This is a genomic window from Maribacter sp. MMG018 (assembly GCF_018100785.1).
In the GTDB taxonomy this organism is placed as follows: domain Bacteria; phylum Bacteroidota; class Bacteroidia; order Flavobacteriales; family Flavobacteriaceae; genus Maribacter.
Genome location: NZ_JAGJEC010000002.1, coordinates 519,044 through 575,690 on the forward strand (window position 1 = coordinate 519,044; position 56,647 = coordinate 575,690).

The 56,647-nt window shown below is 38.3% G+C and carries 62 protein-coding genes (2 of these 62 cut by a window edge); 38 read left to right on the forward strand and 24 right to left on the reverse strand.

Annotated elements, in window-relative coordinates:
* A protein-coding gene (locus tag J8L85_RS10445) for a non-canonical purine NTP diphosphatase (RefSeq protein WP_211017031.1) crosses the window boundary here: on the reverse strand, positions 1-369 show its 5' portion. Its footprint begins 219 nt before the window's first position; 369 of the gene's 588 nt are visible here — the first part of the coding sequence; it begins with the start codon at positions 367-369; its stop codon lies beyond the left edge, outside the window.
* 63 nt (positions 370-432) lie between these two features.
* Here J8L85_RS10445 and J8L85_RS10450 point away from each other — a divergent pair, with 63 nt between their 5' ends.
* The 5 genes from J8L85_RS10450 to serA all read left to right on the forward strand — a co-directional run bounded on the left by J8L85_RS10450 (position 433) and on the right by serA (position 5,124).
* Positions 433-885: an isoprenylcysteine carboxylmethyltransferase family protein gene (locus J8L85_RS10450; RefSeq protein ID WP_211017032.1), complete on the forward strand. Its 453-nt coding sequence runs from the start codon at positions 433-435 to the stop codon at positions 883-885.
* Positions 886-984: 99 nt separating this feature from the next.
* Positions 985-1,590, forward strand: a complete 606-nt coding sequence (locus J8L85_RS10455) for a SatD family protein (protein WP_211017033.1) — start codon at positions 985-987, stop codon at positions 1,588-1,590.
* 3 nt (positions 1,591-1,593) lie between these two features.
* A complete protein-coding gene (locus J8L85_RS10460; protein ID WP_211017034.1) occupies positions 1,594-2,295 on the forward strand; it encodes a DUF3307 domain-containing protein in 702 nt (233 codons plus the stop codon).
* A gap of 9 nt (positions 2,296-2,304) precedes the next feature.
* Positions 2,305-3,084, forward strand: a complete 780-nt coding sequence (locus J8L85_RS10465; RefSeq protein ID WP_211017035.1) for an alpha/beta hydrolase — start codon at positions 2,305-2,307, stop codon at positions 3,082-3,084.
* 147 nt (positions 3,085-3,231) lie between these two features.
* A complete protein-coding gene (serA, locus tag J8L85_RS10470; protein WP_211017036.1) occupies positions 3,232-5,124 on the forward strand; it encodes a phosphoglycerate dehydrogenase in 1,893 nt (630 codons plus the stop codon).
* A gap of 2 nt (positions 5,125-5,126) precedes the next feature.
* On the opposite strand, the gene rlmH is transcribed toward serA, so the two are convergent.
* Entirely contained in the window at positions 5,127-5,600 is a 474-nt protein-coding gene (gene rlmH / locus J8L85_RS10475) for a 23S rRNA (pseudouridine(1915)-N(3))-methyltransferase RlmH (RefSeq protein WP_211017037.1), read from the reverse strand.
* Between the two features lie 63 nt (positions 5,601-5,663).
* On the opposite strand from rlmH, the gene nadC reads away from it, so the two are divergent.
* From nadC to priA, 4 genes are read left to right on the forward strand one after another with little or no spacing between them, the layout of a single operon-like run.
* On the forward strand, positions 5,664-6,521 hold the full coding sequence (nadC, locus tag J8L85_RS10480; RefSeq protein ID WP_211017038.1) for a carboxylating nicotinate-nucleotide diphosphorylase: 858 nt from the start codon (positions 5,664-5,666) through the stop codon (positions 6,519-6,521).
* Positions 6,522-7,490: a YihY/virulence factor BrkB family protein gene (locus J8L85_RS10485; protein ID WP_211017040.1), complete on the forward strand. Its 969-nt coding sequence runs from the start codon at positions 6,522-6,524 to the stop codon at positions 7,488-7,490.
* Positions 7,487-7,927 (forward strand): DUF2147 domain-containing protein, encoded by a 441-nt coding sequence (locus J8L85_RS10490; RefSeq protein ID WP_211017042.1) that lies wholly within the window; start codon positions 7,487-7,489, stop codon positions 7,925-7,927. The genes J8L85_RS10485 and J8L85_RS10490 overlap by 4 nt, the downstream gene beginning before the upstream one ends.
* A gap of 5 nt (positions 7,928-7,932) precedes the next feature.
* Entirely contained in the window at positions 7,933-10,389 is a 2,457-nt protein-coding gene (gene priA / locus J8L85_RS10495) for a primosomal protein N' (RefSeq protein ID WP_211017044.1), read from the forward strand.
* 62 nt (positions 10,390-10,451) lie between these two features.
* Here the strand turns inward: priA and J8L85_RS10500 are convergent, their stop codons facing one another.
* Entirely contained in the window at positions 10,452-11,144 is a 693-nt protein-coding gene (locus J8L85_RS10500; protein WP_047245119.1) for a LytTR family DNA-binding domain-containing protein, read from the reverse strand.
* A gap of 238 nt (positions 11,145-11,382) precedes the next feature.
* Here J8L85_RS10500 and rpsF point away from each other — a divergent pair, with 238 nt between their 5' ends.
* The 5 genes from rpsF (at position 11,383) to hisS (ending at position 14,457) form a co-directional block, all read left to right on the forward strand.
* Positions 11,383-11,724, forward strand: coding sequence for a 30S ribosomal protein S6 (rpsF, locus tag J8L85_RS10505; protein WP_211017045.1), 342 nt, complete (start codon positions 11,383-11,385; stop codon positions 11,722-11,724).
* A 2-nt stretch (positions 11,725-11,726) separates the two neighbouring features.
* A complete protein-coding gene (gene rpsR / locus J8L85_RS10510) occupies positions 11,727-12,026 on the forward strand; it encodes a 30S ribosomal protein S18 (RefSeq protein ID WP_180272381.1) in 300 nt (99 codons plus the stop codon).
* Positions 12,027-12,038: 12 nt separating this feature from the next.
* Positions 12,039-12,491, forward strand: a complete 453-nt coding sequence (rplI, locus tag J8L85_RS10515; protein WP_211017048.1) for a 50S ribosomal protein L9 — start codon at positions 12,039-12,041, stop codon at positions 12,489-12,491.
* 64 nt (positions 12,492-12,555) lie between these two features.
* Positions 12,556-13,026: a DUF6495 family protein gene (locus J8L85_RS10520; protein ID WP_211017049.1), complete on the forward strand. Its 471-nt coding sequence runs from the start codon at positions 12,556-12,558 to the stop codon at positions 13,024-13,026.
* A gap of 54 nt (positions 13,027-13,080) precedes the next feature.
* A complete protein-coding gene (gene hisS, locus J8L85_RS10525; RefSeq protein WP_211017051.1) occupies positions 13,081-14,457 on the forward strand; it encodes a histidine--tRNA ligase in 1,377 nt (458 codons plus the stop codon).
* Here hisS and J8L85_RS10530 read toward each other — a convergent pair.
* On the reverse strand, positions 14,452-15,000 hold the full coding sequence (locus J8L85_RS10530) for an NUDIX domain-containing protein (protein WP_211017054.1): 549 nt from the start codon (positions 14,998-15,000) through the stop codon (positions 14,452-14,454). The two genes, hisS and J8L85_RS10530, sit on opposite strands and share 6 nt — an antisense overlap.
* Positions 15,001-15,107: 107 nt before the next feature.
* On the reverse strand, positions 15,108-16,196 hold the full coding sequence (locus J8L85_RS10535; protein WP_211017056.1) for a M42 family metallopeptidase: 1,089 nt from the start codon (positions 16,194-16,196) through the stop codon (positions 15,108-15,110).
* 104 nt (positions 16,197-16,300) lie between these two features.
* On the opposite strand from J8L85_RS10535, the gene J8L85_RS10540 reads away from it, so the two are divergent.
* Entirely contained in the window at positions 16,301-17,011 is a 711-nt protein-coding gene (locus J8L85_RS10540; protein ID WP_211017058.1) for a DUF4294 domain-containing protein, read from the forward strand.
* Here J8L85_RS10540 and J8L85_RS10545 read toward each other — a convergent pair whose 3' ends face one another.
* From J8L85_RS10545 to J8L85_RS10585, 9 genes are all read right to left on the reverse strand, one after another.
* Complete coding sequence (locus J8L85_RS10545; protein ID WP_211017060.1) at positions 17,012-17,248, reverse strand: DUF6095 family protein; 237 nt, start codon at positions 17,246-17,248, stop codon at positions 17,012-17,014. It abuts the gene before it with no gap.
* Entirely contained in the window at positions 17,245-18,105 is an 861-nt protein-coding gene (locus J8L85_RS10550) for a DUF4249 family protein (protein WP_211017062.1), read from the reverse strand. Before J8L85_RS10550 ends, J8L85_RS10545 begins: the two co-directional genes overlap by 4 nt.
* A 3-nt stretch (positions 18,106-18,108) precedes the next feature.
* A complete protein-coding gene (locus tag J8L85_RS10555) occupies positions 18,109-20,499 on the reverse strand; it encodes a TonB-dependent receptor (protein ID WP_211017064.1) in 2,391 nt (796 codons plus the stop codon).
* 104 nt (positions 20,500-20,603) lie between these two features.
* Positions 20,604-22,823 (reverse strand): NADP-dependent isocitrate dehydrogenase, encoded by a 2,220-nt coding sequence (locus tag J8L85_RS10560; RefSeq protein ID WP_211017065.1) that lies wholly within the window; start codon positions 22,821-22,823, stop codon positions 20,604-20,606.
* Between the two features lie 646 nt (positions 22,824-23,469).
* Entirely contained in the window at positions 23,470-23,820 is a 351-nt protein-coding gene (gene rplS, locus J8L85_RS10565; RefSeq protein WP_211017067.1) for a 50S ribosomal protein L19, read from the reverse strand.
* A gap of 131 nt (positions 23,821-23,951) precedes the next feature.
* The gene (trmD, locus tag J8L85_RS10570) at positions 23,952-24,626 is read right to left on the reverse strand and encodes a tRNA (guanosine(37)-N1)-methyltransferase TrmD (RefSeq protein ID WP_211018254.1); all 675 of its coding nucleotides are present in this window, start codon (positions 24,624-24,626) and stop codon (positions 23,952-23,954) included.
* A gap of 212 nt (positions 24,627-24,838) precedes the next feature.
* Complete coding sequence (locus tag J8L85_RS10575; RefSeq protein WP_348771751.1) at positions 24,839-25,435, reverse strand: tRNA (guanine-N1)-methyltransferase; 597 nt, start codon at positions 25,433-25,435, stop codon at positions 24,839-24,841.
* Positions 25,436-25,604: 169 nt separating this feature from the next.
* Positions 25,605-27,053, reverse strand: a complete 1,449-nt coding sequence (locus J8L85_RS10580; protein WP_211017071.1) for a glyceraldehyde-3-phosphate dehydrogenase — start codon at positions 27,051-27,053, stop codon at positions 25,605-25,607.
* A gap of 121 nt (positions 27,054-27,174) precedes the next feature.
* Positions 27,175-28,575, reverse strand: coding sequence for a trypsin-like peptidase domain-containing protein (locus J8L85_RS10585; protein ID WP_211017072.1), 1,401 nt, complete (start codon positions 28,573-28,575; stop codon positions 27,175-27,177).
* A gap of 128 nt (positions 28,576-28,703) precedes the next feature.
* On the opposite strand from J8L85_RS10585, the gene dapF reads away from it, so the two are divergent.
* From dapF to J8L85_RS10605, 4 genes are all read left to right on the forward strand, one after another.
* Positions 28,704-29,480: a diaminopimelate epimerase gene (gene dapF, locus J8L85_RS10590; protein ID WP_211017073.1), complete on the forward strand. Its 777-nt coding sequence runs from the start codon at positions 28,704-28,706 to the stop codon at positions 29,478-29,480.
* Entirely contained in the window at positions 29,474-29,998 is a 525-nt protein-coding gene (locus J8L85_RS10595; RefSeq protein WP_211017074.1) for a GNAT family protein, read from the forward strand. Before dapF ends, J8L85_RS10595 begins: the two co-directional genes overlap by 7 nt.
* On the forward strand, positions 29,998-31,041 hold the full coding sequence (gene mltG / locus J8L85_RS10600) for an endolytic transglycosylase MltG (protein ID WP_211017075.1): 1,044 nt from the start codon (positions 29,998-30,000) through the stop codon (positions 31,039-31,041). The genes J8L85_RS10595 and mltG overlap by 1 nt, the downstream gene beginning before the upstream one ends.
* A 147-nt stretch (positions 31,042-31,188) precedes the next feature.
* The gene (locus J8L85_RS10605) at positions 31,189-31,818 is read left to right on the forward strand and encodes a hypothetical protein (RefSeq protein WP_211017076.1); all 630 of its coding nucleotides are present in this window, start codon (positions 31,189-31,191) and stop codon (positions 31,816-31,818) included.
* Between the two features lie 55 nt (positions 31,819-31,873).
* Here J8L85_RS10605 and J8L85_RS10610 read toward each other — a convergent pair whose 3' ends face one another.
* The 3 genes from J8L85_RS10610 to dnaA are packed head-to-tail and all read right to left on the reverse strand — an operon-like array spanning position 31,874 to position 34,486.
* Positions 31,874-32,596 carry an SAM-dependent methyltransferase gene (locus J8L85_RS10610; protein WP_211017077.1) on the reverse strand — a complete coding sequence of 241 codons (723 nt, stop codon included), beginning with the start codon at positions 32,594-32,596 and terminating at the stop codon, positions 31,874-31,876.
* A 6-nt stretch (positions 32,597-32,602) separates the two neighbouring features.
* The gene (locus J8L85_RS10615) at positions 32,603-33,055 is read right to left on the reverse strand and encodes a low molecular weight protein-tyrosine-phosphatase (protein WP_211018255.1); all 453 of its coding nucleotides are present in this window, start codon (positions 33,053-33,055) and stop codon (positions 32,603-32,605) included.
* A gap of 6 nt (positions 33,056-33,061) precedes the next feature.
* The gene (gene dnaA / locus J8L85_RS10620) at positions 33,062-34,486 is read right to left on the reverse strand and encodes a chromosomal replication initiator protein DnaA (protein WP_047245141.1); all 1,425 of its coding nucleotides are present in this window, start codon (positions 34,484-34,486) and stop codon (positions 33,062-33,064) included.
* Positions 34,487-34,691: 205 nt separating this feature from the next.
* Here dnaA and J8L85_RS10625 point away from each other — a divergent pair, with 205 nt between their 5' ends.
* The gene (locus J8L85_RS10625; protein ID WP_211017079.1) at positions 34,692-35,087 is read left to right on the forward strand and encodes a thioesterase family protein; all 396 of its coding nucleotides are present in this window, start codon (positions 34,692-34,694) and stop codon (positions 35,085-35,087) included.
* Positions 35,088-35,113: 26 nt separating this feature from the next.
* On the opposite strand, the gene J8L85_RS10630 is transcribed toward J8L85_RS10625, so the two are convergent.
* Genes J8L85_RS10630 through ribD form a run of 4 tightly spaced genes read right to left on the reverse strand, consistent with a single transcriptional unit; the run spans position 35,114 to position 38,288 of the window.
* A complete protein-coding gene (locus J8L85_RS10630; protein WP_211017081.1) occupies positions 35,114-35,722 on the reverse strand; it encodes a YigZ family protein in 609 nt (202 codons plus the stop codon).
* Position 35,723: 1 nt separating this feature from the next.
* Complete coding sequence (locus J8L85_RS10635) at positions 35,724-36,614, reverse strand: GRP family sugar transporter (RefSeq protein ID WP_211017083.1); 891 nt, start codon at positions 36,612-36,614, stop codon at positions 35,724-35,726.
* On the reverse strand, positions 36,614-37,216 hold the full coding sequence (locus J8L85_RS10640; RefSeq protein ID WP_211017085.1) for an HAD family phosphatase: 603 nt from the start codon (positions 37,214-37,216) through the stop codon (positions 36,614-36,616). Before J8L85_RS10640 ends, J8L85_RS10635 begins: the two co-directional genes overlap by 1 nt.
* The gene (gene ribD / locus J8L85_RS10645) at positions 37,194-38,288 is read right to left on the reverse strand and encodes a bifunctional diaminohydroxyphosphoribosylaminopyrimidine deaminase/5-amino-6-(5-phosphoribosylamino)uracil reductase RibD (RefSeq protein ID WP_247656632.1); all 1,095 of its coding nucleotides are present in this window, start codon (positions 38,286-38,288) and stop codon (positions 37,194-37,196) included. Before ribD ends, J8L85_RS10640 begins: the two co-directional genes overlap by 23 nt.
* 103 nt (positions 38,289-38,391) lie before the next feature.
* Here ribD and J8L85_RS10650 point away from each other — a divergent pair, with 103 nt between their 5' ends.
* Genes J8L85_RS10650 through J8L85_RS10675 form a run of 6 tightly spaced genes read left to right on the forward strand, consistent with a single transcriptional unit; the run spans position 38,392 to position 43,845 of the window.
* Positions 38,392-38,877 (forward strand): GNAT family N-acetyltransferase, encoded by a 486-nt coding sequence (locus tag J8L85_RS10650; protein ID WP_211017087.1) that lies wholly within the window; start codon positions 38,392-38,394, stop codon positions 38,875-38,877.
* A gap of 2 nt (positions 38,878-38,879) precedes the next feature.
* Positions 38,880-39,728 carry a peptide chain release factor N(5)-glutamine methyltransferase gene (prmC, locus tag J8L85_RS10655; protein WP_211017090.1) on the forward strand — a complete coding sequence of 283 codons (849 nt, stop codon included), beginning with the start codon at positions 38,880-38,882 and terminating at the stop codon, positions 39,726-39,728.
* Positions 39,728-40,309, forward strand: coding sequence for a TIGR00730 family Rossman fold protein (locus J8L85_RS10660; RefSeq protein ID WP_211017092.1), 582 nt, complete (start codon positions 39,728-39,730; stop codon positions 40,307-40,309). Before prmC ends, J8L85_RS10660 begins: the two co-directional genes overlap by 1 nt.
* A complete protein-coding gene (gene ligA / locus J8L85_RS10665) occupies positions 40,310-42,304 on the forward strand; it encodes an NAD-dependent DNA ligase LigA (protein WP_211017094.1) in 1,995 nt (664 codons plus the stop codon).
* Between the two features lie 9 nt (positions 42,305-42,313).
* Positions 42,314-43,552: a sodium:proton antiporter gene (locus J8L85_RS10670; RefSeq protein WP_211017096.1), complete on the forward strand. Its 1,239-nt coding sequence runs from the start codon at positions 42,314-42,316 to the stop codon at positions 43,550-43,552.
* Positions 43,549-43,845, forward strand: coding sequence for a hypothetical protein (locus tag J8L85_RS10675; protein WP_211017097.1), 297 nt, complete (start codon positions 43,549-43,551; stop codon positions 43,843-43,845). Before J8L85_RS10670 ends, J8L85_RS10675 begins: the two co-directional genes overlap by 4 nt.
* A gap of 52 nt (positions 43,846-43,897) precedes the next feature.
* Here the strand turns inward: J8L85_RS10675 and J8L85_RS10680 are convergent, their stop codons facing one another.
* Genes J8L85_RS10680 through J8L85_RS10690 form a run of 3 tightly spaced genes read right to left on the reverse strand, consistent with a single transcriptional unit; the run spans position 43,898 to position 46,051 of the window.
* Entirely contained in the window at positions 43,898-44,350 is a 453-nt protein-coding gene (locus tag J8L85_RS10680) for a GNAT family N-acetyltransferase (protein WP_211017099.1), read from the reverse strand.
* Between the two features lie 4 nt (positions 44,351-44,354).
* Positions 44,355-45,263 (reverse strand): metallophosphatase, encoded by a 909-nt coding sequence (locus J8L85_RS10685; protein WP_211017101.1) that lies wholly within the window; start codon positions 45,261-45,263, stop codon positions 44,355-44,357.
* A 2-nt stretch (positions 45,264-45,265) separates the two neighbouring features.
* Entirely contained in the window at positions 45,266-46,051 is a 786-nt protein-coding gene (locus J8L85_RS10690; RefSeq protein ID WP_211017103.1) for a 5'-nucleotidase, read from the reverse strand.
* Positions 46,052-46,096: 45 nt separating this feature from the next.
* On the opposite strand from J8L85_RS10690, the gene J8L85_RS10695 reads away from it, so the two are divergent.
* The 12 genes from J8L85_RS10695 to J8L85_RS10750 form a co-directional block, all read left to right on the forward strand.
* A complete protein-coding gene (locus J8L85_RS10695) occupies positions 46,097-46,630 on the forward strand; it encodes a hypothetical protein (protein WP_211017105.1) in 534 nt (177 codons plus the stop codon).
* Positions 46,631-46,633: 3 nt separating this feature from the next.
* Entirely contained in the window at positions 46,634-47,524 is an 891-nt protein-coding gene (dapA, locus tag J8L85_RS10700) for a 4-hydroxy-tetrahydrodipicolinate synthase (protein WP_211017107.1), read from the forward strand.
* A 124-nt stretch (positions 47,525-47,648) separates the two neighbouring features.
* Positions 47,649-48,470: an outer membrane protein assembly factor BamD gene (bamD, locus tag J8L85_RS10705; RefSeq protein WP_211017109.1), complete on the forward strand. Its 822-nt coding sequence runs from the start codon at positions 47,649-47,651 to the stop codon at positions 48,468-48,470.
* An 18-nt stretch (positions 48,471-48,488) separates the two neighbouring features.
* Positions 48,489-48,815 carry a DNA-directed RNA polymerase subunit omega gene (locus tag J8L85_RS10710; RefSeq protein WP_047247767.1) on the forward strand — a complete coding sequence of 109 codons (327 nt, stop codon included), beginning with the start codon at positions 48,489-48,491 and terminating at the stop codon, positions 48,813-48,815.
* A 5-nt stretch (positions 48,816-48,820) separates the two neighbouring features.
* Complete coding sequence (gene coaBC, locus J8L85_RS10715) at positions 48,821-50,026, forward strand: bifunctional phosphopantothenoylcysteine decarboxylase/phosphopantothenate--cysteine ligase CoaBC (RefSeq protein ID WP_211017111.1); 1,206 nt, start codon at positions 48,821-48,823, stop codon at positions 50,024-50,026.
* Entirely contained in the window at positions 50,019-50,906 is an 888-nt protein-coding gene (locus J8L85_RS10720; RefSeq protein WP_211018257.1) for a DUF4835 family protein, read from the forward strand. The genes coaBC and J8L85_RS10720 overlap by 8 nt, the downstream gene beginning before the upstream one ends.
* Positions 50,907-50,960: 54 nt before the next feature.
* Positions 50,961-52,613 carry a DNA repair protein RecN gene (gene recN, locus J8L85_RS10725; RefSeq protein WP_211017113.1) on the forward strand — a complete coding sequence of 551 codons (1,653 nt, stop codon included), beginning with the start codon at positions 50,961-50,963 and terminating at the stop codon, positions 52,611-52,613.
* Between the two features lie 76 nt (positions 52,614-52,689).
* Complete coding sequence (locus J8L85_RS10730) at positions 52,690-53,496, forward strand: SDR family oxidoreductase (RefSeq protein ID WP_211017115.1); 807 nt, start codon at positions 52,690-52,692, stop codon at positions 53,494-53,496.
* A 65-nt stretch (positions 53,497-53,561) separates the two neighbouring features.
* Positions 53,562-54,572 carry a glycosyltransferase gene (locus tag J8L85_RS10735; RefSeq protein WP_211017117.1) on the forward strand — a complete coding sequence of 337 codons (1,011 nt, stop codon included), beginning with the start codon at positions 53,562-53,564 and terminating at the stop codon, positions 54,570-54,572.
* A gap of 2 nt (positions 54,573-54,574) precedes the next feature.
* On the forward strand, positions 54,575-55,534 hold the full coding sequence (locus J8L85_RS18105) for a YbbR-like domain-containing protein (RefSeq protein ID WP_211017119.1): 960 nt from the start codon (positions 54,575-54,577) through the stop codon (positions 55,532-55,534).
* Positions 55,534-56,124 carry a dephospho-CoA kinase gene (coaE, locus tag J8L85_RS10745; protein WP_247656633.1) on the forward strand — a complete coding sequence of 197 codons (591 nt, stop codon included), beginning with the start codon at positions 55,534-55,536 and terminating at the stop codon, positions 56,122-56,124. The genes J8L85_RS18105 and coaE overlap by 1 nt, the downstream gene beginning before the upstream one ends.
* Positions 56,125-56,198: 74 nt before the next feature.
* Positions 56,199-56,647, forward strand: partial view of a HAMP domain-containing sensor histidine kinase gene (locus J8L85_RS10750; protein ID WP_211017122.1) — the 5' end (the start) only. Its footprint extends 1,132 nt past the window's final position; the window shows 449 of its 1,581 coding nt (coding positions 1-449); it begins with the start codon at positions 56,199-56,201; the stop codon falls past the right edge of the window.

Below are 56,647 nucleotides of genomic sequence, written 5' to 3' on the forward strand. Positions count from 1 at the left end.
AAGGTTTAATGCTATGACCGTCTTAAAACTTGCAGACCTATCTGCTTTGTCCTTAAGATTGGTCAAGAGTTTATCCATATTCGCATTGGCGTCGTTTTCTTCTCCGGCATATCTGGCGGAGTATACACCAGGTGCCCCGTTCAGGGCATCAACAAGAAGTCCGGTATCATCGGCGAAACAGGGAAGTTGATATGTTTTGTATACATAATCGGCCTTCAGTTTGGCATTGCCCTTTAAGGTGTCTGCAGTTTCGGGGATAGGTTCTAAACATCCTAAGTCCGTTAAGGAGACCAGGTTGATAAAAGGGGGAAGCAATTTTTGTATTTCCTTTAATTTGTTTTGGTTGTGCGTGGCGAATACAAGTTTCATTTAAATGAATTATTCTTTAGGGGAAAAGGAAGTTATCAGAATCAAAAATACTAATTTTATAATATGGAACTAAAACTGCCTCCTATTCTGGTATTTATCTTTTTTGCTATTATGATGTATTTGGTGGGGAGGTTCTTGCCTTTTGGCTTTTTTGATTTTTTCGGACGCTTTCTTCTGGCCAAAATATTGAGTGTGTTGGCTGTACTGGTCGCGCTGGCATCACTGGTTCAATTTTATAGGTTAAAAACAACTGTAGATCCTAGAAATCCCCAGAAAACGATCAGATTGGTAACCACCGGTTTGTACAAATATTCTAGAAATCCCATGTATTTGGCCATGTTACTTTTAATGTTGGCTTTTGGTTTACAGATCGGAAATGCGTTTAATACATTGGTAGCGGCCGGGTTTGTTTCGTATATGAACCGGTTTCAGATAATTCCGGAAGAGAAAATTTTACATCAGAAATTTGGAAAGGATTATAAAATATACCTTTCTCAAACAAGAAGGTGGTTCTAGACAGGTAAATACCTTTTTTGTATTAGTTTTTGGGCTAATAATGTCAAATATTACTTAATTAACTTATTTATGAGTATATTAGTTTTTTAATTAATAACTATGATAGCAATAATAACAGGTGATATTGTCAATTCTCAAGAGCACCCTTCATCTGAATGGATGGGTGTTTTAAAAGAATATTTTTCGCGTTTTGGGCCGTCTCCGATGAACTGGGAGATATATAGGGGAGATGAGTTTCAGCTAAAGGTGACACAAGACAATGCTTTGTTTGTGGCCATTCAAATAAAGGCTATTTTAAAATCTATCAAGGGATTGGATGTGCGTATGGGAATTGGAATTGGTCTTGAGACCTATATTGGCTCGGGGGTTAGTGAATCCAATGGTCCGGCCTATCAAAGATCTGGTCGTAAATTGGAGTCTTTAAAAGATAGTAGGGTGAATCTTAGTATAGCTACAGGAAACGAATTCTATGATCGGACATTGAATCTTATGTTGCGGCTTGCGCTCGACTTTATGGACGATTGGAGTGTGGTATCTGCAGAAATAATAGCATTGGTGTTGGATGAGCCCAATGCTTCCCAAAAAGAGATAGCAAAAAAACTGGGCATTAAGCAATCTGCGGTTAGCCAAAGGTTAAAGAGGGCTCGTTTAAACTTGGTTTTGGATCTATTGGACTATTATGAAAATCAAATCAAAGAAATATAATAGATGCAAATATTCATAAAGCTATTGTTAGCCCATTTAATAGGTGATTTTATGTTGCAGCCCAGTAAATGGGTGATACATAAAGAAGCCAACAAGGCAAGGTCCAAGTACCTTTATTTTCATGTTTTAGTGCATTTTGCCCTGTATATGTTGGTTCTATGGAATATAAACGATTGGAAAATAGCCGTTGTAATTACTATAAGCCATTTGTTCATAGATATGGGCAAGCTGTATGCGGCTTCATTTTTTAAGAACCAAAGTGTTCCTTTTTTCTTAGATCAAGTACTCCACATTCTAGTTCTTTATATCTGTTGTTTTTACGACAATCTGTATGGGCATACCATAACGCTTTTCGATAATTTGGATTGGGGCCTAGTATTGGCGGTCGTTTTTGTTACCTTTCCTTCTGCAATTATAATGGCGAAGCTTTTGGAGGGAATGTCCGATCAGATCAGTACCGACCATAAATCATTGCCGAACGCGGGTAAGTACATAGGGATCATAGAGCGGTTGTTCGTGTTGATATTTATCATAATGGGAAGGTGGGATGCCATCGGTTTTTTAATCACCGCCAAATCTGTTTTTAGGTTCAACGACCTAAAAGAAAGCAATAGTAGAAAGCTTACGGAATATATTTTGATCGGTACCTTGGTAAGCTTTGGTTTGGCCATTATGGCCGGTATTCTCTATACTAGTTTTAATTAATTCAACGATATGAACAGGTTTGCGGTATTTTTGATAACATGTGGGATTGTACTTAACGTTGCTGCCCAAACCGAACATTTCACTTCTTTTGACGGTGTTGATATAGCGTACACGGATCAGGGGCTTGGTAGTCCTATATTACTTGTTCATGGGTTTTTAAACTCTGGGCGGTCGTGGCAAAACACCCAAATAGAAAAAGATTTACTGGAAAAGGGGTATCGGGTGATCGTTCCCGATTTACGGGGAACGGGAATGTCAGACAAGCCACAAGACGATATATATTATCAAAACGATGCGGAGGTCAAAGACCTTCAGCTTTTAATGTCACATTTAAAGATAGTTCGGTACGATGCCATCGGATATTCTAGGGGAAGTATCGTTTTGGCCAAGCTTTTAACAAAAGACGAACGAATAAAGAAAGCCGTGCTTGGGGGTATGGGCATAGATTTTACCGATCCTGAATGGGATCGGCGTTTAATGTTCGCCGAGGCGTTCAATGGCAATATAACGGAGACGACACAAGGTGCGGTTGCCTATGCCAAGTCTATAAATGCCGATTTTCGTTCCCTTCACTTACAACAGAAATACCAACCGGTAACTTCGATAAAAGATCTTGCCCAAGTAAAGGCCAAGGTTTTGGTAGTAGTTGGTGACAAGGATATGGACAATGGGGATCCAGTGGCATTGAGCAAGGTTTTTAAAAGAGGAAGACAGGTTACGGTACCCGGAGATCATAACGGAGCATGGAAAACAAAAGAGTTTTCAAAGAAGGTTCTTCGATTTTTGTAAGTTATTTTCCTCTTTGTATGGCTACGTTGATTAGAATTTTCATCAAACTAAGATCTTTTTGTTTTATTTCATATTATGAGTAAGATCAAACAAATATAATTTTTACTTTTACGCCTTGGTTTTCAAAAACAGAAATCCCAAGTAAATATGGTTACAACAGGCAGAAAGTATGTGTTTGATTTTGACAGTACGTTAACAAGGGTAGAGGCCTTGGATGTATTGGCCGAAATGACATTGGAAGGTAAATCCAATAAGGAAGAAATCATTAATGAGATCCAAAATATAACCAATCTTGGTATCGATGGTGATATTTCCTTTACAGAGTCGTTAGAGCGAAGAATTAAGTTGTTAAATGCCCACAAAGACCATTTAGATGGTTTGGTGAACGAGCTTAGGCACAAAATATCAAAATCGATTGCCTCGAACAAAGAGTTTTTTGAAAAGTATTCAGATGATATTTATGTAATATCATGTGGATTTAAAGAGTTTATAGATCCTATTGTAGAAGAGTACAATATACCGTCCGAAAGGGTGTATGCAAATACATTCAAGTTTGACAGTGACGGAAACATTATCGGTTTTGATGAGCATAATGTATTATCTCATCATAACGGAAAAATAGAATGCCTAAAACAAATGAACTTGGACGGAGAAGTTCAGGTCATTGGTGATGGCTATAGTGATTATGTAATGAGGGAAGCGGGCATTGCGGATAAGTTTTTTGCATATACAGAAAATGTACATAGAGATAAAGCCACCGACAAAGCTGACCATATTGCGCCTAACCTAGATGAATTTTTATTTGTGAACGATTTGCCAAGAAATATATCCTACCCAAAGAACAGAATTAAGATCCTTTTATTGGAGAATGTGCATCCGGCAGCTTTTGAGAACCTTTCTAAAGATGGTTTCTCTGTAGAGTTGGTAAAACATAGTCTTCCGGAAGAGGAATTGATAGAGAAGATCAAAAACGTCCATGTTTTGGGTATCCGTTCTAAGACACAGGTTAATCAAAAAGTACTGGATGCGGCAGAGAAATTATTGGTCGTAGGTGCGTTTTGTATCGGAACTACGCAAATAGACCTTGACTATGCCAAGAAAAAGGGAGTTGTTGTTTTCAATGCTCCTTATAGCAACACAAGATCGGTCGTAGAGTTGGCCATAGGCGAAATTATCATGCTAATGCGTAGCGTTTTCGCCAGGAGTTCAGAAATACATAACGGACAGTGGCAGAAAACAGCTGCAGGTTCCCGTGAGGTCCGTGGTAAGAATTTAGGTATTGTAGGTTACGGTAATATAGGTAAGCAATTGTCGGTATTGGCGGAAGCCATGGGTATGAAAGTGTACTACTATGACGTAAACGACCAACTGGCTATCGGTAATGCGGTAAGGTGCGGTACATTAGAGGATCTATTGAACGTTTCCGATGTGGTTACACTTCATGTAGACGATAACAAGGCCAACAGGAACTTTATTGGGGCCAGAGAAATAAACCAAATGAAGAAAGGGGCTATGTTGATCAATCTTTCTAGAGGTTTTGTGGTCGATATTGATGCTTTGGCAGAAGGTTTGGAAAGTGGTAAAATTGGTGGGGCGGCAGTAGATGTATACCCCGAAGAACCAAGAAGTAACGGTGAATTTAAAACAAGGCTGCAAGGTTTTCCAAATGTTATTTTAACCCCGCATGTGGGTGGTAGTACCGAAGAAGCTCAAAGAGATATTGCCGATTTTGTGCCCAATAAAATAATGGATTATATTAACTCTGGTAATACGGTAGATGCGGTAAACTTTCCTAATATCAGGTTGCCGAAACAGAATAAGGTTCATAGATTTTTGCACATACACAAAAATGTACCTGGCATCATGGCCAAAATAAATGAGGTGTTGGCCAAATATGAGCTTAACATATCAAGTCAATATCTTTCTACCGATAATGAAGTAGGGTACGTAATTACCGATTTGGACAAAGAATACAACAAAGATGTTATCAAAGCCCTTAAAAAGGTAGAGAACACCATTAAATTTAGGGTGCTGTACTAGTCTTATTTATGATGGTAAGGCTCGTTTCTTAAGATGGTGAAGGCACGGTATATCTGTTCTACCACGAATAAGCGTACCATTTGGTGAGAGAAAGTCATTTTTGACAGGCTGATCTTACCGGCGGCCCTATTGTATACTTCTTGACTAAAGCCATATGGGCCTCCGATTAAAAATACCAATTGCTTTAGACCGGAGTTCATCTTCTTTTGCAAATAGGCAGAAAACTCTATTGAGGTATATTGTTTTCCTTTTTCGTCCAACAGAACCAGAACATCCGTATTGGATAGGTGTTTTAAAATAAGTTCTCCCTCTTTTGTCTTCTGCTGGTCTTCTGAAAGGTTTTTTGTTTTCTTTAAATCAGGAATGAGTTCAATGTCGAATTTTATATAATGCCCTAATCGCCTTTCGTAAAGGTCTATAAGCTTTTGTAATTCAGAACTATCAGTTTTGCCTATGGCCAGTAGTTTAATCGTCATATTTCAAAAGTAAATCAATTTCCCAAAATGGATTCGTATTTTAGCATATAACAAGTTTAAAATATGATTACAGAAGAACAATTTAATATAGAGATAGAAGGAATAATAGTCAATGCGATTAGGGAAGATGTAGGGGACGGGGATCATAGTTCTTTAGCCTGTATTCCTAAAGAGGCTACCGGAAAAGCAAAATTGTTGGTCAAGGACGAAGGTGTTATCGCCGGTGTAGAATTTGCAAAAAAAGTTTTTGAATATGTAGATAAAGATTTGGTTGTAAGTACCTTAATAGAAGATGGTGAGAAGGTAAAATACGGCGATATCGTTTTTTATGTAGAAGGAAGGTCCCAAAGTATCTTAAAGGCAGAAAGATTGGTTTTAAATGCCATGCAGCGAATGAGTGCAATAGCCACAAAAACAAATTTTTTCGTAAGCTTATTGGAAGGTACGGGAACCAAGATATTGGATACCAGAAAAACAACACCTGGAATAAGGGCCTTGGAGAAATGGGCCGTAAAAATAGGGGGTGGGGAAAACCATAGGTTTGCGCTCTATGATATGATAATGCTGAAAGATAACCATATAGATTTTGCGGGTGGGGTAACAAAGGCCATAGAGAAAACAAAGGCTTATTTGAAAGAAAAGAGAAGAGATCTTAAAATTATTGTAGAAGCAAGAAACCTTGAGGAAATAAAGGAAATTTTAAAAACCGACGGTGTATATCGCATACTTATAGATAATTTTAATTATGACGATACTCGAGAGGCCGTAAGGCTGATCGGAGATAAATGTTTGACAGAATCGTCTGGTGGGATCAATGAGAAAACTATTCGTAAGTATGCCGAATGCGGTGTAAACTATATTTCTTCGGGCGCCCTTACCCATTCGGTTTATAATATGGATCTAAGTTTAAAAGCAGTGTAAATGTCTGCAGAGATAGAAGAGAAGCTAGATAAAATACCGATTATAAATAAGATCGTTAAAGTATTAAAAACGATTAAGCTACCCGGATTTGAAGGTCTGTCCATTTACGATCTGATGGAGATGTATATTAGTGGTATTGTTCAAGGGGCCTTGTCCTCAAGGGCGAGTGCCATATCTTTTAGTCTTTTTATGGCGTTGTTCCCCTTGTTGATATTTATGGTAACCTTGGTGCCTTATTTGGTAGACTATGTAAGTATAAAAAACGCCGATTTTGAACTCGAGTTTCAATTCTTTTTAGAGTCGTTTCTGCCAAATGCAACGGGAGATTACTTCGGAGAAGTTTTTCAACAGATTAAAGATCAAAAACGAGGAGGATTATTATCATCTGCATTTTTACTTTCAATATTTCTTGTTGCCAACGGGGTAAACTCAATTTTTGGCGGTTTCGAGACTTCTTACCATATAGAATTGAGGCGTAATTTTTTTCGGCAATATCTTTATGCGTTAATGGTGGGGTTGATTTTGGCAATTTTAATAATCGTCGGTTTTATCGCGTATGTGTATTTTGAGTTTTATGTACTGGGGTATTTAACAGAGTTTGCCGCAAAACAAGGTGGTTACGTGTTAGGAGATGATGAGATTATCGGGGTGCGGATAGCCAAAGTTCTTTTCTTTATAATTTTATCTTATTTTACAACAGCGGTTCTTTATTATTTTGGAACTAGGGAAGGAAAACAGGCCAGATTCTTTTCAGCTGGTTCCTTAATGACAACGGTCTTGTTCTTGTTGACTTCGTATTTGTTCGGTATTTATGTTGAAAAATTCGCTAGATACAATGAACTTTATGGGGCTTTGGGGGGATTGTTGATATTAATGGTTTATATATGGTTAAATTCCAATATATTGCTACTTGGTTTTGAGTTGAACGCATCATTAAATTCCTTACGGAGAATCAGTAAAAAAGAATGATAGATTATAAAAAATATATACTTGTACTATTTCTAGTTTGCTTTGCGAATTATGTATCGGCACAGAGCATTTTTGGTAAATGGAAAACGATAGACGACCGTACTGGCAACCCAAAAGGGATTATCAATATCTATGAAAAAGATGGGCTCATGTACGGTTTTGTAGAAAAAATATTGGAAGAGGGCAAAGAAAATGCCACTTGCCATAAGTGTGAAGGCGAGTTAAAAAACAAGCCAGTAGTAGGTATGGAGATAATTACCGCTGCCGAGAAACATGGTGATGGGGAGTGGAAGGGGAAAAGGCTTTTTGACCCCGAACAAGCAATGACCTTTCGTTGTAAAATATGGTTAAACCCCCACAATCCCAATGAATTAAAGGTAAGAGGGTATTTAGCGTTTATCTACCGTACTCAAACCTGGTTGCGGGTAGAAGATTAAAAATAATGTCACATTTTATAAATGTCATATTGCCCATTCCTTTAGAAAGGCTGTTTACCTATAGTGTTACATCTGATCAGGTACAGGAGATTAAGCCGGGGATGAGGGTTTCGGTTCCCTTTGGAAAATCAAAAATATATACGGGAGTGGTGCATAGTGTGCATCAAAAAGCCCCAGAGGCCTATGAAGCCAAGGCAATAGACCAAATACTGGATTATGAACCCATTGTTACCCCGACACAGATACAACATTGGGAGTGGATCGCAGAATACTATATGTGTACTTTGGGCGAAGTGCTAAGGAGCGCTCTGCCTTCTGCTTTTTTGCTCGAGAGTGAGACCCTGGTGTTGCGCAATACAGAGGCCGATATCAACGAGAGCGATTTAAAGGATGACGAATTTTTGGTTTTTGAGGCACTTCAGCATCAATCTGTTTTAAAAGTACAGGAAGTGGCTGTCATCGTTGATAGAAAAAATGTTCTACCGGTGCTCAATAGATTATTGAAAAAAAAGGTAATTCATTTAAAAGAGGAGGTTTTTGAGCAGTATAGGCCAAAATTGGTAAAGTACATAAGAATGGGGGAGGCATACAGCTCCGACGAGTCATTGGAAACGTTGCTAGCGTCTTTGACAAGGGCGCCAAAACAGAGTCAGGTCGTGCTTGCCCTGTTTCAGCTGTTGGGCCAGACAAAGAAACCTATTTCGGTAGCAGACCTAGAGAAGGCGAGCAATAGCTCAAAAGCTGTGATCAAAGCATTGGTGGATAAGGAAATACTGGAAGAATATTTTATTAGAACAGATAGGATAAATTATGACGGTTCCAATTACAATGCGGCTATAAAAGACCTGAACGAATATCAAAAAATAGCCTTAGGAGATATAGAAAAGTCTTTTAACGACAAAAAAGTTACCCTTTTAAAAGGGGTTACTTCTTCTGGAAAAACAGAAGTATATGTAAAGCTGATAGAAGCTTGTTTGGCAACAGAAAAACAAGTGCTCTATCTATTGCCGGAGATCGCATTGACTACCCAGCTTATTTCAAGGTTACAAGAATATTTTGGAGAAAAAATAGCCGTATATCATTCTAAATATAATGTACATGAAAGGGTAGAGGTTTGGAACAATGTTCTGAACCAAGAGCCAAAGGCCCAGATAGTAATAGGGGCGAGGTCGTCTTTATTTCTTCCTTTTAAAAATTTAGGGCTGTTAATTGTAGATGAAGAACACGAGTCATCCTTTAAACAGTTTGATCCGGCACCAAGGTATCATGCCCGGGATGCCGCTATAGTCTTGGCTAATTTTCATGGGGCCAATGTTCTTTTGGGCTCTGCTACACCTAGTATTGAAAGTTATTATAATGCCCAAACAGGTAAATATGGATATGCCGAGATAAACAGGCGTTTTGGTAATGTGTTGATGCCCGACATAGAGTTGGTTGATATTAAGGAAGCGCATCGTAAAAGAAGGATGAAAGGTCACTTTTCTGAACGGTTGATGGAAGAGATCCAAGAAGCTTTAGATGTAGGGGAACAAGTTATTTTATTTCAAAATAGAAGGGGATATGCCCCCGTTTTAGAATGTATGACTTGCGGACATACACCACAATGCCCAAATTGTGATGTAAGTTTAACGTATCACCAATATAGAAAGCAAATACGCTGTCATTACTGTGGTTACCATGCTGCGTTGCCAGAAAGTTGCCATGCTTGTGGAAGTTCAGAACTGGATACCAAAGGTTTTGGTACACAGCAAATAGAGGAAGAGGTGTTAAAACTGTTTCCGGAGGTCAAGGTTGGCAGAATGGATTTGGATACCACTAGGGGCAAGCATGCCTATGAAAAAATCATAACATCTTTTGAACAGCAAGAGCTAGATATATTAATTGGGACACAAATGCTTACCAAAGGGCTAGATTTTAGAAATGTAAGTCTGGTAGGTGTTATGCAGGCAGATACACTTTTAAATTTTCCGGACTATAGGGCCCATGAGAAAGCTTTTCAATTGTTGACCCAAGTTTCGGGTAGGGCGGGCAGAACCAAAAAGAGGGGCAAGGTGATCATACAGAGTTACAATCCGTACCATCAAATATTAAAACAGGTAACAACCGGGGATTATGGGGAAATGTATAAAGAGCAGCTCTACGAAAGGGAACAATACAAGTACCCTCCTATAAACAGGGTAATCAAAATAACCTTTAAACATAAAAATTACAATGTTCTCAATGAGGCGGCCGATTGGTTTGCCGGAGCCTTAAAGAACAATTTTGGAGGAACTGTTCTAGGGCCTGAGTATCCACCTGTTTCCCGTATAAGAAACCAATATCTAAAACATATCTTGATCAAGATTTCAAAAAATGATTCTTTGACGCGCAGTAAACGGAATATAAAAAGAATAGAAAAGTCGTTTAATGCCATATCTACGTACAGAAGTGTTCGTGTTATATATAATGTGGATCATATATAAAATAAAAAAACCGCCAATTGGCGGTTTTTTCTATAATAAGTAAAATAATATCATATATATTGTTAAACGTTACTAAGGGCCTCGGCCAATTCAGTTTTCTTGTTTCGACTTAACGGAATGGATCTACCGCTAACCTCAACATTTTTACTATTGAATTTTTCTACCTTTTCCAAGTTAACGATATAAGACTTGTGTATTCTTAAGAACTTATCTTGTGGCAACTGTTTTTCAAAAGATTTCATTGTTGATAAAATTACGATATTGGCTTCGTCGGTGACCAATTTTATATAATCGCCCAAGGCTTCTATCCATTTAATATCGTTCAATATAACCTTTCTTTTCTTTAGGTTGCTCTTAACAAAAATGTGCTCTTCATCTTCAACGACCCTGTTCATTTGCTCGTATTTGGCAACAGCTCTTTTTACAGAGGCGTCAAAACGGGCCATAGTGATCGGCTTGTGCAAATAGTCGGTTACGTCGTAATCAAATGCTTTTAATGCGTAATCCGGTTTACCGGTAATCAAAATTACTTGAGGACTGTTTTCTAGGGACTCCAGTAGGTCGAATCCTGTAATAATAGGCATCTCAACATCAAGAAAAATCAAATCGATTTCATTGTTTTTGATACCGTTTTTAGCTTCGATAGCATTACTGTACTCCGCTACCATGGCCAAGTTGGGGTGGTTGTTTACCAACTTTGCGACGGCCATCCTCTGCATAGACGAATCGTCAACGATAATACTTCTTAATTTCATAAGGGCTGATTTGTGGGGTTAAATCATCGACAAATAACCGAAAAAACACGTTCAACTGCAACAAAAGATGTAAACAATGCTTTAATACCTGTGTAAATGGCGATGACCATTGGATTATTTAAGATTTGGTTCGTTCAATTTTATTATATTCTCCTAGGTATAACGAATAAATTTCCCTTTTCTTATAATTATTTTAAAATAATATCTATTTTTGCACTCCTTAAAATAAAATATAATTATGAACCATTACGAAACTGTTTTCATTTTGAATCCCGTTCTATCTGATGTTCAGATAGAGGAAACAGTTAAGAAATTTGAAGATTTCTTAATTAACAATGGAGCCAAAATGGTAGCCAAAGAAAATTGGGGCCTAAAGAAATTGGCGTATCCCATCCAAAACAAAAAGAGTGGCTTTTACCACTTGTTCGAATTTACTAGTGCAGGCGAGGTTGTAATGCCTTACGAGCAAGAGTTTAGGAGAGATGAACGCGTTATGAGGTTTTTGACCGTTAAATTGGACAAACATGCCATTGCGTGGGCAGAAAAAAGAAGAACAAGAAACAAAACCGCTAAAGCTTAAGTATTATGTCGACATTACAACAACAAGCAAAAGGTAAAAAGGATGGGGAGATAAGATATCTTACCCCGTTGAACATTGAGACCAATACCAAAAAGAAGTATTGTAGGTTTAAAAAATCCGGAATCAAATATGTTGATTACAAAGATGCGGACTTTTTGATGAAATTGGTGAACGAGCAAGGTAAGTTATTACCAAGAAGACTTACAGGAACTTCTTTGAAGTACCAAAGAAAAGTAGCCCAAGCGGTAAAGAGAGCTCGTCATTTGGCGTTAATGCCATATGTTGGTGATTTATTAAAATAAAAGAAAAGAATCATGGAGCTTATATTAAAGCAAGACGTAGAGAATTTAGGTTTTAAAGACGATTTGGTCAATGTAAAGAACGGTTACGGTAGAAATTACCTTATACCAAAAGGTTTGGCAGCAATGGCAACTCCTTCTGCTAAAAAAGTTTTGGCAGAAAACCTAAAGCAAAGAGCACATAAAGAGAAGAAAGTTGTTGAGGCAGCAACCAAAATTGCAGATGCATTAAAAGCATTGGAATTAAAAATTGCCGCTAAAACAGGTGCTGGAGACAAATTGTTTGGATCTGTTACCAATAATGACTTGGCCGAGGCACTTGGCAAAGAAGGTCATACTATAGAAAAGAAGTTTATCAGTATTCAAGGTGGTGCCGTTAAAAGGACAGGACCTTACAATGCTCAGATCAGACTTCATAGAGAGGTAATTGTTGACTTTGCTTTTGAAGTAGTCGCAGAAAAAAAATAATTTGAGTAAATAATAATGTATAAGCCTTTCAGGAAACTGAAAGGCTTATTTGTTTTTGCTTTTCATGAAATATACAAGACTTACAAAAGAACAGCTAGAGGAACTTCACCAAGAATTCATAAATTTTTTGGCAACACAATCCATTACCAAAAGTGAATGGGACGATATTAAGGCCAATAAACCGGAAGTAGCTGAAGAAGAGTTGGATATCTTTAGCGACTTGGTCTGGGAGGGTGTATTGACGAAAGTGAAATATTTGGAAAACATCTCAAAGGAGCAAATGCATTTATTTCATTTAACGGATAAAGAGATGAAACTTATTGCCGTAAAAGTCATGAACCCCGAGATAGATTTAACCACAAAGGTTGGTTTTGATTGGTTTAAAAGAAATTGGCAATCCGATTTTGTGGATTATATGACCGCTTCCAAGGCCTATACGGAAGATCCTAATCAAGACAAGTTCGAATTGATTCGACAAGGGGCCGTAATTACCAAAGGAGAATTGTACCAGTGGTTTGATAAAGTGATCGGATAAAACGATATTTGCCCGTCGATACAATCCTTAATTTAGCTTAAAAGAACTTATTTAATGGCACAAAAACCATCTATACCAAAGGGAACCCGAGATTTTACACCATCAGAAGTCGCAAAACGAAATTACATTTTCGACGTAGTAAAAAAACATTTTCAAATTTTCGGTTTTCAACCTATTGAAACTCCTTCTTTTGAAAACTCGGAGACTTTAATGGGGAAGTATGGTGATGAAGGAGACCGCTTGATATTTAAGATATTGAACTCCGGGGATTACCTGAAAAAAGTAGATGAGGAGCTATATAGCTCTAAAAACAGCACTAAGATTACTCCAAAGATATCGGAGAAGGCATTAAGGTACGATTTAACGGTTCCTTTTGCCCGGTACGTCGTCATGCATCAAAATGAGTTGAATTTTCCGTTTAAACGCTATCAAATACAGCCGGTATGGAGGGCAGATAGGCCTCAAAAGGGAAGATTTAGGGAGTTTTATCAATGCGATGCCGATGTGGTTGGGTCAAATTCGCTTCTTCAAGAAATAGAATTGGTTCAATTGTATGATGCCGTATTTACCGATTTAAAACTGAAAGGCGCCACTATAAAATTGAACAACCGAAAAATATTGGCAGGTATAGCAGAGGTTATCGGGGCAAAAGATTTACTGGTCGATTTTACCGTAGCCCTTGATAAATTGGATAAAATAGGGGAAGAGGGTGTTAAAAAGGAAATGCTCTCTAAAGGAATTTCCGAAACGGCAATAGAAAAGGCCTCACCGCTATTTAACTTAAGTGGTAGTAATGTAGATCAGTTACAAATGCTGGGCGAACTATTAAAAGATTCGGAAGAAGGTACCAAAGGTGTGGACGAGTTGTGCTTTATTGTAGAGGCAGTGGCAAGTTTAGGACTTCAATCTTGTAACCTTGCCATTGATGTTACATTGGCCAGGGGATTAAATTACTATACCGGTGCTATTTTTGAAGTGTCTGCTCCAAAAGGTGTATCCATGGGGTCTATTGGTGGTGGAGGAAGATACGATGACCTAACCGGTATTTTTGGACTGAAAGATGTTAGCGGTGTAGGTATTTCGTTCGGACTCGACCGTATTTACTTGGTGTTAGAAGAGTTGTCCCTTTTTCCAAAGGCCATAGACAGGTCGTTGGATGTTCTGTGCCTTAATTTTGGCAATATGGAAGGACTGGCAGCACTTAAATTGACTACCGTGCTTAGAAATGCTGGTATAAAGGCCGATTTGTATCCATCTGCTGCAAAACTGAACAAACAGTTTAAATACGCCAATAGTAGAAATGTACCTTATGTAATACTATTGGGCGAACAAGAATTGATAGATGGTTCTTTTGTTGTGAAGAATATGGAGAGCGGAACGCAACAGACCTATTCCATTGATAATGCGCAAGAATTTGTAGCTACCCTATAAACGCTGGTCTATGGCGGCCAATACCGCCCGATAGTAACCAAGGTCATGAGGAACATATTTCTTTGAAAAATCGGCTAGTAAGAGCTCTTTTTCAAATTGAGCCAAAGGGATAAGGGCTAGGTTCTCTACCTCGCTTTCTTGTTTTTTAAGTTTGTGAAAAGGTGTTTTTAAAGAAGATATAAAAGTATGGTGAAATTCGGCATCAATTAAGGTTTCAGAATGTTTCTGTATTGATTTGAAGGTTCCTATTTTTTCCAATTGATGCGGATGAACATTTAGTCCTATTTCTTCTAAAATTTCCCGTATTGCCGATATTTCGACGCTTTCACCTGCGCCTACATGTCCGGCTACGGAAACATCCCAAAGTAGGGGATAGGTATCTTTGTTCTTTCCTCTTTGTTGTATAAGAATTTCTTTATTATCCGTGTAGAACCAGATGTGAACGGTAGCATGAAACAATCCTTTACGGTGTGCTTCTGTTTTCATGGCGGTTATACCTGTCGGTTCTCCGGCCTCCGATAAAATATCTACAAGTTCGTCCATGATAAAGACACTGCTTAAAATGGGTGTTTAAAAAAGAGGGCGAAGCCGATAAAATAATTCTTATTTCGACTTCGCCCTTATATCAATTTAGTTTTCCTTTTTGTTATTTAATCAAAATAGCTAAAAGTTTCGCCTTCTTTTATATTCAGCAACGTTTCATAAATTAATCTGATTACATTTTCTACGTCATCTTTATGAACGGTCTCTACTGTAGTATGCATATAACGTAATGGTAAGGAAATCAATGCAGAGGCAACACCGCCATTGCTGTAGGCGAAAGCATCTGTATCGGTCCCCGTCATTCTAGAAGCGGCCATACGTTGAAAAGGAATGTTTTTGGCCTCTGCGGTCTCTATAATACGCTCCCTTAATTTGTTTTGTACGGCGGGCGCATAAGAAATAACCGGTCCGGCACCCATTTCTGTATGTCCCTGTGTTTTTTTCTCTATCATAGGGGTCGTAGTGTCATGACAAACATCGGTAACGATGGCCACATTCGGCTTAATGGTTTGTGTGATCATTTCGGCGCCCCGTAAGCCAATTTCTTCTTGTACCGAGTTGGTAATATAAAGTCCGAAAGGCAATTTCTTTTTATTCTCGTGCAGTAATCTTGCAACCTCGGCAATCATAAATCCACCGGCACGGTTATCTATGGCCCTACAAACGTATTTATTGTCGTTGAGAACATGAAAAGTGTCGGGGTAAGTGATGACACAACCTACGTGTACCCCCATTTTTTCAACCTCGTCCTTATCTTTGGCGCCTATATCAATAAAAATATTGTCCAATTTTGGAGATTCTTCTTTCTCGTTTTTTCTAGTGTGGATGGCCGGCCAACCAAAAACACCTTTTACGATACCTTTTTTGGTATGTATATTTACCCATTTGCTAGGTGCGATCTGGTGGTCGCTTCCTCCATTTCTAATAACGTATAACAGTCCGTTGTCAGTAATATAGTTTACGTACCATGATATCTCATCGGAATGCCCTTCTATAACGACCTTATATTCGGCATCCGGGTTTATGACCCCCACAGCGGTGCCGTAAGTGTCTGTTATAAATGTGTCTACGTATGGTTTTAGGTAATCCATCCATAATTTTTGCCCTTCCCATTCATAACCTGTAGGAGCGGCATTATTCAGGTATTTTTCAAAAAATGCCAGCGATTCTTCTGTGATGATATCTTTTTTAGCCATGTATGTTTTGTTTATCTACAAACTTAGTAATATTCACCTATTTTTAATAATATGCTCTGCCAATAATCGTTAATTTTGGCAAGGCTTTTGTTTATATTTTAAGTATGGGAAAAAATACTTGTTTTCTAATAATCGTAATTCTTGCCATGTGTAAAACCATGGGGCAAGTAGAGGAGCAGGTTTTAGATTCTGTATCCGAGAAAATGATAATTATAGCAGGAGATTCTTTGGTACAAAGTTCAATTGCACTAGAAGAGGCCTATGTCTTCGGAAAACTTAAATTTTCTTCCTATGACGAAAAATTACGGTATTACATACTTAGGCGAAAAACACATAAAGTTTATCCGTATGCAAAATTGGCGGCCGAGCGGCTGGTAGAGCTTAATGATAGCTTGTCAAAGATTACAAAAACAAGAAAACGTAAAAAATATACCAAAAAGGTACAGAAATATATAGAAGAAGAATTTTCTGAAGAGTTAAAGAAACTAACCAGGACCGAAGGTCAGATATTGGTAAAATTAATTTATAGGCAAACGGGCTCTACGGCCTTTGACCTGGTAAAAGAGTTGCGAAATGGGTGGCGGGCCTTTTGGTACAATACAACGGCCAAACTCTTTAAAATTAGCATAAAGGAAGAGTTTCATCCCGATCAGGTAGAAGAGGACTATTTAATAGAGGATATCTTGCAACGGGCCTTTGCATCCGGGAAATTGGAAAGGCAGGAAACGGTTTTAGATTACAATTATGATGAATTGTACAACAAGTGGAAAAAACCACGCAAGAAAAGAAACGTTCGTCCAGAAAAGAACCAATAATCAAGATTTTCCTTTTTTGGGTCCAAAGAGAGAGTCTACGATGGTAGATATACCCTTAAACCCCATATATACAGCGGTAATGGCCAAGATAATACCAATAATCAATACGGGCCAATAAAAAGGATGGCCTTCATTTTTAAAAGCTTGCCAAATAACAAAAGGGGCGGAAAACATTAGGATTAAAGTGAATCCCAATTTTTTTAATCCCTTTAGCATCATTTCCTTATCTGTCCTCATTCTATAATAATAGTTTGTTTAAATTCTTGAACTACGGCAAAATATCCCAAGGCAAAGTTATCCGTTTGTTCTATACTTTGTAAATCATCAAGATTCTCTATTCCGGTAATATTGAAAATATTTCCCCTTACCGTTGCAGCCGGGGTTTGAAAAGGGCCTTGGTCGCCGCTTGATGATTGTACGATGACTTGATTCATGTAATTGTAAAAAGATTCGTCAGCCCCCATTATACTGATGTTAATTTCTTGTCCCGGTTTTATACTGTCGCCATAGAAATACGAAAATTCAAATTCCTGACCTTGGTAAAACTCATCTTCGGAGACAAGATATTCGTTGAAATCAAAGTCAAAAATATAGAAATCATCTCGGGTACCATCATCTGTAAAACTAATAACCACCTCGGTTTCATCGCCAGAAAAAAGAGTTTCGTTGCCTTGTTCCAATTTGTTTATGGGCGATGTTGGTACAAACTCGGTCTCGGCGTAATACTTTTCTTTGTTATATTCTATATGAAGCGATAGTTTACCTGTAGTAAAAAAAGAAGTTTCCTTTGTGCCCTCGTAAACGCCCGGAGCAACTTCAAAAAAGAACAATACGTTGGATTTAGAGGGGTCTTCGGGGGCATAATCCAGATTTTGAATAAATACGCTCTTTACGGATAAAGGTTCGTTGTTATCAAAAAAAGAACTGCTAAGGTTTACTCTGATACGTGCCGTGGTGCTTGCTAATGTTGTATCCAGTCTTATAACCGCATCTACTGAAAGCCTCGGAGGTTCGGTTGGGGTATCTATATCGACCACGTCTTCACAAGAGGTCAAAATCGCTATCATGCCCAGAAAATAGAGTATCTTTTTCATTTGTTACAACTTAAAGTTATAAGTAACCGCCGGTACTATTCCAAAAATTGAAGTTCTCACGGCTTCATTTGCTCCAGTATCATCATTTCTTCTAAAATTTATGGAAGCGGCATTTTTCTTATTGTATACGTTATAGAGACTAAACACCCATTCTCCCTTAATTTTTTTGTTCTTGTTTCTTTTGGGGGTCAATGTTGCTGAAATATCCAATCGGTTATAGGCCGGCAAACGTTCTTCGTTTCGTAGGCCGTAGTAGGGAACCGTTAGACCTTGAAATTCGTATTGACCTATGGGATAGTTGGTCGGCTGCCCTGTCTGGTATACAAAATTGGCGTTAAAATTCCATTTTTCATTTAAGTCATAACTTGCATATACCGAGATATCGTGGGTTTTGTCGTAAGGTGTATTATACCACTCCCCAAAATTTATCCCTGTTTCGGTTATATTGCCAAAAGGTAGGTTTCTTCCTGGTGTACGTTGTTCGGATTTTGATAAGGTATAGGCCAACCAACCTTGAAATTTACCTTCATTTTTACGCAAAAGTAACTCAAGACCGTAAGCTCTGGCCTCACCGTTGAGGATTACCTGTTCTATGGCGTTGTTGGCAATTAGGTTGGCCCCATCAATGTAATCTATTCTATTTTGAACATCCTTATAAAAGATTTCGGTTTCCATGGAATAGGTTGCATCCTTAAAATTTCTAAAATAGCCAAGGGCATATTGATCTAACAATTGGGGCTTTATAAAAGGTCCGCTCGGCGTCCAGACGTCCAATGGAGTGGGGGAGCTCGTGTTCGAAAGTAAATGTAGGTATTGCGCCAATCTGGTATAGCTTGCCTTTATTGAGCTATTATCGTTTAATGTATATGATAAAGAGGCCCTAGGTTCAAAATTGGTGTATGAGGCAAGGCTTTTACCTTTTTCCGGGTTTATAACATCAATAGGGGAAGCTTCCTTATAAATTAATAATATAGGGTCGTAATCTACCGGATTGTCATTGGCGTAAACATTTAGTTCATCTTGACCGAGTCTATTGAAATAACTAAAACGTAGCCCGTAGCCTAAGCTTAAATTACTCGTTAGTCGATGTTCAAAATCTACATAAGCGGCAAATTCATTGGCATATTTTTGAACAAGTTGTTCTTCAACGATTCCCGAACTTGTATTGGAAGGCTCAATTTTTCCCGGATTAAATTGGTAGTAAATATTGTTTATGCCATAGTTCACCTGAAGTTTATCGCTTACATAGTGTTTTAAGTCATATTTTAGATTGAAATTTTGAATTCCGGAATTCCAATTAAAACCGACAAAATCTAGTTTCAGGCCGTAATAGTAGTCGGAATAAATTAAGGAAAGGTTGGAAAACAGTTTGTCGGAGAACAGATGGTTCCAGCGAAAATTCCCTACTGCATTACCATAGGTATTCACAAAACTGTCGCTGATACCAAAAACATCCCTACCAAAATACCCAGAAAGGAAGATATTGTTATTATCGTTGATCTTATAATTGAGTTTTGTGTTCAGGTCATAGAAATAGGCGGTGTTGTCCACATCGAACAAGGGCAAAAATAGATGGGCGTATGAAGCTCTACCTCCGATTAAAAAAGCTGCTTTCCCTTTTTTTATAGGGCCTTCGGCCAAAAGTCTACTGGCTACGGCTCCAATTCCGCCGTTAATTTTAAATTCATTGCTGTTTCCCTCTTTTTGAAAAATATCCAAAACAGAGGAGACCCTACCGCCGTAACGTGCAGGAATACCGCCTTTATAAAGTTTTATATCCTTAATGGCATCTGGGTTGAAAACAGAAAAGAAACCAAATAGATGCGAGGAATTAAAAATTACGGCCTCATCTAAAAGAATAAGGTTTTGGTCGGCAGAACCGCCTCTTACATTAAATCCTGACGCTCCTTCGCCCGCATTGGTAACACCGGGCAGTAGTAATATTGATTTGATAACATCGGCCTCTCCTAGAATTACCGGTATTTTTTTGATGGTTCCTACAGAAAGGGTGTTTACACTCATCTGTGGTTTTCGAATGTCCATTTTTTCAACATTCTCCGTTACGATCACTTCTTGTAATTGCTCGGCTTCTTCCGAAAGTTTAAAATCGATTTTCTGATCTTGGGTAAGAGAAATATTCTGAACAATATTCTTAAAACCTAGGTAACTTACAATTACTTGATACTCACCTTCAGGTAAGGTTATTGAGTAAAAGCCATATTCATTGGTGGTAACACCGGTACTCAATGAGGGGAAGGCTATGGTAACACCGATTAAGGTTTCGTTGCTGTTTTCTTCCGTTACCGACCCGCTTAAGGTATATTTTTGTTGAGAAAAGGACATGGTGCCATTAAAAAGGCATACAAGCAAAAATAGCCAGATAGGCTTCTTCATTTAGAATTTTTTCTTAAAAATAAAGAGAAATTGTGTAAGGATTCAATTATAAGCGATTAATAAAAAAAACAAGGCCTCTTTTTAGAGGCCTTGTTATAAGTGTTTTATATGGTATCTAGAATACTGTTAAACGTGTTGCTAGGACGCATCGCCTTCGATTCCATAGAAGGGTCTGGCTTATAATAGCCCCCGATGTCTTGTGGACTTCCTTGTGCTTTTAACAACTCGTCTAAAATTTGTTTCTCTTTCTCTTTTAAATTGGTGCTAATAGAAGCAAAAATTTCTTTTAGTTCTTGATCCTCATCTTGTTCGGCCAAGGCTTCTGCCCAATACATTGCCAGGTAAAAATGGCTACCCCTCGTATCTAATTCGTTTACTTTTCTAGAAGGAGACCTGTCGTTCACCAAAAATTTTTCTGTAGCACTGTCCAATGCCTCACCAAGTATTTTTGCCTTACTGTTGTTGTTCTTATCTCCGTAAAATTCTAAAGAAACCCCAAGTGCCAAGAATTCTCCCAAAGAGTCCCACCTTAAATGGCCTTCTTCTAAAAACTGCTCTACATGTTTGGGGGCCGAACCTCCAGCTCCTGTTTCGAACAAGCCTCCTCCGTTCATTAACGGAACGATCGATAACATTTTGGCGCTTGTTCCTACCTCAAGAATAGGAAAAAGGTCCGTTAGGTAATCTCTAAGAACATTACCCGACACAGAGATGGTATCTTTGCCTTCTTTGATTCTTTTTAAAGTGAATTTGGTGGCATCCTCAGGTGAAAGGATACGGATATCCAAACCTTCCGTATTCTGTTGTGGCAAATAGGTATTTACTTTTTTGATCAACTCTAGGTCGTGTGCACGGTTTTCGTCAAGCCAAAAAATAGCAGGGTCATTTGTTGCCCTAGCTCTTGAAACTGCAAGTTTTATCCAATCTTGTATAGGGGCGTCCTTCACTTGGCACATACGCCATATATCACCGGCCTCTACGTTATGCTCCATAAGAACTTTGCCCGAGTTAAGGTCTATTACCTCTACCTTGCCATTTTCTTTAATTTCGAAAGTTTTGTCATGAGAACCATATTCTTCCGCTTTTTGGGCCATTAGGCCTACGTTTGGTACAGTCCCCATAGTGGTAGGATCGAATGCGCCATGTTCTTTACAAAAATCGATCGTTGCCGAATAAACGCCCGCATAACTGCTATCGGGTATTACGGCTTTGGTGTCTTGCGGCTTTCCTTCGGCGTTCCACATTTGCCCAGAATTTCTGATCATGGCAGGCATGGATGCATCGATGATTACGTCACTGGGTACATGAAGGTTGGTAATACCTTTGTCAGAATTCACCATTGCCAGTGCAGGCCTGTCACTTAAAACAGCCGTGATTTCATTTTCGATCTCGGTTCTTTCGTTTTCGGGTAATTCGTTTAATTTATTGAATAATACCTCGAGACCATCATTAGGGTTTATTCCCAGCTTGTCAAAAGTAGCTTCGTACTTTGTAAAAACCGGTTTTAAGAATGTTTCGACCACATGGCCAAAAATGATAGGGTCGGAGACCTTCATCATTGTAGCCTTTAAGTGAACCGAAAACAATACTCCTTTTTCTTTTGCGTCTGCAATCTGTTCTTCTAGAAAATCTAATAAGGCTTTTTTGCTTAGAACGGTCGCATCAATAATTTCACCGTCGAGCAAAGAAAGTTTCTCTTTTAAAATTTCTTTTTTGCCGTCGGCAGTGTTCAATACTATTTGTATATCGGTAGCTTTGTCCAAGGTAACCGATTTTTCATTGGACTTAAAATCGCCGTGCGACATGGTGGCAACATGCGTTTTTGAATCGTGTGACCAAGCTCCCATACTGTGGGGGTTTTGTTTGGCATAGTTCTTAACCGCTCGCGGGGCCCTTCTGTCAGAGTTTCCTTCCCTTAAAACAGGGTTTACAGCACTTCCTTTTACTTTATCATATTTGGCTTTTACCTCTTTCTCTTCATCTGAAGTAGGTTCGTCGGGGTAATCAGGTAGATTATATCCTTTGGCCTGTAATTCTGAAATGGCTTCTTTTAATTGGGGAATGGAAGCACTAATATTCGGTAGTTTTATAATATTCGCCTCAGGGTTTTTGGCTAGTTTGCCCAATTCGTCCAAATCATTGGAAACTCTCTGTTCCGGGGTTAAATAATCGGAAAAAACGGCAGCGATTCTTCCGGCCAGGGAAATATCCTTGGTTTCGATTTCTATTCCTGAAGTTTTGGTGAATGCTTTAACAATTGGTAGAAAGGATGAAGTGGCCAAAGCTGGCGCTTCGTCCGTTTTAGTATAAAAAATTTTGGACATTAGTTTGTTAATTTTAAATTTAAGCGATGTAAAGATACGATTTTCTCTAGGCTTAAAAGAGGGGAGTCTCCTTAATATTTAAGGGTTTTACAAAGATTTGTTTAATAGCAAAAGCCATATCGATATATAAATATATGGATATGGCTTTTTAGAAATAGTTTACAGACATGTTGTTTTGATTTTAATCAAAACCGCAACCCTTGATTGCTTCTGCGTCACTATATCAACGTTTGACGTGTATTTTGGCCTTAATTATAGAACCAAGCGCCTACTTTACATGTCTTTTTTGTTGTCTTAACAAATCAACTTCTTCACTTTTGACGGTAAAAAATGTTTGTCTATAACAATCTTAAGAGCGACAGCCCTTAATTTTATTACTCACCTTTCCCAATTTTTTCAAAGAAAACTTTAAGATTGGTTAAACAACAATATAAAGAACGTAAACTTTATAGTGAACAGATAATAACGAACTTTACCGTTCAGATACTTTCTATTTCACACTTAAATATAGTAATTTTTTTTGAGTAAACGGCAATAATGTAAACAATTAATAATGAACATGTTATAAACAGGTCTTTTTAACAATTGTTCATAAAAAAACACCGACACATAAGTATCGGTGTTTCCATTCTATTTTAAGTAGAAATTATGATCTAATTTCCTTGATTCTAGCTTTTTTACCGGTTAAGCCTCTGAAATAGTAAATACGAGATCTACGTACTTTACCTTTCTTGTTAACCTCTATTTTTTGTAGTGCGGGTAAATTAATTGGGAAAATACGCTCAACACCTACAGTTCCCGACATTTTTCTAATAGTAAATGTCTCAGTGGCACCAGTGCCTCTACGTTGTATAACCACACCTTTAAAAAACTGTGTACGTGTTTTTTCACCTTCCTTAATTTCGTAATAAACGGTGATAGTGTCACCAGCCGAAAATTCAGGAAATTCTTTTTTTTCTACAAATTCGTCTTGAACAAACTTAATTAATGATTCCATTTTTATTTTAATATAGGAATTAGATTAAAACAACTTTCACGATTCTCGTCAGAGGTTGATTTAACAGGGTGCAAAAATAGTTCTAATATTAATACTTGCAAATATTTTTGTTATTTTATTTTGATGGCATGCTACCTCAAAAGATCCGGTCTCATTTTCTCGGTCCTTTCCAAGGCCTTTTCTTCCCGCCATTGTTCAATTTTACCAAAATTACCGCTTAGTAATACTTCTGGAACCTTCATTCCTTTATAATCTGCGGGTCTTGTGTATACGGGAGGAGCTAGTAAATCGTCTTGAAAACTATCTGTCAGGGCAGATGTTTCGTCGTTTAAAACACCCGGAAGCAATCTTATGATGGTGTCGCACAGTACGGCGGCTCCTAATTCTCCGCCAGAAAGTACATAATCTCCTATAGAAATTTCTTTGGTTACAAAAGCATCCCTTACCCTTTGGTCCACACCCTTATAATGGCCACAGAGTATAATAATGTTTTTTAGCAGCGATAGACTGTTTGAAGTTTTTTGGTTCAGGGTTTCCCCGTCGGGCGTCATGTATATTATTTCGTCGTAACTACGTTGAGATTTTAGATCGCTAATACATTTGTCTATAGGCTCTATCATCATTACCATTCCGGCACCGCCCCCAAATTGGTAATCGTCTACCTGTTTGTAGTTACTATCGGTGTAGTCCCTTAAATTATGGAAATGGACCTCTACCAATCCTTTTTCGATTGCTCTTTTCATAATAGAGGCCTCAAAAGGACTTTTTAGTAATTCTGGTAATACAGTTATGATGTCGATTCGCATAATACTTATAGGAATAACGTTGTTTAGCGATTCAAAAGTAGTGAAAACAAAAAGATTTTTTTTGTCTGCTTTCACGGATAATTTTGGAATGAATGGTGTAGGGGAGTAGTGGTTGTAAAGGATACATAATGTACGGTAGCTCTAGGTTAAAAGGGTGCATTATAGATAGGGGCCACAAAAAAACAAGCCCCGTAATGGGGCTTGTTTTTATATTATTTAGCTTTTTTTTGCTTGTTAAGTTCGTCTTGCAGTTGACGACTTATTTTCTGCTCCCGTTCCAGTGCCCTACGGCGATGGTCTTCATATTCTTTTTCCAATTCAGATAAGTTTTGTTTCGCTTCTTGCGTAAGGATATTGCTATTTCTGAATTTGTAGATGAATATTCCCAATAACAAGAAAAGCCCGGCAATTATCGTCCATAAAATAATATTATAGGTAGCTTTTGAAACCAACATTCCCAAGAAAGACATACTGTCCTTTTCTTCTGTTACGGCAGTAAGGTTGGTAGTGGTCTCATCAAGTTTTTTGTTTAAAGAGGTTATGGTCGTCTCATGTTCGGAAATAGTATTCTTTAACTCCGATATTTTCTTGTTGAAACCCGCTATGGAATCCAGAACATTCTTTCTTAATTTATAAAGATTGGATTCTTTTACAACTTCATACCGAATACCATCTGCGCGATAATTACCCGATTTCTTGGATACATAATCGAATTGACCGCTTATAGGGCCTTCGTCAAGTGATAGTTTTTCTTCGTTCTCTGCATCTTGCGCAAATTGTAAATTAACACTAAGTAGGATTGTTAACAAACATAGTAATCTTAAGATCTTCATTCGTTTAAAAAATTGCCGTTAAAAAATGATTTAGAGAAGACTAAAGTAATTGAATAAAATCAATTAAGAAAAAAAAACGCCTAAAGCTTGTCTTCTCATATAGTAGTACGTAAAAACAAAGAAATAGGATGTTTTTTATTTAACTTTAATAATACGTGTATCTTCTAACTTTTGCAATGTACTTTGCGAGTCTTATAACTTGATGCGAGTAGCCATATTCGTTGTCGTACCATATATATAGAATAAGGTTTTTCCCGTTTTCGGTAACTATGGTGGCCTTACTGTCATATACCGCTGGTGCCGAGGATCCTACGATATCGGAGGAAACCAACTCTTTGCTAAGGGAGTATTTTATCTGTTCTACAAGGTCGCCTTCAAGGGCGTATTTTTTTATAATGGTATTAATACCTTCCAATGACGTTTTGTTCTTTACCTCTAAATTAAGAATGGCCAATGATCCATTGGGTACCGGAACCCTAATGGCGTTAGAGGTAAGTTTGCCCTTTAGTGAAGGTAGCGCTTTGGCCACCGCTTGGCCTGCACCTGTTTCGGTTATAACCATATTAAGGGCCGCCGCCCTGCCTCGGCGGTACTTGCCATGCATATTGTCCACAAGGTTTTGGTCGTTCGTATAGGCATGTATCGTTTCTAAGTGCCCCTTTCGAATGCCTAAGGAATCTTCTACTACTTTTAATATTGGGGTAATGGCATTGGTGGTACAGGATGCTGCCGAGAATATATCGGTAGAATCTGGATCATATTTTAAATGGTTGACCCCATGTACGATATTCGGAATTTCCTTGCCAGGAGCCGTGAGCAAGACTTTAGAAACTCCTTTTGCTTTTAAATGGCGCGATAATTGGTTTTTGTCTCTAAAAGCACCTGTATTGTCTATTACGAGAGCGTCAGAGATATCATATTTTGTGTAATCCACGTTCTCCGGTTTGTCGGCACTTATCATATACACCGTTGTACCGTTTATTATCAAGGAGTTTTCTTCGGAATCGGTGTTTACGGTTCCCGTAAATTTTCCGTGGACAGAATCTGTACGTAACAGACTTGCCCTTTTTTCCAATATTTCTTCGTTGATATCTCCCCTGACCACTATTGCCCTTAAGCGCATTTGTGAGCCCTTTCCTGTTTTCGACATCAATTCCCTCGCTAACAGGCGGCCTATTCTTCCAAAACCATAAAGAACTACATCTTTGGGACGGATACCTTTATAATCTTTGGCGCTTTTAAGTTTGTCGATTACAAAGGCCTTTACATTGTTAAAGTTATTGTCGTCAGAATGATATTCATAGGTTAGTTTTCCTATATCCAATTTTGAGGGGGGCAACGGAATATCATTTATGGCCCTTAGTAATTCTACAGAATCAAAAATAGATATCGGTTTCTGTACAAACTCGCCCGCATATTCGTGCAGTTGTATGATGTCGCTGACGTTACGGTCTATGAGTTGGTTTTTGAATAGAACTATTTCAATTGATTTGTCATACCACAAATCACTAATTATCTTAATAAATTCGGTAGTGGCCTTTCTTCTGTCGGCTTGAAAGGCTAATTCTTTTTCGTAAGATACTTTACGTGGCATAGGGATTGAGATTGTTATATTTTTATTCAAAAGTAAGACAATAAAATATTTTTATAACAGATTTATAAAAAAGAAGCATCCGTTTTTGGCGGATGCTTCTTACTAAGTCTATTTATCGACGTTACTGAAAAATGAGTCTTTCTTTTTCGCCACCCTTACTTAACAAGGTAATTATTGTTTTTCCGTATCTTGATATGGCACCGAAGGCAGTATCCGCGTCAGATATATTTTTTATATCCTTATCGTCGACTCGTACAATAACTTTACCTTCAAGCCCATACCCTCTATATCTTTCGGGAACACCAATGATTTTTACGCCATATTTGGTCCTGTACCGTTTTTTATCGGCTTCGGTAAGGTTTCTTACTTCCATTCCCATTTCCGGAACTATTAATTGCTGGCGTTCTTTTAAGATTATGGGAAGAACTATTTCTTCTTCATCTCTTCTAACAGTCACATTAATGGTATCGTTTGGTCGCTTGGTAGATAGGTAGCCGGTTAAATCCGGATATTTATGAACGTAAATGTCATCTACCTTTTTAATGATATCTCCCAATTCCATACCTGCTTCGAATGCTCCCGATTCTTCTTCTATATATTCAACATATACACCGTCGATATTATTTATGCCCCTTTCTACGGCATCTCTTGTATTTACTGGTGCGGGTCTAATGCCCATAAAGGCTTTACGTACATTGCCATACTCTATAATATCGTTGACAACCTTTTTGGCAATGTTGCTAGGTACGGCGAAAGAGTAGCCTACATAAGAACCGGTTTGGGACGATATTGCGGTATTTATCCCAATTAAATCCCCGTTGGTGTTTACCAAAGCTCCTCCAGAGTTGCCCGGGTTTACTGCTGCATCGGTTTGAATAAAAGACTGGTTGGATCGGGTGTCCAGACTTCTTGCCTTTGCACTTACAATACCCGCCGTTACGGTAGAGGTTAAGTTAAAGGGGTTGCCGACCGCCAGTACCCATTCGCCAATTTTTGTGTTATCGGAATCTCCAAAAGCTAAATAAGGCAATTTTTCGTCCGTATCTATCTTTATAAGTGCAATGTCAGAATTAGGGTCTGTTCCTACCAATTCGGCTTCATAGGTTCTGTTGTTGTTCAAGGTTACCTGAAGTTGTGTGGCATTTGCGATTACATGGTTGTTGGTGACAATATAGCCATCTTGTGATATAATGACACCAGATCCCATTCCAACTTGTGGGGTTACGGTTTCCCCATATCCATAAAAGAAGTCGAAAACACTTGTTCGTCTCTTGTTTAATGTCAAATTTTTAACGTGTACTACAGAGTTTACGGTAGTTTCCGCGGCGTTGGTAAAATCTACTTCATTTATTCCCGCACCTTTGGCAGAAGTGGGAGTATAGCTGGTGCTTACAACAGGGTGCGAATTGTCGCTTGTAGAAACAATGGCAAAACCAGTTTTCTCGAAGAAGAATTTATATGCTCCCAAAGTAATGGCTCCCGAAAAAATGGAAACAAGTAAAAGACTTCCAATTCTTTTCATAATCTGTTCTGTTTTAAGGAATTCTATGTAAAATTACATTATTTCATTTTTTTTAGTGATGGTTTAACTACTTTTTAACTGCATAAACAACTTTAATAAAACCCTATCTTTGTGGCTTTATCTGGCTTATGGAAACTACATTTTATAAATATCAGGGAACCGGAAATGACTTTGTGGTCATTGATAATAGGACACTTTTTTTTCCGAAAGAGGACGAAAGGTTGGTGGCGCATTTATGTCACAGAAGATTCGGTATAGGAGCGGACGGACTAATTATCTTAGAAGATGATACTGATACAGATTTTAAGATGGTCTATTTTAATGCAGACGGTAAAGAGGGTAGTATGTGTGGCAATGGAGGTAGATGCATCGTTGCTTTTGCCAAGTTTTTGGGAGTTATAGGAGAGGTTACAAGGTTTATGGCGGTAGATGGTCTTCATGAAGCCTCTGTGAATGAAGATATTATAAGTCTTAAAATGCAAGATGTTTCGGAGATACATGAGAAGCCGAATGCCATTTTTCTAAATACGGGGTCTCCTCATCATGTTCAGTTGGTTTCAGATATAGAGAACTTTAATGTGGTTAAAGAAGGTGCTAAACTTAGGTATGGTATTTATGGCGAAACGGGCAGTAATATAAATTTTGTTGAACAAGGGGCAAGTGATACTTTTAAGGTGAGAACCTATGAGCGTGGTGTTGAGAACGAAACATTATCCTGTGGAACAGGGGTTACGGCGGTAGCATTGGCAATGCATCATTCTGGAAAGGTAGACGGAGAGAGCGTGAATATTGATGCAGTCGGAGGTAGACTAAAAGTTGATTTCAAATTGGATCAAGGAACGTACCATCAAATATATTTGACAGGAGAGGCAAAACAGGTATTTAAAGGAACGATATCATGGTAAGCCTCAGGGGAGAAAATATAAAGTTAAGGGCTCTTGAGCAGAGAGATTTGGATTTTTTGTATCAATTGGAGAACAACCCTGCCGTATGGGAAATAAGTGGGACAATTACTCCTTATTCTAAAGATGTATTACAATTATATCTAGATAATGCGCACAGAGACATCTATGATGTAAAACAACTACGTTTGGTAATTAGTAAAATAGATGATACCCCAATAGGATTTATAGACCTGTTCGATTTTGACCCTAAGAACAAAAGAGCGGGGGTAGGTATAATCGTAGTCAACGAAAAAGACCGTAACAAAGGAGTAGGAGGTGAGGCGTTACAGATTTTATGTGAGTATGCTTTTGGTGTCTTGCAATTAAGGCAATTGTATGCCAATATTTTAGAGGAAAATACACCAAGTATACATCTTTTTGAAAAATTAGGTTTTAAGCTTGTTGGGGTCAAGAAAGATTGGATATCTTCTAACGGAAAATATAAGAACGAATTATTATTTCAAAAGATTAATAAATAATGTATATCAAGAAGATTTTGTTGGCCATTGTACTGCTTGGCCTTGTAGTAGGTAGCTTATTTGCCTACATGGTCTATAGTACCTTTTTTACGCCGAATACTAATTTTAATAATAAAGAAGCTTATGTGTATATAGGTTCAGAGGCATCTTTTGATGAAGTTTTGGAAAATCTTGAGCCATTATTGACCGATTTGGATTCTTTTAAGTCTGCGGCGGAAAGAAAAGGGTATGATCAAAATATAAGGGGGGGGAAGTATAAAATCTCGAAAGGGATGAACAATAATGAGATTATAAACACCTTAAGGGTAAACAACATTCCCGTAAAGGTTTCTTTCAACAATCAAGAAAGGGTAGAAAACCTGGCGGGTAGAATTGCCGACCAAATAGAGGCCGATAGCCTTAGTTTACTAGCGGCATTTAAGGATATCGATTTTTTAAAATCCAATAATTTTAATGCCGATAATATGTTGTCTCTATACATTCCGAATAGTTACGAGTTTTTTTGGAATACCTCTGCAGAAGAATTCAGGGATCGCATGTTAAAAGAATATAAGCGATTTTGGAACGAGGAGCGTGTGGCGAAGGCAAAGAAACAAGGGCTTAGTCCAAACGAGGTAATTGCCTTGGCTTCTATAGTCCATAAAGAAACGGCCAAGGTAGACGAACGGCCAAAAGTAGCGGGCGTTTACCTTAATAGGTTAAAAAAAGGAATGCTTTTGCAGGCAGATCCCACGGTCATTTATGCCATTAAAAAAGAAACAGGAAATTTTGACACGGTCATAAAAAGGGTTTTGTATAAAGATTTAGAGCTAGATTCGCCTTACAATACCTATAAATATGGAGGGTTACCACCAGGACCCATTACAATGCCTGATATTAGTGCCGTAGATGCAGTCTTAAACCCCGAAAAACATAACTATTATTATTTTGTGGCCAACGTAGAGAATTTTGGGTACCACATGTTTGCGGAGAATATTGTGCAACACAACCGAAATAAAGCGCAATACATCCGATGGATCAATGCTCAGAAGATAAATAGGTAGTTCAATTATCCGAATTTTAAGACATGTTAACTAAAACTGTATAGTTTTAACAAATACTTCTAAAAAGCTGGTTAAAAGTGATCTAAATTTGCAGCGAGAAATTTAAGCAAGCATTTTTTATGCTGTAAGTCTTAAGAAAAACGCTTTATGAAAAGATGGATATTAATAACTTGTCCACTTATCGTGATTTTTATTTTATCAAGTTATGGTTTCAGCCTTTACAAGGTTACGGTGCCAGAATCACTTAAGATAAAAGAACCCATTCCGGTTTTGTTCCCCCAGGATGAGACCTTTTTCAAAAACAATTTGGTACAACCGCCCTTTGTAGGAAGCAGGTTTGTTGGCTTCAAAGAGGCCTTGGCTTTTAAAGAGTCTCAAGGAAATTACCTGGCCGTAAATTCTTTTGGGTACATGGGTAAATACCAGTTCGGTGTTAATACACTAGAGTTGGTGGGGGTTTACAACATGGAGAATTTCTTAAGGGATCCTGCCTTACAAGAAAAGGTGTTTAAGGTAAACATAGCGAGAAATAAGTGGATATTGCGTAAAGACATCAAACGATTTGTTGGAAAATACATTAAGGGTACCGAGATTACGGAATCCGGTATTTTGGCAGCGGCACATTTGGCCGGCCCAGGTAACGTACAGCAATATTTGAGGTCTTATGGAAAAATTGATGTAATGGATGGTTACGGAACTACCATTGCAACGTATATCAAGAAGTTTTCAGGATATGATATTACGTTGGTGGAGCCGATTAAAAATCCTAGGATTTAAAGATTATTTAAATATGAAAATGAGAAAGCCTTGACAGTTTATGTCAAGGTTTTTTTTATGCGTGAATTATAAAAATAGCGGGTCTCTTGTGGAGGTCTATCTTTTCGTTCTTCCACATAGAGGCATTTTTGGTCTTAATGTATTCGGTGGGTAAGGTCAGATCACAAGCTACGCATATTTTGGTGTTACCGGCTAAAGTCTTTTGTAGGTCTTCTAAAAGTTTGTTGTTTCTGTAAGGGGTCTCTATAAAAATTTGTGATTGGTTTTCTTCCCTAGATTTTCTTTCCAGTTTTTTTATTTCCTTCCTTCTATCCGAACTATCTATCGGTAAATATCCGTTAAAAGCAAAATTTTGACCATTGAGCCCACTGGCCATTAAAGCTAAAACAATGGACGAGGGCCCTACCAGTGGAACAACCTGAATGTTTTTTTCGTGCGCAATTTTAACCACGGCCGCACCGGGATCGGCAATACCCGGGCAACCGGCTTCCGATAAAATGCCAATGTCATGCCCTTCTTTGCAAGGAGCTAAAAAGCTTGGTAATTCTGAAGCCTCCGTAAATTTGTTTAAAGTGAATAAATGCAGGCTTGGTTGTGATTTTCGGGGTGAAATCTTTTTTATGAAATGACGGGCGGTCTTTTCATTTTCAACTACGTAATGGTTTATTTCCTCAATGGCCCTCTTAATGGAAATAGGAAGTACTTCCAAAGGTGGTATTTCACCTAATGTGGTGGGTATTAAATAAAGTTTTCCCTGTTTTAAGGTTTCTTTGGCCATAATGAGCTATTCTAGTTTTTTTGCGATAGCGGTACAGGCTTCATCAATAAGTTGAAAAACGTTTTCAAATCCGTTTATGGAATCATAATAAGGATCTGGCACTTCTTTTTCGGTACCGTCTATTTCGTCAAGAAGCAATTTAACCTTATTGTTATGGTGCGCATTGTTGCTTAACCTTAAGATGTTGGTATAATTGCTTTTGTCCATGGCGTAAATGATGTCAAAATCATCTAGGTCCTCAGGTCTAAGTTTTCTGCAGATCTGGTCGCTTATATCTATGCCATATTTATTGGCAACATTGATAGATCTAGGGTCCGGAGGGTTTCCAATATGGTAACCTCCCGTACCCGCAGAATCTATATAAACCTTATCAGGGTCAACCTTGCTTTTTAGAATGCCTTCGGCCAATGGTGACCTGCAGATATTTCCAAGGCAGACCATTAAAACTTTAGTCTTGATCAATGTCTATGAGAATTTCTTAGTAAGATCTTCTATGTATTTCCTGAACTGCTTGTCTGTTTCTGCAAGGTTGTCTACCGTCTTACATGCATGTAGAACGGTAGCATGGTCTCTTTTTCCAATTTGAGAACCGATACTTGCCAATGAAGCTTTGGTGAATTTCTTGGCAAAGAACATGGCTAGTTGTCTCGCTTGTACGATATGTCTTTTTCTTGTTTTAGACTGTAGCGTTGCGACATCCATCTCAAAGTAATCGGAAACTACTTTTTGTATATAATCTATAGAGACTTCTCTTTTCGTGTTTTTCACGAATTTTTCCACTACCTGTTGCGCTAGCTCTATGGTAACTTCCCTTTTGTTCAAGGTAGACTGCGCAATTAATGAAATAATGGCACCTTCCAACTCACGAATGTTCGTTTTTATATGTTTGGCGACATATTCTATGATGTCTTCGGGCATTTCAACCCCGTCTCTATAGAGTTTGTTCTTTAGAATGGAAATTCTGGTTTCGTAATCTGGGCTCTGCAGCTCTGCAGAAAGGCCCCATTTAAACCTGGACAACAATCGTTGTTCAAAATCTTGCATATCAACAGGTGCCTTGTCCGAAGTAAGTATAACCTGTTTTCCATTTTGGTGTAAATGGTTGAATATATGGAAGAAAACATCTTGCGTTCCTGATTTTCCGGATAAGAACTGTACGTCATCTATAATCAATACATCTATCAATTGATAGAAGTGGATAAAATCGTTTCTGGTGTTCTTTTTAACGGACTCTATATATTGTTGTGTAAACTTTTCGGCAGATATATAAAGAACGGTTCTTTCTGGGTACTTGTCTTTTATCTCTACACCTATGGCATGTGCCAAATGTGTTTTTCCAAGGCCAACGCCACCAAAAACCAATAAAGGGTTAAAAGACGTGCCACCCGGTTTGTTGGCAACGGCCATACCAGCCGATCGTGCCAATCTATTAGAGTCGCCTTCTAGAAAATTGTCAAAATTGTAATTCGGATTTAATTGCGATTCTATCTTAATGTTTCTTATTCCAGGAATCACAAAAGGATTCCTCAACTCAGGATTCTTGGATTTTATCGGAACGTCCATTTCTTGTGGCGCCATGTTACCTCTGTTCGAACTAGGAATTTTTTCGGTAAAAGGTTCCTTGTTGCCATAAGTGTTTTCCATTCTGATAATGTACACCAACTTGGCCGACTCTCCCAATTGTTTAGTAAGCGCTACCTTCAAAAGTTTTACGTAATGCTCCTCAAGCCATTCGTAGAAAAATTTACTGGGAACTTGAATGCTTAGCGCATTGTCCGATAATTTAATTGGTTTAATAGGCTCAAACCAAGTTTTGAATGCCTGCGGTTGGATATTATCTTTGATAAATATCAAACAATTTTTCCAAACGGAATTAGCAGTAACACTCATAATAAAAAAAAGCTCTAGTTAATGGTTATAAATTAATCAAATCAATACCCTGAAAGAGTAATTGAGTTGATTCTGTCAAGCGAACAAATATGTGAACAAAAATTCTAAAAAAAAAATCAATCTCTATTGAATTTGACCTTTTTTTTTCTCATGTTCGTTACCGAACTGGGGGAGCTTTAAATATATAGTTTTTACTTTTAATAATATGAAAATAAATGAAATTTCTTTTCGGGTAAGATACGGTGAGACCGATCAGATGGGTATAGTCTATTATGGTAATTATGCCCAATACCTAGAGATGGGGAGGGTAGAGTGGCTAAGGGCTTTGGGGGTTTCATATAAAGATATGGAGGAAAAAGGTGTTATGCTTCCCGTGGTAAGTCTTCAGATAAAATATTTTAATCCGGCAAGGTATGATGATTTGATTACCGTCCGAACTTCCCTAAAAAAAATTCCGTCCGTTAGAATAGAGTTTGATTATACTATATTAAATGAAAAGGGAGAAGTCTTGGTAGAGGCAAATACGGTCTTGGCGTTTATGGATTCCGAAAGAAAAAAGCCTATAAAATGTCCCGATTATATTTTAGAAAAACTAAACTGATCCCAGAAAAAATACAAGTGGTATTTTTAGGTCGATACTTCTATCTTGTGATAGGTCTCCAGTGATTTTTTTGTTTGTTCAAAAGTTGATTGTCGCACCGAAATAACGATCTTGCATCTAAGGTGCATTTCTTGGGATATAATTTCAAGTTGGTGTTTTTTTATGAAACGCATTACAATATCCATTTCTTCGTAGCCAAAACGCAGTGTAATCTGTTTTTGAAGAATTTCTTCTTTTATTGTAGAGTTTTCCAAGGTTAGTTTGGCGGCTTCCCTGTATGCGCTGATCAATCCTCCGACTCCTAATTTAGTTCCTCCGAAGATTCGTGCGACCGCTACCAATATATTCGTAAGGTCAAAAGATTGTATTTGTCCGTAAATGGGCATTCCTGCCGTGTTGTTGGGTTCGCCGTCGTCATTGGCTCTATAGGTGGGGTTTTCGACGCCAATTTGCCATGCGTAACAAACGTGATTTGCAGATGGGTGTTTGGCTTTCAAGTTCTCTATGATGTCTTTGACCTCTTCTTCGTGTTTTATAGGAAAGGCATAGCCGTAAAACTTACTTTTCTTTTCTTTTAAAAGAATTTCGTCCGAAGCTTTTGCAATGGTTTTATATGTGTCTGAAGCTTTCTCCATTTTATGAAAATAAAAAGGTTTGTATTTTATTGCCAAAGGCTACAAGGATTATACTGGTGACCGATAATGCTATTCCGATCCAATTCTTAGGGCTTATTTTTTCTTGAAACAGAATAATACCTAGTAAAGTAGATAGCATAACTATGGCTACATTGTTCAATGTAAATATTGAAGCACTGTTTAAAGTATTTGAGTCTAGGGCCTTCATTAAGAAGTAAATAGAAAAGTAATTAGGAATACCTAAGCAGATGCCCCCAAGAATGTTTTTTATGTTGATTTTGATTGGGTTTTTTAAGGTTTTGAATATGATGAATAGAATGCCCGTGCAGGCTGCAGATCCAAAAACAATGGCTGAAAATAAAGGAAACTCTTTTTCTTTTATATATGTTTCCTGTGCGAATTTAATACAGGTATCTATGGCGCCGGACCCTAAAAAGACAAGTAAAGGGAGTAGTAGAGAGTGTTTGTTGGTAATGGTGTTCTTTTCTTTTGTGGTGGCTAGATAAACAGCAAATAAGGCCAGTATGATTCCACTTGTTTGAAGAAAGCTCAAGTGCTCATCGAACATGATTATTCCGAATAACACCGGTACGACCAATGACATTTTTGTGGCTATGGACGCTACGGAAACCCCCATTTTCTGCGAAGTGGCGGCCATTAAGTTGAAAACGACGATAAATAGTATGCCTAGGGCTATTGTGCTTAAAAACCATGGTTTTGTAGGTATTTCCGATAAGTTTACTGTTCCGTTATAAAAAAACAGTCCTGCGCCGCATGCAATTATGTAGTTGGTGATAATAGCGTATAAGGTCTGTATTCTATATTTTGTGTAGAGTTTAAAAATTACAAATATTAGACTGGAAGAGAGGATGCTTAAGCCTAGGTATTGCATTATAGTTTATTCTTTAGTTCTATAATGTCTTCGTGTCCAACCTGTAGGTTCCAGCATTTTATGCCTAATTGTGCGGCGCTGTCCGTGTTTTCTTCGGTATCGTCCACAAAGAAGGTTTCATTGGCGTTTAATCCGTTTTTTTCTAATACGAACTGATAAATATCCGCATTGGGCTTTCGCATATTTATGAGGTGTGACAGGTAGAACCTTTCGAAACAATTTTTGAATTTTTCATATCGTTCCGTTCCCATGTTTTTTATAACCTGCTCTATGTGAAGTTCGTTGGTATTGCTTAATAAAAACAATCGGTATGAACCTTCTGATGCTAAAGAGGTAATAAAGTCCAATCGGTATTCCGGGAAGTCAAGAATAATGGAGTTCCAGGCTTCGATTATTGAGGTCGGGGTGGCTTCTGGGAAAATTCGATTTATGTTATTGATAAATTGTTGGGTCGCTATTTTTCCAGTTTCGTATTGTTGTCCTAATAACTCTAATTCCTTGGTCGGGTTTGTGTATCCAAAAAGGGACATTTTGTCGAATACGGCTTTTTTGTCCAAATTGATGAAAATATCGCCAAAATCAAATATGATGTTCTTGATCATTTCTTAGGATTGTTAATTGATCGTTTATCAGTTGTTGTCTATGGAGTATGGTTCCTTTGATTGTAGGTGCCTTAACTCCGTTGTCAAATGTTGAATTGCCTTTAAAAATTCTAGCTTCGTCCCATAGGTTTGTGTCGATAAAACTTTGTAGTGTCATAGAGCCCCCTTCTACAATAATGCTTTGAATGTTTGATTCGTGCAGGGTTTCGCAGATGTTATAGGTTGCATTTTTTGAAAAATCAATATGTTTATAATCACCAGTTTCTTGTATTTTATCTAAATTATTAATTGAGGTTATTATAATGGTGCTCTGTTTTTTTTCATGAATATGAAAACTGGACGGTATTTTTAGGTTTTTGTCCAAAACTATCCTGATTGGGTTTTTTCCCGACCATGTGCGTACATCTAGTTTTGGGTTGTCTTCCAACGCTGTATTTGTTCCTATTAAAATGCCTTGTTCTTCACTTCGCCACTTGTGGACCAACTGTCTTGAAATGTTGTTGGTGATCCAGAAAGGTTCGGGGTTGGTGTTGCGCATTTCTTTGGAAGGGGCTATAAAGCCGTCCGATGTTTCCGCCCATTTTAAAATAATATAGGGGCGTTTTTTTTCGTGAAAAGTTAAAAATCGTTTATGATGCTCCCTGCATTCTTCCTGTAAAACTCCGGTTGTGACCTTGCATCCGGCATTTTCAAGTTTTATAATGCCTTTGCCCGCTACTTTTACGTGGGGGTCTTTAAGGCCGATTACAACTTTAGGTATTTTATGCTCTGTAATCAGATCGGCACAAGGGGGCGTTTTTCCATAGTGCGAACATGGTTCTAAGGTAACGTATAAGGTGGCCTTTTTCAGAAGATTTTTGTCTTTCACGCTATTAATGGCGTTTACCTCGGCGTGTGCGCCCCCAAAGGGGCTTGTGTATCCTTCTCCTATTATGGTGTTGTTGTAGACGATTACGGCACCCACCATAGGGTTTGGGGCTGTTTTTCCCAATCCACATGTGGCGATTTGGATACATCTGCGCATGTACTTTTCGTCTATCGCCCTTGTATTTGGTGTTTCTGCGCCTTGCATTAGGTGGCTTTTATTTTTATTGGTGTATCTACTTTAACTTTTTATGCATTTCCTGTATCTTCACCCGTCAAAAATAGCACTTTAAAACTAGCTAGCGTAAACAATGAAAGGCCCTATTATAAGAGAAATAAAAAAAGAGGATAATGCTTCTGTTGCAGCGGTGGTTCGAAGGGTTTTAGAAGATTTGGGGGTTCCTAAGGTAGGTACGGCCTATGCTGATAAGGCTTTGGATCATATGTATGAGAATTATCAAAGGCCCAGGGCCAGTTATTTTGTGGTAGAAGATGGTTCTGAGGTTGTTGGTTGTGCTGGCGTAGCTCCGTTGGACAATTACGAAGGTAATGTTTGTGAGCTGCAAAAAATGTATTTTTTGGAAGAGGCCAGGGGTAAGGGTATCGGAGGTAAGATGATTCAAATGTGCTTGAAAAGGGCAAAGGAGTACGGATTTGAGAAATGTTATCTTGAAACCATGCCTTATATGAAGGTGGCTCAAAGATTATATATTAAAAATGGGTTTGAATATCTAGATGCTCCATTGGGCGATACGGGGCATTACTCTTGTCCGGTCTGGATGATAAAAGAGTTGTAACGATGCAGTTAAGGGAAATTAAGAATATTTTTCACAAAGAGCTGGATGATCTTTATGGGGAGCGAGAGGTCGCCAGTTTTTTTTATATGCTTATTGAGCATTTTTTAGGGCTTCAGCGCTTTGTGTTGGCTATGGAGCCTAATTTGGTTGTCGATAAAGGGCAAGAGACCCCAATGTTTAAGGCGTTGTCAGAATTAAAGGGTTATAAACCTGTGCAATATATTATTGGATCTGCCCATTTTATGGACATGACGTTTAAGGTGGGGCCTGCGGTATTGATTCCGCGTCCAGAGACAGAAGAGTTGGTTAGGTGGGTATTGAGCGATGTGGGAGAGATAAAAGATATACGGTTAAAAGTTTTGGACCTTGGTGCGGGTAGTGGCTGTATTTCGGTGGCCCTTGCCAAGAACTTGAAAATGGCCGAGGTGACGGGCGTGGATATTTCGGATGAAGCTATAGAGATTGCTAAGAAAAACGCTCTTGAAAATGGTGTGGAAGTTGAGTTTTTAAAATCTGACATGTTAACTCTTACTATTAAAGAAAAGTATGATATAATAGTTTCTAACCCTCCTTATGTTAGATGTTTGGAAAAAAATAAAATGAAAGAAAATGTAATTTATCACGAACCGGAACTGGCATTGTACGTGTCCGATGAAGACTCATTGGTATTTTACAGGGCTATTGCGAATTTTTCGGAGAAAAGTTTAAAAACAGATGGTATTTTATACCTCGAAATCAATCAATATCTTGGTAAGGAAACCGTAGACTTATTCGAAAAACATAATTTTAAAAAAGTAGAGTTGCGGAAAGATATGTTCGGTAACGATCGTATGATTAAAGTAGTAAAGTAATGAAAAGTGTTGTTGTTTTTTGTGGTAGCAGTGAAGGGTTTGAAAATGTTTTTGGGGAACAGGCTTATGTTTTGGGAAAAACATTGGCAGAAAAGAATAGGACCTTGGTGTACGGTGGTGCAAAAATAGGGGTCATGGGGAAAGTGGCGCAAGGAGCTTTGGAGAATAAGGGTCGTGTAATCGGGGTGATTCCTGAATTTTTAAAAATTAAGGAAGTGGTGCATGAAAACTTGTCAGATCTTATAGTGACCCAAAACATGCAAGAACGTAAACTAAAGATGCACGAGTTATCGGACGGAATTGTAATGCTTCCCGGAGGGTTTGGAACCTTGGAAGAATTTTTTGAAATGTTGACGTGGTCTCAATTGGGCCTGCATCAATATCCGATAGGAGTTCTTAACATCAATGGTTTTTATGATGAATTGTTGCAAATGCTATGGAAAATGGTAGGTATGGGTTTTGTGAAAGAAACTGATTATAGGTCTATTCTGGTAGATGATGACGTTCTTGGATTGTTACAAAAAATGGATGATTATGCGCCGAAACCTGTTCCTAAATGGATAAATAAAGAACAATTGTAAATGGATATTTCTAAAAAAATAAATGAGCTTAGAGAAGAACTCAGGGCTCATAATTACAATTACTATGTGCTTGATAATCCGACGATTTCAGACTTTGAGTTTGATATGAAGTTGAAGGAGCTACAAGCCTTGGAAGCTGCGCATCCAGAGTTCTATGATGAAAGCTCTCCAACTCTTCGCGTAGGTGGTATGGTCACCAAGAATTTTGAAACGGTCGTTCATGAACACAGAATGTTTTCTTTGGACAATAGTTATTCAAAAGAAGACTTGGAGGATTGGGAAAAACGGATACAGCGTAATCTGGGCGATGTTCCCGTTCAGTTTACTTGCGAGTTAAAATATGATGGGGCTTCCATTAGTATTACATATGAAAAAGGAAAACTTGTAAGAGCGGTTACCCGGGGCGATGGTATTCAGGGGGACGATGTTACCACCAACATAAAAACAATAAAATCGGTTCCATTGCGCTTAAAAGGCGACTACCCCGAAAAGTTTGATATTAGAGGAGAGATAGTCTTGCCTTTTGATGGGTTTCTTAAAATGAACGAAGAGCGTATAGAAAACGGTGAAGATCCGTATATGAACCCTAGAAATACCGCTTCGGGAAGTTTAAAATTGCAAGATAGCGCGGCTGTTGCACAGCGGCCTTTAGAATGTTTGCTTTATAGCGTCGTGGGAAAGGACCTTAATATTTCTACCCAGTTTCAGATGTTGCAAAAAGCACGGGAATGGGGTTTTAAAGTACCTACCGTAGCCAAATTGTGTAAGAATACAGAAGAAGTAATGGAGTTCGTCAACTATTGGGACGAACACCGGCACAATTTACCTTATGAAACGGATGGTGTAGTGGTAAAAGTGAATAATCTAGAGCATCAAGAAGAATTGGGTTACACGGCAAAATCACCGCGATGGGCCATGGCCTATAAGTTTAAGGCGGAGCGCGTGTTCACGGTATTGGACTATATTTCATACCAAGTGGGGCGTACAGGTGCTATCACACCCGTCGCCAATCTAGAGCCGGTGCTTTTGGCCGGTACTACCGTAAAGAGGGCATCATTGCATAATGCCGACCAAATAGAAAAGTTGGATGTGCGTGAAGGTGATACCGTTTTTGTTGAAAAAGGAGGAGAGATCATTCCTAAGATAGTGGGGGTAGATCTTTCTAAAAGACCTAAAGATTCGGTGCCTACCAAATATATTACCCATTGTCCTGAATGTGGTACGCCTCTGGAGCGTAAAGAAGGTGACGCCAAGCATTATTGTCCTAATGAGTATGGCTGCCCCCCGCAGATTACAGGGCGCATTCAGCATTTTATATCCAGAAAAGCAATGGATATCGAAGGTTTGGGGGCAGAGACCGTGGAGCTGCTTTTTAAAGAAGGCTTGATACGGGATTATGCCGATTTATATGATTTGACCAAAGAACAAGTATTGCCTTTGGAACGTATGGCGGAGAAATCTGCGGATAACTTGATCAAGGGGGTGTTAGATTCGGTAAAAGTACCTTTTGAACGTGTTTTGTTTGCATTGGGAATTCGTTATGTAGGGGAGACGGTAGCTAAAAAATTGGCCAAGGCATACAAAAATATAGATGCGCTTATGGCGGCCACGGTAGAAGAACTGGTGACTGTAGATGAGATTGGTGAACGCATTGCCGAAAGCGTCGTGTCTTTCTTTCAAAATGACAAAAACCAAGAAGCTGTAGCAAGGTTAAAAGCTCACGGCATTCAATTTGAGCTGTCTGCCGATAAGTTGAAAAACCAGACCGAAGTTCTAAAGGGGCTCACTTTTGTGGTGTCGGGTGTTTTTACGTCGGTCAGTAGAGACGAACTTAAAAAACTTATAGAGGACAATGGCGGTAAGGTTGGTTCTTCGATTTCTTCCAAGACCAGCTATCTGGTGGCCGGGGATAAAATGGGGCCGAGTAAGCGCGCAAAGGCCGAAAAATTGAATATTCCCATTATATCGGAACAAGATTTTTTACAAATGATTTAATATCGGGTTATGGATTATTTTATAATTAGTGCGGTTTTGGTATCTATATCGGCCGCTTTTGGTTACATCAATGTGCGTTTTCTTAAACTGCCGAATACGATAGGACTTATGTTGATCACTATTGTGTTTACATTGGCGGTCTTTGCTATCAGTTTTGTGGACGATACCTTGTTAAATGCCGAAAAGTATATTATTACGCATATCGATTTTAGAACGGTGCTACTGGATATTATGTTGAGTTTTCTGCTTTTTGCGGGGGCTTTGCATACCAATTTTGAACAATTAAAAGTGCAGCGTTGGCCAATTTTGGTTTTTTCTACCCTAGGGGTACTGGTATCTACCTTTTTGGTAGGAACATTTATTTATTATATGCTACAATTGTTTCAAATGAACGTGCAGTTTGTTTATTGTCTGCTGTTCGGTGCTTTGATTTCTCCTACGGATCCTATTGCGGTGCTCGGTATTTTAAAACAAGCGGGGGCTCCTAAAAAATTAGAGACCAAAATAGTGGGGGAGTCCCTTTTTAACGATGGTGTCGGGGTAGTTGTATTCTTGACAATATTTCAGTTGGCCTCTTCCGGTAGCGCTGAGTTTGAGCCAATGGCCATTTTAGAATTATTCGGGGTAGAAGTGATTGGTGGAATAACATTGGGTCTCTTTGCTGGGTGGATTACCTATAGGTTAATGCGATCTATAGATGATTATGATATTGAGGTAATTATTACCCTTGCGGCAGTTATGATGGGTACCGTGGTGGCACAAAAACTTCATGTTTCCGCACCGTTGGCAATGGTTACTGCAGGTTTGGTGGTAGGTAATGATACCGTGCGTAATTCTGCCATGTCGGAAACTACGGAAACTTATGTGGACAAGTTTTGGGAGTTATTGGATATTTTGTTGAATACCTTATTGTTTGTGCTTATTGGTATGGAGATGCTGGTCATTAGTTTTGAAACCAGTTATATTGTGGCCGGTTTGGTGGCGATTCCTATTGTATTACTGTGTAGGTATTTAAGTTTGTTGTTGCCCATCAAGTTTTTTCAAGAAAAGCTGGACTTTGTTCCTAAGACTAATTTAGTAATGACGTGGGGCGGGTTACGAGGAGGTATTTCTATTGCCTTGGCCTTAGGGTTGACAGAAGCAATGCATCGAGATCTGTTTTTGGTGATAACCTATATTGTGGTGGTCTTCTCTATAATTGTTCAAGGACTTACGGTAGGTAAATTGGTAAAAAGAGTAACAACATGATGCCTGTTAATTATACAGAATTTGAAGAAACGCTCAAATTAGAGAGTCCGCCAGTACATTGGTCAGAAGCTTTAAAGGCTCTTTGGTTCGATGCGAAAGGGGATTGGGAGGCCTCTCATAATATTGCCCAAGATATGTATAGCCATCTAGGTAGTTGGATCCATGCACATTTACATAGAAAAGAAGGTGATAGGTTTAATGCGGGTTATTGGTATAGGCAGGCCAATAAAGCCTATCCTGAAATCTCTTTAGATACGGAATTAAGGGAGTTGGTGGAATTTGTATTGGGTTGACTCTTAAGAAACGGCATCTTTATTAAAGCTTGTTAAAGAAAAGGGTGTTGAGTTACGTGAGGAGCTTTTTAAAACATACGCTGTTATCTACACCTTCGTATGGTGGGTAGTTCGCCGTTACCCTGTAATTGTTCTTGGTGTACAGGGCTATAGCTTCGGGTTGTCGTAACCCGGTTTCCAATACGCAATAGTTGTAACCTAGTTCTTTGGTCCATTTTTCCAGTTCGGTGAGTATAATCGATGCTATTCCATTTCCTCTCATACCAGGCTTCACGTACATGCGTTTTATTTCCATACAATGGTCGTCGAATGGCTTTATGGCGCCACAACCAACCGCTTCTTCGTTTTTGAAGTAGACAATACAATGGCTTAGTTGGTCCATACCGTTAAATTGAGCGTAAAAGGTATTGTCTTTTCCGTCTCTTTTGGCGAGGTCGGCATCCAAAAGAGCTACCAATGTTTTAAAATGGTTATTGGTAACGTTCGTTCTTAGAATACCGTTCATGTGATTATACCTTTATAGCTATGCCATCCGCTTTGTTTCCGTCTGAACCAAAATAGAAATCTACCCGTCCTAGATTAATGCCAAAACAGCCCACTTGGTTTACTAATATGTCGTCATCTACGGCATTTTTAACTACCACCGGTTTGTCCAAAAAGGTGTGGGTGTGTCCACCGATAATAAGATTTGTGTATTTTGTGCGTTTTGCCAATTCCAAATCTTGCGGACGATTTTTGTTCTTATACTCATAGCCTATGTGTGAAAGACAGATAACAAGATCGCAGTTTTCGTTCTCCTTTAATTGGCGTTCTGTATCCGTTGCTATTTCGTAAGGATCTAAAAACACGGTTTCTTTGTACAATTTTTTTGTTACCAATCCCGCAAGTTCAATTCCAAGGCCATAAACGCCGATTTTGATACCGTCTTTTATAAAAGTCTTGTAGGGTTGGGTGTGCCCATCAAGCACAGTATTTGAGAAATCGTAATTTGCGGAAAGGAAATCGAACCCTGCATGGGGCAATTGGGCCAAAAGACCCTCTATGCCATTGTCAAAATCATGATTTCCAATGGTGGCGGCATCGTATTTTAGCATACTCATAAGCTTAAATTCGAGCTCCCCGCCATAAAAATTAAAATAAGGGGTTCCTTGAAAGATGTCGCCCGCATCCAATAAAAGTGTATTTGGGTTTTCTTCACGTATACTGTTTATCAGACCCGCACGTCTTGCAACGCCTCCTAATCCCGGAAAATCCGAATGGTCGTTAGGGAATGGGTCGATATGACTATGAACGTCATTTGTGTGTAGAATAGTTATGTGCTTCTTTTTTTGGGTGCCACAAGAATTTAGGGTAAGAGAACCAGTTCCAACTAAGGCACTGGTAGCTATTGTATTTTTTATAAAGGTTCTCCTTTTCATACTTAGTCTAATTTGTAATATCTGTCATCAACTTTAGCGGTAATGGTGTCCACTTTTGTGAAATAGTCGATCATAGCATTTCTAATTTTATAATCAATCTCGATGATTTCATCGGCGTCTTTAAAAAAGCCCATATTGTCGCCTCCGGTAATTAGGTAATTGGATGTGGCTACGTAATAGGTTTTGTTCTTATCAAATGGTTTGCCCTGGATTTTTAAGCTGTTGAGGGTGTTGTCCGCATTTAGTACTATTTGTATGCCGGCTACCGGATGTGGTCTTTTAGATTTAATAAGGTATGAGACCATATCCAAAATCGAAGAGCCTTTTAATGAGGCAACGGCCATTGTATTTTCAAAAGGCATTACCTCGTAGGCGGTGCGGGCGCTAACGTTGCCTTTTGAAATAACGGATCTTATACCGCCATGGTTCAACAGAACAAAGTCAATGTCTTTTCCGGTGCGTTTTTTAAATACAGGGGAGGCTTGTAGTAATACGATGTCGGCCATCAGGTTACCTGCCGATGTGTTGTATTCTCCATCTGTTTTGGTAATCTTGTGAGGTGCATAGGCTAAAGTGCTGTCCAATACAGAGTTTACGTGGTCGTGATAGGGTTTAACAAAATTGGATATTTCTTCAACCGAGTGGTAAGTGCTATCTACGACAATCTGTTTTGCCGCTATATCGGTAAGGGTTTGTGGAGACTGTTTGCAAGAGCCAACCAATCCAATTGTTGTAATTATAACAAAATGTTTTATTTTTAAATAACTAAAGTGTTTTAACTTCGCCATAGAGTTGAACGGATATTATTTACATTTGTACAAATGTAAAAATACATGTTTTTAAAAGGAATTAAGGACAAGTTTAAACAGAAATCTGGTCGCAAATACATAAAGCAGGCCCTTGAAAAGCCTAATTATGTTAGTACCAGGGAAAAAGGAATAAGTTCTTTAGGTTGTATTGTTGATTTGGATAAGTTTGAGAAATCGGATTTGTTTTTTCAATTCTTGGAAGATTTTTCTTTGCGCCCCAATGCGGTTAAAATCATAGGGTACAAGAGTTATTACGATAAGAACTCTCCATATTCCACTCCTGTTTTCTCTGATAAGGATTTAGGTTGGAACGGTGAAATAGAGAATAGTTATGCTCTAGAGTTCTTGAGTCGGGAGTATGATTTGTTGGTCAATTATTACAATGAGAACAGTTTGCTTTTAAACTTAATGTCCGTTAAGACCAAGGCTAGGATCAAAGTTGGTTTTAGTGAGGTGGGCCCTGACTTTAATGATTTAATGTTGGATACACCGATAGAGGATTTTAAAATATTCAAGGCCGAGTTAAAAAAGTATTTAGGCGTTTTTAAAGAAATATAGATTATGGAACATTTAAGAGGTACGGGAGTTGCGTTGATTACACCTTTTAAAGCAGATGGAAGTGTAGATGTTGATGCTCTAGTAGATATTGTTTCCTTTAATAAGGAAGGTGGGGTCGATTACCTTGTTGCATTGGGTACCACGGCAGAATCGGCAACTTTGACCAGTGAAGAAAAACAACTGGTTCTGGATACCGTTGTCAGGGCCAATGCCGGTGCATTGCCTTTGGTCGTAGGTGTCGGGGGTAATAATACGGTTGGGGTGGTCCAAGATTTAAAAACATTGGACCTGTCCGCTTTTGATGCGGTACTTTCGGTATCTCCTTATTACAACAAACCGACTCAAGAAGGAATATACCAACATTTTAAGGCAATTTCACTGGCTTCCCCAAAACCCATAATATTATATAATGTTCCAGGAAGAACAGGTAGTAATATGCTATCTACTACTACGGTTAGGCTGGCAGAGGATTTTGAGAATATTGTAGCGATCAAGGAGGCTTGTGGCGATATGGTACAAATTATGGAGCTGTTGCAGAACAGACCCGAAGGCTTTCTTGTGATTTCGGGTGACGATATTACAGCTTTGCCTACAATTTTAGCGGGTGCCGATGGGGTGATTTCTGTAATCGGACAAGGATTGCCTTTTGAATTTAGTCAGATGGTGAAGCTTGGCCTGGAAGGCAAAACAAAAGAAGCATATCATTACCATTACATGTTGCAAGAGGGTATGAAACTTATTTTTAAAGAAGGGAATCCTGCGGGAATAAAGGCCATATTCGAAATTTTGGGCTTGTCAAAAGCGAACGTTAGATTGCCTTTGATAGAGGCGAGCTCGGGCTTAAAGAATCAAATAGCCCAATTTATTACATCGCTATCTAAAGTACCCGCATAACTGGAATTGCGTTAAATCTTACCCAAAAACATCGGTTTTGTAGTTGGTTGATGCTATTTTTGATGGATTAAAAATGTTTTTTAAATCCATTGATAATCACTAATTTTGCAAAATGTTTTTTAAAATGAGGAGAATTTTTGTTTTAGGGCTATTCGTAGTCACTTTTCAATCTTGTAGCGAGTACCAGCAAGTACTTAAGAAAGATGATATTAAGGCTAAGTATGAAATGGCTCAAAAATTCTATGAGGAAGAGGATTACAAAAGGGCCAATAGGTTGTTTGAGCAAATAGCGCCCAAATATGTAGGTAAGCCTCAAGGTGAAAGGGTGATGTTCTTTTTGGCCGACACGTATTTTCAGCGAGAGGATTACAATATGGCCGGATATCAGTTCGAACGTTTCATTAAATCGTATCCTAAGAGCGATAAGCTTATACAGGCTTCTTTTTTAGGGGCGAAGAGTTATTATATGTTATCTCCAAATTATTCTTTGGACCAGACGGATACCGATAAGGCTTTGTTGAAATTGCAGAACTTTATAAATGCATACCCTGATTCAGAATATTTTGATGATGCCAATGCCATGGCACAAGAGCTCACTACAAAAAAGGAAAGAAAGGCGATCGAGATTGCCAAGCAATTTAACAAATTGGGTGAGTTTAACTATGAGGTTTTAAAATCGGCAGTAGAAGCCAGTGATAATTTTATTTCAGATTACCCGGGATCTATCTATAGGGAAGAAGCTTACTTTGTTAAATTAGATGCTTTGACGCATTTGGCTTTAAACAGTTATGAGCAATTACAGGAAGAAAGGTTGAATAAGGCAAAAGATGCTTACTTTACTTTAAAAAAGAACTATCCGGAGACTAAGTTTGAAAAAGAATCCGATAATTTATTGGGGCGAATAGAAAAAGAATTACAAAAATTCAATAATAGAGAATCAAAATAAACAGTTTCAAATATGAACATGAACGATTTAAAAAACTCCAAGGCACCAGTTTCAACGGTTACCATTAACCGAAATGAATTTGACAAGCCGACCGGTAATATTTATGAGGCAATTTCCATTACTGCCAAACGTGCCGTTCAGATCAATTCTGAAATCAAAAAGGAGCTTTTGGAAAAATTGGAAGAATTTGCTACCTATAGTGATAGTTTGGAAGAGGTTTTCGAAAATAAGGAGCAGATAGAGGTTTCAAAGTTTTATGAGAAACTACCAAAACCACATGCCTTGGCCGTTGAAGAATGGTTGATGGATAAGATATATCATAGAAATACCGAGAAAGACGCATAAGTAGTATGTTGAGTGGCAAAAACATCCTTTTAGGCATTACCGGAGGGATCGCTGCTTATAAGACAACTTTTCTTGTACGGTTATTAATAAAAGCTGGCGCTACTGTTAAGATTGTTCTTACCGATAGCGCCAGCTCTTTTGTTTCCCCACTTACCTTGGCCACATTGTCGAAGAATCCAGTGGTTTCCGATTTTGTAAAAAACGAGAACCATATAACGGATTGGAACAATCATGTAAAGTTAGGGTTATGGGCAGATTTAATGATAATAGCGCCTGCAACGGCCAATACCTTGTCTAAAATGGCGTCGGGTAATTGTGATAATCTGTTGATGGCCTGTTACCTTTCTGCCAAATGTCCTGTTTTCTTTGCTCCTGCCATGGATTTGGACATGTATAGGCATCCGACTACAAAGACTTCTTTTGAAAGGTTAGAGTCATTTGGTAATATAATGATTCCGGCAACTTCGGGGGAGCTTGCCAGTGGCCTGCACGGAGAGGGGCGTATGGCAGAACCGGAAACGATACTTTCGTTTATAAAGGAATATTTATTACAAAGCCTTCCTTTAAGAAACAAAAAAGTGTTGATTACGGCGGGCCCCACGTATGAAGCCATAGACCCTGTTCGTTTTATAGGTAATCATTCATCTGGTTTAATGGGATTTGAGCTTGCCAATGCCGCAGCTAAACTAGGGGCACAGGTAACTCTGGTGTCCGGGCCTACCCATTGTACCATAAATAACGACTTGGTGACCTTGGTGCGGGTGGTTTCCGCAGATGAAATGTACGATTGTGCCCATCAATATTATTCTGATGCCGATATCGTTATTTGTGCCGCCGCAGTGGCCGATTACAAACCAAAAGAGCAAGCTGAGCAAAAGATAAAGAAATCGGACACCGAATTAAATATAGCCTTGGTCAAGAATAAGGATATATTGTTTTCATTGGGGCAAATAAAGAAGAAGCAGTATTTGGTCGGTTTTGCGTTGGAAACGGAAAATGAGCTAGAAAACGCAAAAGGAAAATTGGAACGTAAAAATTTGGATGCCATTGTTTTGAATTCCCTTAATGATAAAGGAGCCGGTTTTGGGGGCAATACCAATAAAATTAGCTTTATAGATACCAATTTGACAATACAAACGTTTGATTTAAAAACCAAGGCAGACGTTGCCAAGGATATTCTTAATGAAATCATTAAAAGACGCTATGCGTAAGTTGTTATTTGTTTGTCTCCTAATTAATGTGTTTGTACAGGGCAGAGCCCAGGAATTGAATTGTACGGTCACTATAAATTCTGAACAGGTATCCCAGACAAATCAGCAGGTTTTTAAGACTTTGGAGCGTTCTTTGAACGATTTTGTGAACAAGAATAAGTGGACGAACCGCGTCTATAAGGAAAATGAACGGGTAAATGCCCAAATGTTCATTACCATTACCGAATACGAATCCGATAGGTTTAAGGGGAATATTCAAATTCAATCCTCAAGGCCTGTGTACAATACCTCTTACGAAAGTTCTGTTTTTAATTATAAAGACAATCAGTTCGATTTTCAGTATATAGAATTTCAGCCATTGGTGTTCAATGAAAATGTATTCGAATCTAATTTAGTAGGTGTTATTTCTTATTATGTTTACATTATACTTGGTTTGGATGCAGATACTTTTTCTTTGGAAGGAGGTACTGATTTTTATAGAAAGGCCCAAAACATAGTAACCCAGGCACAAGGTGGTAGTTACACGGGGTGGAGCCAATCTTCGGATAGAAGCCGTTTTGAGCTAGTTGACAACTTGTTGTCCAATACTTATAAAGAATACCGTATAGCAATGTACAATTACCACCGCAAAGGGTTGGATATTATGGCCGATAACAATAGCACCGGAAAACAAATAATTGCCGGTACCATGAAACTTTTTGAGACCATGATCAATAGAAGGCCGAATGCCTTTTTGATCCAGACTTTTTTTGATGCCAAGTCCGAGGAGATTCGAAATATATTTTCCGATGGCCCTAAGGTCGACATTGTAAAGCTTAAGAATACGCTGAACAAAATAGCGCCATTGTATTCCAGCACTTGGAACGACATTACGTACTGATTCTTTTTTCAGTCCAGAATATAGACTACCTTTGTTTTTCTAAATTTCTGAGATTTGTTATCCAATCTTTCTATTGAAAATTACGCCTTGATCGATAGCTTAGAAGTAAGCTTAGATGGTGGTTTTACGATTATTACCGGAGAAACGGGAGCAGGTAAGTCTATTTTTCTCGGAGGTCTTTCATTGGTATTGGGTAAACGTGCCGATCTATCCTCTTTGCGAAACAAAGACAAAAAATGTATCATAGAAGCTTATTTTCAGATCAATAACTATGGTTTAAAACCATTTTTTGAAAAGTATGATTTGGACTATGAAGCAAGTACGGTCATACGGAGAGAAATTTTGCCAAGTGGTAAATCTCGTGCTTTTATAAATGATACGCCCGTAACGCTAGATGTGCTTTCAAAATTAGGAAGCAGACTTATAGATATACACTCGCAACATCAAACAATGATGTTGACAGAAAACGATTTCCAGTTAAAGTTGATAGATGCCCTGGCGGACAATAGAGAGCGTTTGGTATTTTTTAGAAAAACACTAGCGGAATATAACGAAACAAAAAAGGAACTTCAGCAGTTATTGGATTTTCAGGGGAATGCCCTGAAAGAACAAGATTACAATGATTTCTTGTTGCAGGAGTTAGAAACCGCGCCGTTAAAGGAAGGGATTCTTGAAGAGTTGGAAGAGCAATATGCACAGCTTAACAATGTGGAATCCATTATGGAGGAGCTTTCCAAGGGAGACCAATTGTTAAACGATGAACAAATTGGGGTGTTGTCGCTGATGGGGGAGTTAAAATCTACTTTTTCCCGATTGGCCGATTTTGGAAGTCAATATGCGGAATTGAATCAAAGAATGCAATCTGTGTTTATAGAGTTGGACGATATAAATACAGAATTACAGAATTTTAAGGATGGTGTGGAGTCTAACCCGGTTTTATTGGAAGAAATAAGCGGAAAGTTGCAATTACTGTACAACCTTCAGAAGAAACATAGCGTTTCGGTTATTTCGGATCTGATCAAGATTAAGGAAGACCTTTCTCAAAAAGCCTTTGAGACTGCGCATTTGGATGAAAAAATAGCGCTTACGGGCAAAAAAGTTGAGGAACTGGAGTCTTTGCTAGAGGAGCAGGCGACGGTGTTGAGGGAAAAACGTACAGGCGTTATTCCGAGTTTAAAAGAAAAATTGGAGTCCGATCTTTCCCTTTTGGGGATGCCAAGTGCTTCCTTTAATATAAGCCTCTCGGATGCCGCCAGTTTTAAGGTGAACGGAAAAGACGACCTTTCGTTCTTGTTCACCGCCAATAAGGGCAGTGATTATGGTGAGTTGAAAAAGGTGGCTTCCGGAGGAGAACTGTCAAGAATAATGTTGGTCATAAAATCCATTTTGGCAAAATATGAAAAGCTTCCTACGATAATGTTCGATGAAATTGATACGGGCGTATCCGGTGAGGTTTCGAATCGTATGGCTGATATTATGAAAGAAATGAGCAAAGAGATGCAAGTGTTCTCTATTACCCATTTGCCACAAGTGGCCTCTAAGGGCGATCATCACTTTAAAGTTTATAAGACAGATGGCCCCGAAGGAACAAAAACGAATATGAAAAAACTGTCGAAAGACGAAAGGGTAGTGGAATTGGCGCAAATGTTGGGAGGTAAGGAAATTTCCGATTCCGCTATGGCCCACGCCAGACAGTTACTTAATTAAAATACCATACATTAAAATCGGATTGGTATATTTTAAATATCTTTGATTTGTATAATTAAATATAGAACCAACAAACATGGCTTATAATCTATTAAAAGGAAAAAGAGGAATCATATTTGGGGCATTGGATGAAAATTCAATAGCTTGGAAAACAGCACAAAGTGTACATGATGAAGGCGGCACATTTGTTTTGACGAATGCACCAATAGCAATGAGAATGGGGCAAATTAAAGAGTTGGCAAAAAAGACCGGTTCTGAAATTATTCCGGCAGATGCTACCAATGAGGAAGATTTGGCCAATTTGGTTACAAAATCAATGGAAATCTTAGGCGGTAAGTTGGATTTTGTATTGCATTCTATAGGTATGTCTGTAAATGTTAGAAAAGGAAGATCCTATACAGATGAAAATTATGATTTTACGGCAAAGGGTTGGGATGTTTCCGCTCTTTCTTTCCATAAGGTAATGCAATCTTTGTATAAGGCGGATGCAATGAACGAATGGGGCAGTATTGTAGCGTTGACCTACATGGCTGCACAGCGTACTTTTCCCGATTATAACGATATGGCGGACAATAAGGCGTATTTAGAGTCCGTTGCCCGTAGTTTTGGATATTTCTTCGGAAAAGAGAAGAAAGTTCGGGTAAATACCATTTCGCAATCGCCTACTGCAACTACGGCAGGTCAGGGAATCAAAGGATTTGATGGCTTTATCAATTATGCGGAAAAAATGTCTCCCTTAGGTAATGCAACGGCACAAGACTGTGCGGATTATACGATTACTTTGTTCTCCGATTTAACAAGAAAGGTAACCATGCAGAATTTATTTCACGATGGTGGTTTTTCAAATACGGGAGTTAGCCAAGAGGTTATCGATAAATTTTAAAGGGTATCGGTTTTTGCCATTAGGGCCTGTTTTGGCCCAAGGCGTTTAATTACCTAAAAATAACAATGGATCTATCGTTTTCCTTTATAATTCCTGTCTATAACAGACCTAACGAAATTGAGGAACTTTTAGATAGTCTCTTGTCGCAGACGTACACGAAAAACTATGAAATAGTCATTGTAGAGGACGGTTCTTCGTTGCCATCCAAAGAAGTGGTAGAACGTTTTACCGATAAGTTGAATATCTCTTACTATCAGAAACCCAATTCTGGCCCTGGTGATTCCCGTAATTATGGAATGCGATTGGCCAAGGGCAATTATTTTATTGTGTTGGATTCTGACTGTATTTTACCTCCTCAGTATCTGGTAGAGGCAGAGAAAAGCCTGCTAGAACAATTTGTTCATTGTTATGGTGGCCCGGATGCGGCCCATACGTCTTTTAGTAATGTGCAGAAAGCGATCAACTATGCCATGACCTCTTTTCTTACAACTGGAGGCATTCGTGGTCGAAAAGATGCCGTGAATAAATTTCAACCAAGAAGTTTTAACATGGGTATCTCCAAAGAGGCGTTCGAAGCTGTGGGAGGTTATGGCAATATACATCCGGGTGAAGATCCAGATCTGACCATTCGAATATGGAATAACGGGTTTGAGACAAAATTGATCCCTGAAGCTTTTGTATACCATAAAAGACGTATTGATTGGAATAAATTCTACAACCAAGTCAAAAAATTTGGAATGGTACGGCCCATTTTAAATAAATGGCATCCCACAACCGCGAAAATTACCTATTGGTTTCCGACATTTTTTACCTTGGGATTACTGGGGGCATTGGTTTTGGCGATTTTTGGTATTTGGTGGCCTATCGCGTTTTTTGCTTTTTATTTTGTCTTACTGTTTGTAGATGCATTGTTGAAAACCAAGAACCTTAAGGTTTCCGTAATGGCGCTATTTGCTACCTGTGTTCAATTTTTTGGATACGGACTGGGTTTTTTGAAGTCTACCATATATACTACCTTTAGTAAAAAGTCTCCAGAGACACTTTTTCCGAAATTGTTTTTTAAGACAAATGATTAATTGTGATAGTAGAACGAATTAAAGCGGGTTTAAAGAAGAGAAAGGTCAAATTATTTTTGATTTTTTTGTTTTTCTCCTTTTTGGCTTGGTTTATAAACAACCTGTCCAGAACATTTGTTAGTACCGCATCGTTTAATCTGGAATATGTAGGCACGCCAAAAAACCTATTGCTTGCCAGTCCTCCAAAAAGTAGTGTAAATGTAAGATTAAGGGCTGTTGGTTTTCAGTTTGTCGGTTTTGGCATCAGAAAAAAAAGTATTCAAATAGACCTGTCGGAGGTACAGAAAAAAGATTCTATTTACTACATACCTCCTTCTGTTTACAAAAGGCAAATAGATAGGCAGTTGTCTGCCGATATGACTCTTTTAGATGTGGACAATGATACTATTTTTGTTGATTTCACCAAGGTTGTGACAAAGACCGTACCCGTGCTTCCAAGAATCAATTTGAGTCTGGCCAAGAATTATGAAATAGAGGATTCTTTGAGCATAGAGCCTAGAATGGTCAAGATTACAGGGCCAAAGAGCCAGATAGATTCTATTCGTAATGTTAGAACCTCCTTTTTAGAACTTTTAGATGTGGATAAGGATTTTTCTGTAAAAAGTACCTTGGTAAAACCTAGGGAGTTGGACAAGACGGTATTTGAGCCTACATCGGTAACCATTTCCGGGAAGGTCTATCGCTTTTCAGAAAAAGTATACAATGTACCGGTTACTATACTTAATGTTCCCGACAACGTAAAAGTTAGAATGTTTCCCGATGTTATAAAAGTGGTCTGTCAGGCAAAATTAGAACGACTGAAAGAAATGGATGCCGATGATTTTTTGATTACGGCAGATTATGCCCAAGTAACCGGAAGCAGTCAAAATATAATTCCTGTTAAATTGTCAAAAAAACCAAAGGGGATAAGTAATGCTATTTTAAGCACACAAGAAATAGAATTTATATTAAGAAGGGAATAATGATTGTAGGACTAACGGGAGGAATAGGAAGCGGTAAGTCTACCGTAGGCAAAATACTCGAAGAGTTGGGGGTTCCTGTATATAATTCCGATGTTGAAGCTAAAAAACTGATGCAATCGTCGGAAACCATAAGAAAAAAACTGATTTCTTTGTTTGGCGACCGAGCTTTTGATGGTGATGTGCTGAACAGGTCTTTTATTGCCAAAAAGGTTTTTAACGATAAAAATATATTACAAAAATTAAACAAAATCGTACATCCAGAAGTGCGAAAACATTTTCTTAAATGGTATAGCGAACAAAACACTTCTTATGTTGTTCAAGAAACAGCACTACTGTTCGAAAACAAAGCTCAAGACCTTTATGACAAAATTATTTTAGTTACCGCTCCTAAAGAATTAAAAATCCAACGACTTTTAAAAAGAGATGGTAGTACCGAGGAAGATATATTGGCTAGAATGAAAAATCAGCTCAAGGATTCGGAAAAAATTAAACTAGCCGATTTTGTTATAGAAAATATTTTTCTGGAGGAAACAAGAAAAAAGGTAGAGGAAGTGAATAAGGTTCTATTAAAATTATGCCAGAACCAATGAATTTTAACATTTGTGTTAAGGTTTGGTTAAACGTACTATGGGCTTCCCCGTAAATATTTAATTTTAACATTAAAATGGATAAGAGGTTATTTATACTCTTGGTTGTTCTAATGAGCCTCTCGCTTGTTGGATTGATATTTGTTCAAAGTTTTTGGATAAAAAAGTCGGTTGAAAATAAGGAAGAACAATTTTCGAACGTAGTTTCTGAAGCCTTGAACAGTGTTACCAATCAAATTGAGGAGCGCGAAAAAAAGAACTATTACGATAGATATCTTTACGCAAAGGACAGCGTTGGAGAGGTAAAGGATACACAGTTCAGAAATTTCTTTTTCATTGATAGGGATGTCAACTCTAACGAGATACTGCTTTATGAGCATGGTATCCTTGAGGAAGATTATGGTATCTCGTCCACGTTCTTTGATAACGGTGAAGTTGGAGATACCACCTTCATTAAAAATTACACCAGTAAACGAACAACTTCGATTTTTAAGGAAGATTACGATACAGAAGGCAAAGCTTCTGT

Excerpts from the sequence above, each read along its gene's own strand:
- J8L85_RS10585 (WP_211017072.1), bottom strand. The coding sequence starts at position 28,575 with ATGAAAAGAATTGGAAGTCTTTTACTTGTTTCCATTTTTTCGGGAGCC.
- priA (WP_211017044.1), top strand. The coding sequence starts at position 7,933 with ATGTCACATTTTATAAATGTCATATTGCCCATTCCTTTAGAAAGGCTG.
- J8L85_RS10535 (WP_211017056.1), bottom strand. The coding sequence starts at position 16,196 with ATGGCTAAAAAAGATATCATCACAGAAGAATCGCTGGCATTTTTTGAA.
- J8L85_RS10530 (WP_211017054.1), bottom strand. The coding sequence starts at position 15,000 with ATGGACGAACTTGTAGATATTTTATCGGAGGCCGGAGAACCGACAGGT.
- J8L85_RS10690 (WP_211017103.1), bottom strand. The coding sequence starts at position 46,051 with ATGGCGAAGTTAAAACACTTTAGTTATTTAAAAATAAAACATTTTGTT.
- J8L85_RS10460 (WP_211017034.1), top strand. The coding sequence starts at position 1,594 with ATGCAAATATTCATAAAGCTATTGTTAGCCCATTTAATAGGTGATTTT.
- hisS (WP_211017051.1), top strand. The coding sequence starts at position 13,081 with ATGGCACAAAAACCATCTATACCAAAGGGAACCCGAGATTTTACACCA.
- J8L85_RS10450 (WP_211017032.1), top strand. The coding sequence starts at position 433 with ATGGAACTAAAACTGCCTCCTATTCTGGTATTTATCTTTTTTGCTATT.
- trmD (WP_211018254.1), bottom strand. The coding sequence starts at position 24,626 with ATGCGAATCGACATCATAACTGTATTACCAGAATTACTAAAAAGTCCT.
- prmC (WP_211017090.1), top strand. The coding sequence starts at position 38,880 with ATGCAGTTAAGGGAAATTAAGAATATTTTTCACAAAGAGCTGGATGAT.
- J8L85_RS10680 (WP_211017099.1), bottom strand. The coding sequence starts at position 44,350 with ATGAACGGTATTCTAAGAACGAACGTTACCAATAACCATTTTAAAACA.
- J8L85_RS10675 (WP_211017097.1), top strand. The coding sequence starts at position 43,549 with ATGATGCCTGTTAATTATACAGAATTTGAAGAAACGCTCAAATTAGAG.
- J8L85_RS10520 (WP_211017049.1), top strand. The coding sequence starts at position 12,556 with ATGAAATATACAAGACTTACAAAAGAACAGCTAGAGGAACTTCACCAA.
- coaBC (WP_211017111.1), top strand. The coding sequence starts at position 48,821 with ATGTTGAGTGGCAAAAACATCCTTTTAGGCATTACCGGAGGGATCGCT.
- J8L85_RS10730 (WP_211017115.1), top strand. The coding sequence starts at position 52,690 with ATGGCTTATAATCTATTAAAAGGAAAAAGAGGAATCATATTTGGGGCA.
- J8L85_RS10595 (WP_211017074.1), top strand. The coding sequence starts at position 29,474 with ATGGTAAGCCTCAGGGGAGAAAATATAAAGTTAAGGGCTCTTGAGCAG.
- dapA (WP_211017107.1), top strand. The coding sequence starts at position 46,634 with ATGGAACATTTAAGAGGTACGGGAGTTGCGTTGATTACACCTTTTAAA.
- J8L85_RS10490 (WP_211017042.1), top strand. The coding sequence starts at position 7,487 with ATGATAGATTATAAAAAATATATACTTGTACTATTTCTAGTTTGCTTT.
- J8L85_RS10735 (WP_211017117.1), top strand. The coding sequence starts at position 53,562 with ATGGATCTATCGTTTTCCTTTATAATTCCTGTCTATAACAGACCTAAC.
- J8L85_RS10685 (WP_211017101.1), bottom strand. The coding sequence starts at position 45,263 with ATGAAAAGGAGAACCTTTATAAAAAATACAATAGCTACCAGTGCCTTA.
- J8L85_RS10670 (WP_211017096.1), top strand. The coding sequence starts at position 42,314 with ATGGATTATTTTATAATTAGTGCGGTTTTGGTATCTATATCGGCCGCT.
- ligA (WP_211017094.1), top strand. The coding sequence starts at position 40,310 with ATGGATATTTCTAAAAAAATAAATGAGCTTAGAGAAGAACTCAGGGCT.
- dapF (WP_211017073.1), top strand. The coding sequence starts at position 28,704 with ATGGAAACTACATTTTATAAATATCAGGGAACCGGAAATGACTTTGTG.
- serA (WP_211017036.1), top strand. The coding sequence starts at position 3,232 with ATGGTTACAACAGGCAGAAAGTATGTGTTTGATTTTGACAGTACGTTA.
- J8L85_RS10625 (WP_211017079.1), top strand. The coding sequence starts at position 34,692 with ATGAAAATAAATGAAATTTCTTTTCGGGTAAGATACGGTGAGACCGAT.
- rpsF (WP_211017045.1), top strand. The coding sequence starts at position 11,383 with ATGAACCATTACGAAACTGTTTTCATTTTGAATCCCGTTCTATCTGAT.
- J8L85_RS10465 (WP_211017035.1), top strand. The coding sequence starts at position 2,305 with ATGAACAGGTTTGCGGTATTTTTGATAACATGTGGGATTGTACTTAAC.
- dnaA (WP_047245141.1), bottom strand. The coding sequence starts at position 34,486 with ATGAGTGTTACTGCTAATTCCGTTTGGAAAAATTGTTTGATATTTATC.
- J8L85_RS10500 (WP_047245119.1), bottom strand. The coding sequence starts at position 11,144 with ATGAAATTAAGAAGTATTATCGTTGACGATTCGTCTATGCAGAGGATG.
- coaE (WP_247656633.1), top strand. The coding sequence starts at position 55,534 with ATGATTGTAGGACTAACGGGAGGAATAGGAAGCGGTAAGTCTACCGTA.
- J8L85_RS10545 (WP_211017060.1), bottom strand. The coding sequence starts at position 17,248 with ATGAGGACAGATAAGGAAATGATGCTAAAGGGATTAAAAAAATTGGGA.
- J8L85_RS10560 (WP_211017065.1), bottom strand. The coding sequence starts at position 22,823 with ATGTCCAAAATTTTTTATACTAAAACGGACGAAGCGCCAGCTTTGGCC.
- J8L85_RS10550 (WP_211017062.1), bottom strand. The coding sequence starts at position 18,105 with ATGAAAAAGATACTCTATTTTCTGGGCATGATAGCGATTTTGACCTCT.
- ribD (WP_247656632.1), bottom strand. The coding sequence starts at position 38,288 with ATGCAAGGCGCAGAAACACCAAATACAAGGGCGATAGACGAAAAGTAC.
- J8L85_RS10660 (WP_211017092.1), top strand. The coding sequence starts at position 39,728 with ATGAAAAGTGTTGTTGTTTTTTGTGGTAGCAGTGAAGGGTTTGAAAAT.
- J8L85_RS10485 (WP_211017040.1), top strand. The coding sequence starts at position 6,522 with ATGTCTGCAGAGATAGAAGAGAAGCTAGATAAAATACCGATTATAAAT.
- rplS (WP_211017067.1), bottom strand. The coding sequence starts at position 23,820 with ATGGAATCATTAATTAAGTTTGTTCAAGACGAATTTGTAGAAAAAAAA.
- bamD (WP_211017109.1), top strand. The coding sequence starts at position 47,649 with ATGAGGAGAATTTTTGTTTTAGGGCTATTCGTAGTCACTTTTCAATCT.
- J8L85_RS10610 (WP_211017077.1), bottom strand. The coding sequence starts at position 32,596 with ATGGCCAAAGAAACCTTAAAACAGGGAAAACTTTATTTAATACCCACC.
- J8L85_RS10635 (WP_211017083.1), bottom strand. The coding sequence starts at position 36,614 with ATGCAATACCTAGGCTTAAGCATCCTCTCTTCCAGTCTAATATTTGTA.
- J8L85_RS10555 (WP_211017064.1), bottom strand. The coding sequence starts at position 20,499 with ATGAAGAAGCCTATCTGGCTATTTTTGCTTGTATGCCTTTTTAATGGC.
- J8L85_RS10695 (WP_211017105.1), top strand. The coding sequence starts at position 46,097 with ATGTTTTTAAAAGGAATTAAGGACAAGTTTAAACAGAAATCTGGTCGC.
- J8L85_RS10640 (WP_211017085.1), bottom strand. The coding sequence starts at position 37,216 with ATGATCAAGAACATCATATTTGATTTTGGCGATATTTTCATCAATTTG.
- J8L85_RS10720 (WP_211018257.1), top strand. The coding sequence starts at position 50,019 with ATGCGTAAGTTGTTATTTGTTTGTCTCCTAATTAATGTGTTTGTACAG.
- rplI (WP_211017048.1), top strand. The coding sequence starts at position 12,039 with ATGGAGCTTATATTAAAGCAAGACGTAGAGAATTTAGGTTTTAAAGAC.
- rlmH (WP_211017037.1), bottom strand. The coding sequence starts at position 5,600 with ATGACGATTAAACTACTGGCCATAGGCAAAACTGATAGTTCTGAATTA.
- J8L85_RS10455 (WP_211017033.1), top strand. The coding sequence starts at position 985 with ATGATAGCAATAATAACAGGTGATATTGTCAATTCTCAAGAGCACCCT.
- J8L85_RS10630 (WP_211017081.1), bottom strand. The coding sequence starts at position 35,722 with ATGGAGAAAGCTTCAGACACATATAAAACCATTGCAAAAGCTTCGGAC.
- J8L85_RS10605 (WP_211017076.1), top strand. The coding sequence starts at position 31,189 with ATGAAAAGATGGATATTAATAACTTGTCCACTTATCGTGATTTTTATT.
- nadC (WP_211017038.1), top strand. The coding sequence starts at position 5,664 with ATGATTACAGAAGAACAATTTAATATAGAGATAGAAGGAATAATAGTC.
- J8L85_RS10710 (WP_047247767.1), top strand. The coding sequence starts at position 48,489 with ATGAACGATTTAAAAAACTCCAAGGCACCAGTTTCAACGGTTACCATT.
- mltG (WP_211017075.1), top strand. The coding sequence starts at position 29,998 with ATGTATATCAAGAAGATTTTGTTGGCCATTGTACTGCTTGGCCTTGTA.
- J8L85_RS10650 (WP_211017087.1), top strand. The coding sequence starts at position 38,392 with ATGAAAGGCCCTATTATAAGAGAAATAAAAAAAGAGGATAATGCTTCT.
- J8L85_RS10540 (WP_211017058.1), top strand. The coding sequence starts at position 16,301 with ATGGGAAAAAATACTTGTTTTCTAATAATCGTAATTCTTGCCATGTGT.
- J8L85_RS10580 (WP_211017071.1), bottom strand. The coding sequence starts at position 27,053 with ATGCCACGTAAAGTATCTTACGAAAAAGAATTAGCCTTTCAAGCCGAC.